Source organism: Gilliamella intestini, assembly GCF_900094935.1.
GTDB classification, from domain to species: domain Bacteria; phylum Pseudomonadota; class Gammaproteobacteria; order Enterobacterales; family Orbaceae; genus Gilliamella; species Gilliamella intestini.
On the sequence record NZ_FMBA01000011.1, the window covers coordinates 1 to 57,671 of the forward strand.

Consider the following 57,671-nt stretch of genomic DNA (forward strand, 5'->3'; position numbering starts at 1 on the left):
AATAGCAATATTGGCTAAATCAATCATTGGTGCTGATGGGTTACAGCATAAGCTGATCACTGTTGCTCCAATTGATTTAGCATATTGCATAGCACCTATTACATAAGGTGTGCGCCCACTAGCGGCAATGCCGACTAAAACGTCATTTGAGCTAAAATTAATGTTTTTTAAGTCAGTAATTGCTAATTCTGGGCTATCTTCGGCATTTTCAACCGCCTTAAAAATAGCTGTTTTGCCTCCAGCAATTAAGCCAATAACTTGTTCTGGTGATGTGCCATAAGTTGGTGGGCATTCACTTGCATCTAAAATACCTAGTCGGCCTGAAGTACCAGCACCGATATAGATTAATCGACCTTGCTTTAAAAAAGCTTGACTAATTACATCAACAGCTAAGGCAATATTGGGGAGTTCTTTCTCAACTGCTAGTGCTACTTGCTTATCTTCATTATTTATAATCTGAATTATTTCAAGTGTTGAACAGCTATCGATATTTTCACTGTTTGGGTTGCGACTTTCAGTTAACATCCCTGATAGATTAATTTGTTGCATTTTTTCTTAATCCTAGCCATAACAAAAACATTACTATAGCAAGTAAGCTACCAAAACTAACGCCAATAGTTATTATTGACAAATTTAGTGCATCTGCGAATGAATAAAATCCTAACATTACCATCATTGCGGTATATTCACTTAAGTTTTGTACAGATATAACGCTACCTGCACCCATTAAATTTTTGCCTATCTTTTGAATAAAAGCATTTAATGGTACTAAAAAAAAGCCACCTAATGCTCCGATTATAATGAGTAGAATATAAGACAAAATTATGCTACTTTGCAAAGTGAAGACGATTACCGCTATGCCCATCATTATACCAGCAGGAATGCAACGTGACGTGTTGTTGATTGAAATAAATTTGCTAGCCAGTCCTGCGCCGATAACAATGCCTATAGCAACTACTGCAGTGAGATTTGCTGGTGTAGCATTGTCATTAATATTTAAAATAGCAGGAACCCAACTAATCAATAAAAATCGTAAAGTAATACCTGCTCCCCAAAATAAACTTGTACCCAATAATGTGTATAGGAGATGCTTATTGTTGAAAATAATATTAACAGTGTTAGCAAAGTCTTTTACCATACTCATAAACTGCCATGAGATATTTGGTCGTGCGGCAGGTAATTTTGGAATAAAAAAATTAGCAATAACCGCAAGCCCAAACATGAATACACAAGTAAGTAAAGATGCACTTACACTAAGATCGGCTATATGACCACCCGCTAGTGAACCAAGTAAAATTGCTGTAATGGTTGATGCTTCGATTAATCCATTGGCCTTAATTAAATTATCACCCGAGGTAAGTTCACCTAAAATCCCATATTTAGCAGGAGAGTATGCTGCAGCGCCAACGCCAACTAAAAAATATCCAACAAAAGGGTTGATGTTTAAACAAATACAACCGACACCCAATAATTTTATGCTGTTGGCAATCATCATTGCCTTACCTTTTGATATGGTGTCAGCAAATTGGCCAACAAACGGGGAAAAGATGACAAAAGGTACGACAAAACTAATTTGTAACGCCGATTTACTCCATTCAGGGTAATGTAGGTTGTGTATGAGCGCTAAAATAGCATAAAAAATTGCATTATCAGCAAATGCTGAAAAAAACTGCGCCAGCATGATTGCAACCATGCCTTTGCTTAACAGAGAATGTTGTTTCATTTGACATCCTTTAGTTTATTGGTCAGCCATTTTTCGTAAAGTAATAAAATCAATTTTACCTGTGCCTAGTAGTGGTAACTCTTTTACTATACGAATATCACGAGGAACGGCTAATGCCGGAATACCCAATTCTTGAGATGCCTGATTAAGTTGCTCTCGATTTAATTTTGTTGAGGTAGTAAATAAGACAATAGCTTCACCTTTAGCTGCATCGGCTTTAACTGTTGCACCGTGCATTGCATCAGAGTCAACTTTTTTTGCTAAGGATTCAACACTTTCTAATGAAACCATTTCACCGGCAATTTTGGCAAATCGTTTCAAGCGCCCTTTAATTTTTACAAACCCCTCACTATCAATAGCAACGATATCACCAGTATCATACCAACCTTTTTCGGCTTGTCCATTTTCATCAACTGCTACTGGTTCTTCAAGTTTGCCCGGATTTTCCACCCGTAAATAGCCTTTCATCACATTAGGCCCTTTGACTTGCAATTGGCCTCCATCGCTAATTCCTGGAACGTGAATTAATCTTGATCTCATACCTGGCAGTAAACGTCCTACAGTACCAGCTTTAAATGCCATAGGAACATTAAGCGCTACAACAGGTGCACATTCGGTAACGCCATAGCCTTCTAAAATACGAATACCATATTTATCTTTCCATTGTTCTCGTACTGAGTCTGATAATTTTTCAGCACCAGCAACAACATAGCGTAAACGCATAAAATCATAGGGATGCGCATAACGGGCATAGTTTGCCAAGAAAGTTGGCGTACCAAATAGAACCGTACAGTTTTGATCATAAATAATTTCAGGGACCATACGGTAATGTAATGGATTTGGATATAAAAATGTACGGCTACCTGAAAACAGCGGCAGGAATAATCCTGCTGTAATACCAAAAGCATGGAATAATGGTAGAGCCGACATGAAGCGATCTGCAGGGGTTGGATCTATAACGGTTCGAACTTGTTCAACATTAGCAAGTAGGCTTCCATGACTATGAACAACACCTTTAGGATTCCCCTCTGAACCAGAGGTAAACAGTACTAGTGCTTCGTCATCGCTTGATTGTTGGTATTTAATTAAGCGTGGAATATATTGATGCACTGCAACATAAAGCTTATCTTTTAAAGTTAAGTTTTTACGCAAATCTTCAAGAAAACACCACTTAACGTCTTTGATTTCTTCAAGTAGATAGTCAAGTTTACCTTTTCTAATAAATTTGCGTGAAGTAATAATCGTTTTGATTTCAGCAGCAGTAATGGCACAGTTTAAGCCTTTTGTTCCCGCAGTATAGTTAAGCATTGCTGGAATTCGATTTTTTACTGACAAACCAAAAATAGTTGCAACTGTAATGGTTGCATTGGGTAATAAAACACCTACTCGTTCTTTATTTTTAGTAATTTTGGCAATAATACAACTAACACCTATAATTTGTTTTAATAAATTGCGATAAGATGCTTCGTTAGTTGTAGGATCTTGTACCATTCTTGATTTCACGCCATAGCGAACTTGTGCTTCTAATAATGCTTCAAACAGCGTTAATTTTGGACGACTTGCCATGCGTGCATTCATCATAATTTGATGAAGTTTTTCACCTGCAATATAACGCCTTTCACTAGCTTTAGGCGCATCGGGCATCGGAATAGATGTAGGGTTAAGTACATGAATGGTTATTTTAGGGAATAAACGACGTTTAAATAAACCTTTTAAACGACTAGTTAAAGTAAATTCAGCGCCTTCGATCCACACTGGTACAATGGTGGCTTGAGAGCGAGCAGCAACAAAAGCAGCACCATCATAAATTTTCATTAATGAGCCAGTTATAGTAATTCTTCCTTCAGGGAATATGACTATCGGGCGGCCTTTTTCAACTTCGCGAACTAATCGCTTTATTGCCATTGGACTAAGTGGATCCATTGGCACAAAATCAACATAACGCTTTGCTAAGCGGACTAACCAATGATTAATATAACCAGAATAAATAGCAAAGACAGGCCTTACCGGTAAAAATACGCCGATTAGAATACCATCAAGGAAAGATACATGATTAGGGGTAATAAGAAGTCTATTTTGTTTTAAATTTTCTAGATCGCCATTAATTTTGACATGGAATAAAATCTTTAAGAAAAATTTTAATATTTTAAATAACATTTGATTTCTCAATTATCGTGCAAAATCACACCATGTAATAATAGTGAAAATATACCGAATAAACAAGAACAGTGATTTTTGTTATATAAAACAGTTTTTTATGGTTTAATTAACAATAAATCTTGATCTAAAAAATAGATAATAGATACTAAAGTTGAAAAAATATAGAAAATCAATAAGGAATAAAAATGCTTATTTTAACCTCCAATGATATTGAAAGATTTTATACAATGAAAGATGCGATAGCTGTAGATAAACAAGCTTTGAAAATCTATAGCCAAGGAAACAGTGATGTGCCGTTAAGAATAAATTTTGATATGCAAAAGGGACAATGCTTGTTTATGCCCGCACATATTAAAGGTAGCGATATTGTAGGTATAAAAATTGTTTCGGTATTTCCTGACAATCCTAAATTGGGTAAACCATCAGTACCAGCTCAAGTTTTAATGTTAGATCCGCAAACAGGTGAAGTCTGTGCTATGTTAGATGGCACTTTTGTCACTCAGCTTCGTACAGGAGCTGTTCAAGGGGCAGCAACCGATTTGCTGGCGCGTAAAAATGCTAGCCGAGCAGTGTTGATAGGTACAGGTGGGCAAGCAGTATCTCAATTAGAGGCAATGTTAACTGTTCGTTCACTTACTGATGTGGCTATTTTTGATATTGATACACAAAAAGCGAAACAATTTACAGAAGAGATGAAACATCGTTTTGCTCATTTTTCTACTAATCTTTATTTTTCAGAAAATTTGGATGATGACATTAGCCAAGCAGATATCATTACTTCGGTTACAACCTCAAAAGTTGTGACATTTAATGGCGAAAAAGTAAAACCTGGCACGCACATTAATGGTGTAGGCGCTTATACGCCAGAAATGCATGAAATTCCTGAATGTATTGTTGAAAAGGCTAATATTCGGGTAGTTGATACTAAAGAAGGCGTATTTGCTGAAGCCGGTGATATTATTGATCCAATTAAACAACAATTGGTATCAGAAGATGATTTTTTAGAGCTAGGAGATTTAGTAATAGATCCAACTCAATGTCGTTTAAATGAACAGCAAATTACGCTGTTTAAAACTGTTGGTACAGCAGTATTAGACGTGTATATTGGCTACGATATCTATCTTAAGGCAAAAGAAAAAGGAATTGGTACATTTTTATAATACTTAGATATCAAGTTCGTATGATTTTGTGTCAAAAAGTTTCAGGTAACTAGGTGTTTGAGTATAAAAATTAGGTTTTTAGTTCTTCTTTTTGCGAACGTCTAAGTAATGCCATCGCTGCTTGTTTTGGTTCCTTATGCTCATAAAGAACTTGATAAATTTGTTCAGTGATTGGCATATCTACATGATATTTTTGAGCTAATAGCCAGACTTCTTTTGTATTATTGCGTCCCTCAACAACTTGACCAATAGCATCTTGAGCTTCTTGAATGGATTTATTTTGGCCAAGTAACATTCCAAAACGACGATTACGGGATTGATTATCGGTACAAGTTAAAACCAAATCACCTAGTCCGGCCATTCCCATAAAGGTTGCTGGATCTGCCCCCAATACTGCACCTAAACGCATCATTTCGGCAAGTCCACGTGTAATTAGTGCTGTTCTGGCATTGGCGCCAAAACCAAGACCATCAGATAATCCAGCACCAATAGCGATAACATTTTTGATTGCACCACCAAGTTGTACTCCAATAAAATCTGTGCTGCTATAGACTCGGAAGCTTTTGCTACAATGAAACAAAGTTTGCAGTTGATTTAAAAAATGCTCATTAGTTGATGCTACAGTTACCGCCGTTGGTAATCCTGATGCGACTTCTTTAGCAAAAGTAGGGCCAGAAATGACCGCTAATGGAATCTTATCGCCCAAAATCTCTTTCGCAACATCTTGTAACAATCGACCAGTATCAACTTCAAGCCCTTTTGTAGCCCAGACAATTTTTGTATCTTGACATAAAAAAGGTTTGATTTGAGTCAAAATACTTGCAAAAGCGTGACTTGGCACCACAACAAGTAAAATTGGTGCAGCTGAAACTGCTGTTTTTAAATCAGTTTCAATTTGTAACAGATCAGGAAAAGGAATATTCGGTAGAAACTGTTTATTTTGTCTATCATGCTGCAAAATGGCCATTTTATTAGGATTGTGTCCCCATAATAAAGTTGAGTGACCATTTCGAGCCAGTAAAATAGCTAAAGAGGTTCCATAAGATCCAGCGCCAATTACTGTTACTGCAGCATCTTTTTTCATAATCATCTAATAAATTTATTATCAGTTAATTGTACAAAATGATTATTGTAGTGTTTCTTTTGATTCAGCTTCAGCTTGTTGTTGCTGAATATAATTCATAAATAGTGCTTCAAAATTTACTGGTTCTAAATTCACTTGTGGGAATGTACCTTTATTCACTAAACTTGAAATTACTTCACGAGCATAAGGGAACAAAATATTTGGGCAATAAGCACCAACACAATGTTGAATTTGGCCTTCGTCAAATCCGACAAGTGAGAAAATACCCGCTTGAGTAACTTCACAGATATACACAACTTCGTTTTGTTGCCTTACTGTTACAGTAACACGAAGTGCAACTTCATATACATTCTCACTTAAAACTTGCGAAGATGAATTTAATTCAAGATTCAATTCTGGTTGCCATTGTTTAGTAAAAATTTCTGGAACATTGTTAGTTTCGAATGAAACATCTTTAGTATAAATACGTTGAATAGCAAACTGTGTTTCTGGTTGTTGTGTATTGTTTTGTTCTGTCATGATAAAACCTTATTTTTTATAATATTATTTTCTAACTAATGGTAAATTCTCGCCGTTCCATCCAGCAATGCCGTCTTTTAATACAAAGACATTTAAAAAACCTCGTTTGACAAGTATTTCACCTATACTTGTTGATGATAAGCCATTATCGTCAATTAAAATAACAATGTTTTCTTTAAATTTTTCAATTGACTTTGTACTTGCATTTTTAATATCGATAGGCAAAATATTGTGAGAATCTGTTATATGCCCTTTTTTAAAGCTATCAGCAGAGCGGATATCAATAATAACTGCTTCTTGTTTATTAACCATATGGATTGCTTGAGCATTATTGATAATTTTAACTTTAGATAGTTTTCCTTTAATGGTTAGTACAATGATTGCAATAAACAGTACAATCCAACCTAGGGACAGTAAAAGATGGTTTTTCACAAAAGGTAGAATTTCGAGTGTTATAAAGTCCATATTTGTATAATTACCTAGTCATTTCAATATAAGGTGAGATTATAACGATATTATGCACTGAAATACAGCGCCATTAGGAAAATCTTGCTATTTTATAAAAATATTTATTTAATTTTAATGGATAGGTTAATGAAATTGAAACAATTTATCTTTTTGAAGTGTGTCGTATTTTCCATTATTTCTCCAGCGTTTGCTGATGATTCTTATGAATCTAATAAATTTAATTTTCAAACTGAAGACGAATCTTTATTAGCTAATTATTATTTAGAAAATGGTGATTATCATCAAGCTTATGCTGAATATACAAAATTGATGAAAAGAGATCTTAGTTTTACAAAAAGATTTCACATACAAAATGCTCTTGCTTGGTTAATAATAAATGGATACGGCACTAAGCAAGATGTATTTAAGGCAATTGATCTTTATTATGATTCTTATCGTGATTTTAATCAATTTAATCATGATTTGATGGTTAGTGAGGTGAATGCAGCACTGTATATTAATCAACAAGAAAAATTGTGGAATTTAATGTTTGTTGATATTGTTTCAAATAGCCATTATGTTTCAGAAAAGCAAAAGTCAGACTTATTTGCAACTTTATTTTCTAATAATCCAAATGCATTAACTCAATTTAATAAACAAATTTCTGAGTTAAAGAGAACAAAACTTCGTAATGTAAAAATCAAGCATTCAGAATATTTCCCACACTATTACTATGATCCTGATTTAACTTGTCGTGATTTTTTGCGTGAATTTGATGCAGATGCCCCTGATTTTTTTAAATATAATGATTGTATACAAAATGACAAAGAACAAGGAAAACCTCTTAAAGTTATTTATAAAATTGAAGGTAAATATGCTAAACAGGCACATCAGTATTTAGCTAACACAATGGGAATAGGTGAACTTAAATTAATTTGCTGTTATTGGGGTACGAATGTTTATCCTTCTACATCTTTTGTAAATCCTAAAGATCATATGCTATATAACGTGGTATTTAGTTCAGAAGAAACGATTGAGTATGACTGGAATAAAATAACTTTTCATTTGAGCATTGAAGCACTGCGAGAAGATATATAGAGTATAAAAATTGGTTTTAATTTTTTATATGACTATTTTGGAGCGTTATCTTGGTGCTTATTGCTTTATTTTAGTGCAATTGTAATATTTATGTTACTATAGCCACTTATAAAGCTATTAAAAAATAGAGTTAAAAAGTGGCATTATATTTGCATATTATCTAATAATTCGGCAAGAATACCTTTTAAACTGAACAATTATTATTTGTCCTTAATGGAGAAGATACATGTCTATACAAAAAGTTTTAAAATTGATTAAAGAAAATGATGTTAAATTTGTTGATTTACGTTTTACCGATACTAAAGGTAAAGAGCAACATGTAACTATTCCTGTCAATCAAATTGATGATGATTTTTTTGAAGATGGTAAAATGTTTGATGGTTCATCAATTGCTGGTTGGAAGGGAATTAATGAATCTGATATGGTGTTAATGCCAGATTCATCAAGTGCCGTTATTGATCCGTTTTTTGAAGATGTGACGTTAAACATTCGTTGTGATGTTTTAGAGCCAGCAACGTTACAAGGGTATGATCGTGATCCGCGTTCAATTGCTAAACGTGCCGAAGAATTTCTAAAATCATCAGGTATCGCTGATACTGTTATTTTCGGTCCTGAGCCAGAATTTTTCTTATTTGATGATGTTCGTTTCGGTTCGCCAATGTCAGGTAGCTTTGTACATATCGATGATATTGAAGCAGCTTGGAACTCAGGCACTAAATATGAAGAGGGTAATAAAGGACATCGTCCTGGTGTGAAAGGCGGTTATTTCCCACTTCCTCCGGTTGATTCATCACAAGATATCCGTTCTGAAATGTGCTTAATTATGGGGCAACTTGGCTTAGTGGTTGAAGCTCACCACCATGAAGTTGCAACAGCAGGGCAAAATGAAATTGCTTGTCGTTTTAATACGTTAACTAAAAAAGCTGATGAAGTGCAAATTTATAAATATGTGGTACAAAATGTGGCACACGCATATGGTAAAACCGCGACCTTTATGCCAAAACCTATATTTGGCGATAATGGTTCAGGTATGCATTGCCACCAATCATTGGCAAAAGATGGTGTAAATTTATTTGCTGGCGATAAATATGCGGGTCTTTCTGAAATGGCATTATTCTATATTGGTGGTATTATTAAACACGCTAAAGCAATTAATGCATTTACAAACCCTGCAACTAACTCTTATAAACGTTTAGTTCCGGGATATGAAGCACCAGTTATGCTTGCTTACTCGGCACGTAACCGTTCAGCATCAATCCGTATCCCAGTCGTGACTAGCCCTAAAGCTCGCCGTATTGAAGTTCGCTTCCCAGATCCAGCTGGTAACCCATACTTATCTTTTGCCGCACAGTTAATGGCTGGTTTAGATGGTATTATCAATAAAATTCACCCTGGTGATGCAATGGATAAAAACTTATATGACTTACCGCCAGAAGAGTCTAAATTAATTCCTCAGGTTGCGGGTTCACTTGAAGAAGCACTTAATGCATTAGATGCAGATCGTGAATTCTTAATACGTGGTAACGTATTTACTAACGATACTATTGATGCATATATTGATTTAAAACGTCAAGACGTTGATCGTGTACGTATGACACCACACCCAGTTGAGTTTGAAATGTACTATAGTCTATAAGCTATATAACAATTTAACCTATCAAACCACCGTTAATTTGCGGTGGTTTCTAATCAGGACGGAAAACCAACGATGACATTTAATAATGAATCTGATGCTAATCTTGTTCTCGATTCTATGATGACAAGTATTTTATTACTTGATACTAAACTTAATATTCTGTATGCCAATATTGCTGCGCAGCAATTATTATCACAAAGTTCAAAAAAATTATTAGAAAGTTATCTTCCTGATTTGCTGGGATATTTTTCTTTGGATATTGATTTAATGCTCAGTACATTAAAGCAAAATCAGGGTTTTACAGATAATGAAGTCAATTTAGTTATTAATAATGAATTACATATTTTAACGTTGACGGCACAACTATTAGTTAATGGACAGATTTTAATTGAAATGACGCCATTAAATAGCCATAAACGCCTTAGCCAAGAGCAATTGCAACAAGCGCAACAGAGCGCCGCTCGTGAATTAGTTCGTGGACTAGCTCATGAAATTAAAAATCCACTAGGTGGGCTTCGAGGCGCTGCTCAATTATTATCACGTGAACTACCGAAAAATGAATTGCAAGATTACACAAAAATTATTATTGAACAAGCCGATAGATTAAGAAATCTGGTGGATAGGTTATTAGGCCCACAGCAGCGATTACAACAAAAAGAACAAAGTATTCATCAAGCTATAGAACGCATTTATTCTTTGCTGTGTTTGGAAAAACCAATCAATATTCAAATTCTGCGTGATTATGATCCAAGCTTACCTGATTTTATTCATGACTCCGAACAAATAGAGCAGGTAATTTTAAATATTGTTCGTAATGCTTTACAGGCTATCGGATCCAATGCTGGCACAATTATTATCAGGACAAGGACTGCTTTTCAGATTACTTTACATGGGCAGCGCTATCGTTTGTGCGCTCGTATTGATATTGAAGATACTGGACCTGGTGTGCCTGTTCATATACAAGATACTTTGTTTTATCCTATGGTGAGCGGCCATGAAGGAGGTACAGGTATTGGACTTTCGATTGCAAATAATATTGTTGATCAACATCACGGTAAAATTGAATTTAATAGTTGGCCTGGGCATACTGAATTTTCTGTCTATTTGCCAATTAGGCAGTGAGGTAAACGAAAATGAATGTTTGGATTGTTGATGATGATAGCTCTATTCGATGGGTATTAGAAAAAGCATTAACTAATGCTCATTTTAACTGTGTTAGTTTTGATAGTGGTCAACAAGTTATTGATGCATTAGATACATATGTACAAAAACCAGCTGTACTAATTTCTGATATTAAAATGCCAGGACTTGACGGTTTAACATTGCTTCATCATATTAAAGAGCAAATGCCGAATTTGCCAGTTATTATTATGACTGCTCATTCCGATCTAGATGCAGCAGTAAATGCCTATCAAAAAGGTGCTTATGATTATATTCCTAAACCTTTTGATGTGGACGAAGTTATTCAATTGGTTGAACGTGCGATTTCACAAACTCAAAGTAATAAAACCAATAATAATACAACAAGTAAAGCATCGACCGGCATTATTGGTGAAGCACCTTCAATGCAGGAAGTTTTTCGTATTATTGGTAGGCTATCCAAATCATCAATTAGTGTATTGATTAATGGTGAATCAGGAACGGGGAAAGAATTAGTTGCTAAAGCACTACATACTCACAGTCCACGTTCACAATCCCCTTTTATTGCGTTAAATATGGCAGCAATTCCTAAAGATCTAATTGAATCAGAACTTTTTGGACATGAAAAAGGTGCATTTACAGGTGCAGCTCAAATTAGGCACGGACGGTTTGAACAAGCTAACGGTGGCACTTTATTTTTGGACGAAATTGGCGATATGCCACTTGATGTTCAAACCAGATTATTAAGGGTGCTTGCCGATGGGCAATTTTATCGTATTGGCGGTTATTCACCCGTCAAAGTAGATGTCCGTATTATTGCAGCTACTCATCAAGATTTACAAGCTAGAGTTCGTGAGGGTAAATTTAGAGAAGATCTTTTTCACCGTTTAAATGTAATTCGTATCTTATTGCCACCGCTACGCGATCGAACTGAAGATATACCAAAACTATCAGAACATTTTTTACATACAACCGCCAAAGAATTAGGGGTAGAAAGTAAAGTGTTCAGTTCGGAAGCTTTAAATGTTTTATGTTGCTTTAATTGGCCAGGTAATGTTCGTCAGCTTGAAAACATTTGTCGCTGGGTTACAGTGATGTCTTCAAATAAAGAAGTTTTAGTTCAGGACTTGCCACCAGAATTGTTGCAATTATCGACAGCTAAAACAGTGGTTACAAATGAAAATACCACATTGCCTACAAAGCATTTTTCTCAACAAGAAGTTGATTGGAAAGTGTTGTTAGAACAATGGGCAAAACAAGCTCTAATAGATGGTAAAACCGGTATTTTGACTGAAGCAATAAATGATGTTGAACGTATCTTACTAAGAAGTGCTCTCAATTTTACGCGAGGTCACAAACAAGATGCATCTCATCTGTTAGGCTGGGGGCGAAATACCTTAACTAGAAAACTTAAAGATTTATCGCTTGATCCCACTAAATAACTCTAATCACCAATATTAATTATGCTATCGAACAAATCGATAGCATTTTAATTCATTCATTTCAGTGCAATTTAATCTGTCTTTTATGACATATTAAATATTTAAATATTTAAAGTACATTGAATAGAGCAAAGTTTTTGGTTACAATCATAATGTAAATGATAATTATTATAATTATCGTTTTTGTTTTTTATTTGGTTGATAATTAGGAGTGACAATGTATTCATATATCAAAGTGAAATTTTTAGTTTTGCTTGCTGTTTTGCTTGTTTTGGTTGGATGTGACAATAAAAAAGAACAGCAAACCTCTGCAAATACGCTTACCATTGAACATGCTCAAGGTAAAACCGATGTGCCTGAAAATCCTAAAAAAGTTGTTGTTTTTAATACTGCAACACTTGATATCATGGACGCATTAAATATTCCTGTGACAGCAGTGCCTCAATCAGATGTACATTATCCAACTTTTTTATCTAAATATGGACGCAAAGACTACACTAATGTAGGTACTTTATTTGAGCCAAATTATGAAGTTTTAAGTTCAATTCAACCAGATGTTATTGTTGCTGGAGGTCGCGCTACTGATGCTTATAAAAAATTGAATGATATTGCTCCGACGATTTCTTTAGATATTGACCCAAATAATTTTTTAAGTAGTTTAACTCAAAGAACAGAACAATTAGGCTCAATCTTCAATAAACAAAATGAAGCTAAGAAACTTATTGCCGATTTTAATCAAAAAATCGAACAATTGAAAACCAAGACAACTACTGCTGGCACAGCACTAGTGATTATGGTTAATGGCGGTAAAATGTCGGCTTATGGTTCAAAATCTCGTTTTGGTTTTGTGTTTGATGTGCTCGGCTTTCAGCCAGCAACCATTTTCCAAGAAGCTGGTCGTCATGGTAATGCAGTTACCTCTGAATTTATTTTGAGTGTTAATCCACAGTGGATATTTGTGTTAGATAGAGATAATGCAATTGGTAATAAAGAAGCTCAATCTGCACAACAAGTACTTGACAACGAATTGATCAGAAAAACTGCAGCATGGCAACAAAACCATATCGTTTATTTAGATTCTTCTTCCATGTATATTGCTGGTGGTATTCAAACTTATAGCCGTTTGATGGACCAAATAGGTATCGCTTTGCAAAGTGAACCAGCGCATTAATGTAAAGCATGATTAAATCATTTTATTTTATTGCAGGCATGTTCATTTTATTGATCATGACTGCAATAAGTTTATTTATTGGTGCTGGGCATGTGACACTATTTGATTTATGGTCAGATAGCAATATGCGTGAGATTTTTTTTGTAAGCCGTATTCCTCGAACTGTTGCCTTATTGTTAGCCGGTAGTGCTATGAGTGTTGCAGGTTTGATTATGCAATTATTAACACAAAATCGATTTGTTGAACCCTCTTTAGTTGGCACTACTCAATCGGCTAGTCTTGGTTTATTAGTTATGATGGTTTTAGCTCCTGGCGCTAGTGTCATGACTAAAATGGTTGTTGCTAGTCTATTTGCTATGATTGGTACAATGATATTTATGGCGATTTCTCGAAAGATTATTTTAAAATCAGCAATAATGGTACCTCTTGTTGGCATTATGTTAGGTGCAGTTATTAGCGCTATTACTACATTTTTTGCCATGTATTTTGATTTATTACAATCGCTTGGTGGTTGGGAATCAGGTGATTTTTCAGCTATTTTAAAAGGCCGTTACGAATTATTATGGTTGGTGGGTGGTTTGACATTACTTGCTTGTTGGAGTGCGGATCAGTTTACTGTAGTTGGTTTGGGGCGTGATTTTTCTATAAATGTAGGGCTTAACTATCGTCGTGTTATGTTAACAGGACTTATTGTTATTGCATTAATTGGCGGTATTGTCGTTGTAGTTGTTGGTGTTTTACCATTTTTAGGATTGATTGTACCAAATATTGTTAGTTTATTATTTGGAGACAATGTTCGTAAAACCATTCCATGGATCTGTTTGTTTGGTAGTGGATTAGTTTTAATTTGCGATATTATTGGGCGTGTAATTCGCTATCCTTTTGAGATCCCCGTTAGTGTTATTCTTGGCGTAGTTGGCGCTATTATTTTTTTAATATTGTTGAGTCGAAAACGTCATGTTAGTTAATCAAAAACGCCATATTTTGTGTCAAAAAAGAGTTCTTTTATTGTTAATTATTGCTCTAGTTTGCATAATATGTTTTATGACATTCAACCTTAAAGGCAATATTAGCTATATTTTGAAGCATCGAACGTGGGTAATGCTAACTATGATTTTGGTTGCTTTTTCGGCTGCGACATCAACATTGCTTTTTCAAACAGTTACCAACAATCGAATATTAACACCTTCTATTATGGGATTTGAATCGCTATTTGTGCTTATTCAAACTGTTGTAATCTTTTGTATTGATTCACAAGGTATTGCTTATATCGGTATTATTGGTAAATTTATATTTGAATCGCTTTTATTAATCTTATTTTCACTATTTTTATATCGAGGTTTGTTTACTAAGCTCAAGCAAAACTTACATTTGGTATTATTAATAGGAATTATTTTAGGCACATTATTTCGTAGTTTTTCTAATCTATTACAGCGTTTAATGACCCCTTCAGAGTTTGCAATATTACAAAGCCGAATTTTTGCAACTTTTACCCGTGCCGAACCGATATTGATTATCTTCTCATTAATCATTGTCTGTATCATTGGTTTATTTTTATGGCGAATGCGATATCAGTTTGATGTTCTGGCTTTAGGACGTGATAATGCTATAAATCTAGGTATCGATTATCAAAAAAGTGTCACTATTATATTATTGCTAGTTTCTATTTTAGTGTCAGTGTCTACGGCATTAGTCGGTCCATTTACTTTTTTGGGGCTTTTAATTACTAATTTAGCTTATAGTATTAGTGGATCAAGCCAACATCGTTTTTTACTGCCTACGGCTTTTTTGTTAGGTGTTATTTTTCTGGTCGGTGGACAAATGTTCTTAGAGCAAGTATTAAATATGGTTGGTGCATTATCCATTGTCATTGAATTCATTGGTGGTGCTTTGTTTATCTTCTTATTATTAAAAAAGGTTTCAAAGTGATAAAAATTGATAATGTTAGTAAAAACTATCAAACAATATCTGTATTAAAAAATGTCAATACGACAATTTCGCAAGGTGGAATTACTGCTATTATTGGTCCAAATGGGGCGGGTAAATCGACGCTATTATCAATTATAAGTCGTCTTCTATTAGCTGATGAAGGACAAGTCAAAATTCAAAATATGGATGTTGTTAATACGCCAAGTGATAAACTTGCCACTTATTTATCAGTATTGAAACAAGAAAACCGTTTTACCAGTAGATTGTCTGTTTTTGAACTAGTTGGATTTGGGCGTTATCCTTATAGCAAAGGGCGTTTAACTGCGGATGATTACAATCACATCCACCGAGCCCTTGAGTTTTTAGATCTTACTGAATATAAAGACCGCTTTTTAGATGAATTATCTGGTGGTCAACGGCAACGAGCTTATGTTGCTATGGTGTTATGTCAAGATACTGAATATGTATTACTTGATGAACCACTCAATAATCTTGATATGAAACATGCGGTTGCCATGATGAAACAATTGCGCCGCGCAGCCGATGAGCTGGGTAAAACCATTGTGATTGTTATTCATGATATCAACTTTGCGTCTGTATACTCAGACTATATTTTAGCCATGAAAAATGGTGAACTGATATACCAAGGTACGCCACAAAAGATCATGAATCAGGCTATTTTGGAAGAAATATTTGATACACCTGTCAAAATCGAAAAAATTAATGATCAAAATATTGCTATTTACTATTAACAAATACAATGGAAATTAATTAATCTTAATAGTAAAAAGTTACAATTGTTTAATTAAGTAAATAAAAATTATTGTTTACTATTTATTTCTAACCATGTTAAATAATTGGCAATATTTTTGTTGAGATAATTATAATGAAATTACAGGAAATAGCACTTTTAGCAGGTGTATCAAGGACGACAGCCAGTTATGTGATCAATGGAAAAGCCAAAAAGTACCGCGTTAGTGATAAAACAGTCGAAAAAGTTATGTCGGTGGTGAAAAAGCATAATTACCAACCCAATGCGGTAGCAGCGGGGCTTAGAGCAGGAAAAACCCGGACTATAGGCATTATTATTCCTGATTTAGAAAACAACAGTTACACTCGCATAGCTAATTATTTAGAACAATTGGTAAGAAAGGAAGGATATCAATTACTAATTGCATGTTCTGAAGATAATCCACAAGTCGAAAGAGAGTGTGTTAAACACCTTCAGCAGCGTCGCGTAGATGCCTTAATTGTTTCTTCTTCGTTTGTTTCTGCTCAAGATTATTTTTTTTATGATGACTGGCAAAACGAAAAGATTCCATTATTTGCACTTGATCGAATATTATCCATCTCTAAATTTAGAAATATTGTAGGTGCAGATAAACAAGATTCTAAATCACTTGCTCAAGCATTTAATAACTTAGTACAAGATTCAGTGGTTTATATAGGAGCCCTACCAAACTTATCTGTTAGTCAACTTCGTTTAGATGGTTTTAAAGATATTAAACTTGACAATTGTAATAAAGTTGATTTTTTATATGCAAATAACTATAGCCGACGAGATGCTGATTTAGCCTTTAGTCAATGGCTAGAAAGTCATGAATTGCCTAATGGCATATTTACTACCTCTTTTTCTTTATTACAAGGAAGCATTGATGCAATTTTAAGAAAATTTGGGCATTTACCCGAGAGTTTAACTATTGCTACCTTTGGAGATAATGAATTGTTAGATTTTTTACCATGTAAAGTCATATCACTTTCACAAGATCATAAAGAAGTTGCCGATGTAACAATAAAACTGTTTTTAAACTATCTGCATAACAATAATTACCAATCGGGCACAACAATAATTCCAAGGCGATTGATCTATCGAGGTAGCTTAAGTCGTTAATATTATTTTTGATAGGTATAAAAAGTAATATTACTTTTAAAACAATTTAGATAAAAATAAGATCTAGATCACATATTCTTTATTAATAGATATAAGTTATTGGATTATTAATGTTAATCTATTCATTATTGCTGAAACGATTCAATAATGTTAATTCAAGGATTTATATCTGCTGAGTCATTTTAAACGACCCAACATTTTAACCCAGAGGTATTTATTATATGTTTCATTTAGTTAAAGAAAACATTCATTTAAATGAACAAGCCGCTAATAAAACTGAAGCAATAAAAAAAATTGCTGCAGCCTTAACTAGTGTAGGATTTGTTGAACAAGGTTATGTCGAAGGCATGCTTGAACGAGAATCTCAAGCAGCTACTTATTTGGGGATAGGCATTGCTATTCCTCATGGAACTACTAAAACTCGCCATTTAGTTAAAAAAACGGGCGTGCAAGTATTTTGTTTCCCGAATGGTGTGGAGTGGGGAGATGATGGTGAAAAGGCCTATCTTGCCATTGGTATTGCAGCGAGTTCTGACGAACATTTAGAGTTGCTTCGACAATTAACTCATGTGCTTAGTGCAGATGGAGTAGAGGAACGAATTAAAGCAATTAAAACTGCCGACGAAGCTATTGCTATTTTAACAGGTAAAACAAGTGCCGAAGATAGTCAATTTGTTGTTGATTCATCATCATTGCTACTTGATATTCCTGCCGATAGTTTAGCTATGCTACAAGCATTAAATGCCTCACGTTTAAAACAACAAAATGCGGTAAATACAACTTTTATTACCGATGTGTTAGACAACAAACCTAATTATCTTGGTCAAGGTGTTTGGTTAAATGATAGCAAAACTGGTAATGTAAAAAATGCTATTGCTATTAGCCGTACAACAAGCAATTTGAGTGAAGATGGTAATCCAGTTAAATTACTTATTACAATGTCTGCTATTGATGATTCTATTTCAGGTGTTGTCAACAATATTGCCTCTTTAGTTTTCAATCAAAATTTAGAACAATTAGTTTCAGCTAATGCTGATAAACTTATTAATCTACTTGTTGCTGAACAACAAGCGCTTACAGAGAATACTGTTTCACAAGCTAGTACTAATAATGGTGCGCTTACTTGTGAATTTATTGTTCCTAACGAAAACGGCTTACATACACGCCCATCATCTGTTTTAGTTAAACTTGTTAAAGAATTCAACAGTAAAGTAACGGTTGCTAATTTAGACGGCAAGGGTGAGCCAGTAAGTGCAACTAGCTTAATGAAAATTGTTGCACTAGGCGCTAAAAAAGGCAGTCGATTACAATTTACCGCTGTTGGTGATGATGCGCAGCAAGTGCTTGATGCAATAGGTAAAGCAATTGAAAGTGGTTTAGGTGAGGGAGTTTAAATGACTTATCGTATTGCAACAATCACCTTAAATCCTGCTTATGACCTTTTGGGTTTTTGCCCTAAAGTTGAGCTTGGCGATGTTAATTTAGTTCAAACCAATGCATTACTTGCAGCAGGTAAAGGTATTAACGTTGCTAAAGTTTTAACGGATTTAGACGTTCAATTAACTGTTGGTGGATTTTTAGGTAAAGATAACCGTGATGGTTTTAATTTATTATTTAAAACACTAAATGTAGTTGATAAGTTTCAAACTGTCGAAGGTCGAACACGCATTAATGTTAAATTGACAGAAGAAAATAGCGAAGTTACCGATCTTAACTTTTCAGGCTTCACTATTAGCGAACAAGATTGGCAAAATTTTGTCACCAGCTCGCTAGAATGGCTAAAAAACATTGATATGGTTGCTATTAGTGGTAGCTTGCCGGCAGGTGTTTCGCTTGAAAAATTCACACAGTGGATGAAGCAGGTTAAAGCAATTTGCCCAAAAATAGTATTTGATAGTAGTCGAGATGCCCTAGTTGCAGGTTTAAAAGCAAAACCGTGGTTGATCAAACCTAATGACAAAGAGCTTGAAATGTGGGTAGGTCGCAAATTACCGACATTAGATGATGTCAAAAAAGCCGCTATGGATCTAGTTAATGGTGGCGTCGATAATGTCATCATCTCGCTAGGAAGTAAAGGCGCTTTATGGGTTACTAAACATGAGGCATGGTTAGCAAAACCTCCAAAATGTCAGGTTGTTAGTACTGTTGGTGCGGGTGATTCAATGGTTGCAGGTTTAATGTATGGTTTAATGACCGAACAATCAATTAAAGATACTTTAGTATTTGCATCAAGTGTTGCGGCTTTATCGGTTGGACAGGCTGGTGTGGGGGTCTCTGATCGCCAAGCTGTAAATAATATGCTAGAAAAAATTGAAATAATTGCTGCATAAGGAGTATTCATGAATATATATGTTATTGAAGGTAGTAATGCAGGTCCAGTTAATGGACGTTTAGCTAAAGCTGAATTAACTTTAGCGGCAAATGCATTAAATTTGAATGTAGTTGAAAGTGCCGAGTCAGCAGATGTTATTATTGCCGTCGGTTCAGGAACTATTAGTGATAAATCGGTGATTGGTAAAAAAGTTTATGTTGTTGATGACTTAAACCGCCTTTTTGCTAATCCAAAACAGATTTTAACTGATGCACCTAATAAAGCTGAGGTTTATCAAGCAAGCAACAATATTGCGCCAACATTAAGTAATAATACAGGTGTAAAACGCATTGTTGCGGTTACTGCTTGCCCAACAGGTGTTGCTCACACCTTTATGGCAGCAGAAGCGATTGAAGAAGAAGCCAAAAAACGCGGTTGGTGGTGTAAAGTTGAAACCCGTGGTTCAGTTGGTGTTGGTAACGAACTCACTCCAGAAGAAGTGGCTTCTGCCGATGTGGTTATCGCTGCTTGTGATATTGATGTTGATTTAAGCAAATTTGCAGGTAAAAAGCTTTATCGCACCAAAACAGGTCCTGCTCTGAAAAAAACAGCGCAAGAATTTGATAAAGCCTTTGAAGAAGCAACCGTATATCAACCAAACGCTAATGCTTCAGTAGCTAAATCCAATAAAGAAAAAAAAGGATTTTATCAACACCTTTTAACGGGTATTTCGTACATGTTACCAATGGTTGTTGCTGGCGGTTTGATTATTGCTCTATCATTTGCATTGGGTGAGTTTCAAGACGTATTAAAAACAGTTAAAGTCATGGAAAATGGTGTAGAAGTAATAAAACAGACATTCGTTCAAGAACTTATTGGGGAAAAACATTTAAAAGATATTGGTGATACAGCTTTTAAACTTATGATTCCACTATTAGCTGGATATATTTCTTATTCTATTGCTGATAGACCAGGACTTGTTCCTGGACTTGTTGGAGGAATGATAGCTGAGTCAACCAAGGCTGGGTTTTTAGGCGGTATTTTTATTGGTTATTTTGCCGGATATTTGGTTTTGCTCATGACGAGATATCTGCGATTACCAAAAAGTATGGAAGCGTTAAAACCGATTTTGATTATTCCTTTATTAGCAACCCTAATAACAGGTCTTATGATGGAATATACAGGGATCCCTATCTCATGGTTAATGGCTTCCTTGAATTCATGGTTAGATTCGCTGAATTCAAATCCAAATACTGCTGTGCTTTTGGGGGTAATTCTAGGTGGAATGATGTGTACTGATATGGGAGGACCTGTTAATAAAGCAGCGTATTTATTCGGAACAACATTAATTTCACAACATCAATATATGCCAATGGCAGCCATTATGGCCGGTGGAATGGTTCCACCTTTAGCAATGGGGATTGCGACACTTATTGCACGCAAAAAATTTGCTAAAGCTGAGCAAGAAAGCGGTAAAGCTTCATTAGTATTAGGACTATGCTTTATCTCAGAAGGGGCAATTCCGTTTGCCGCTCGTGATCCATTACGCGTTATTCCATGTTGTATTATTGGTGGAGCTATCACTGGTGGTATGGCGTTAGCCTTCGGTTCACAATTAATGACGCCACATGGTGGTTTATTTGCTTTAGCAATTCCGGGGGTGGTTAAACCAGTGGTTGGCTACTTATTATCTATTGTTGTTGGTGCAGTTATTGCAGGCGTTGCTTATGCATTGATTAAAAAAACTGAATCAGAAGCAGAAGCCGCTACTGTCGCTTAATATTAATAATATAAGAAATGCCATCAAATGATGGCGTTTTTTTATTCTGTAAACTACTTTTTAACCCAACGTTGCAAATCTTTAGGGATAAAGTTATCCATTTTTTGAAGCATACTTTCAGGGTTATTATCAACAATTAATGTTTTATAAAAACTATCTCGAACAAATCCTTCATTCACCGCATGTTGTAAAAAATTGAGCATAGGTTGCCAAAATTCAGCAACATTAAACAAAGCGACAGGTTTTTCATGATAACCGATTTGCATTCCCGTCCAAACTTCAAAAACTTCTTCTAGCGTACCTGTTCCGCCGGGCATTGCAACAAAACCATCGGCAAGCTCAGACAGTCTTGCTTTACGTTGATGCATATTATCCACCACCTCTAAGCGAGTAATACTATGGTGTGCAGTTTCGGCTTTGACTAAGCGTTCAGGAATAATACCAATCACTTCGCCACCATGAGCCAGTACCGCATTAGCAATAATGCCCATTAATCCCTTATTACCACCACCATAAATTAAACGCCTATTTTGCTGAGCTAATATTTTACCCAACTGTTCGGCTTGCTCACGATATTCTGGGCGACAGCCTTCACTTGCACCACAAAAAACACAAATATTTTTTTTCATCAATTTGATTTTACCTATTATGTTAGTTGCTCGCTATTTTAGCACAGTTAGCTTTTAATTTGTTTATAAGGTGAGCAATTGATTGCATTTAATATTTTATCAATTGACATTGTGGTAATAGATCGTTAATATTTTGCCTGTTAAGTGTTCCTCCATAGTTCAGTCGGTAGAACGGCGGACTGTTAATCCGTATGTCACAGGTTCGAGTCCTGTTGGAGGAGCCAACTGCCGAATTGTTAAAACCTGCTTATAGCAGGTTTTTTTATTTCCTAAATAATCACTTGTTTATATTTAAATGCCAAGCTACTGGTTTAGATCATTTCTATAAAATCAACGATGATTTAGATATAATGCATCTAAAATATATCGTAATTGGTTAACATCCAATTGTCCAGGTGCTGATGCATTTTTAGCTGCCCCAAAGGTCATTGCTGAACCAAATGTAGTTCCTGCAATGCGACTAATCACCCCAAGCCCTGCCATAGACATGGTAACAATTGGTTTTATTGCATATTTTTCGTTCATTTCTGTGGTGGCGGCAAGTAAAGTTAAAACATCATCCGTTGTTTGTGGCATAACGGCAATTTTAGGAATATCCGCGCCTAAATCTTGCATTTTTTTTAATCGATTAATAATTTCGCTTTTTGGCGGTGTTTTTTCAAAATCGTGGTTTGATGCTACAATAAAGATCTGATTGTTATGGGCAATATCAATAATATCTTCTACATAATCATCACCAATAAATGCTTCAACATCAATTAGATCAACAAGCCCACTACAGGCCATATCTTTATTTAATTGAATATAAGAGGATAACGGCCAAGGTTTTACTCCACCTTCGTTTGCCGTTCTAAAGGTGAATAAAAGGGGTTTATTGGGTAATAGATCTGTTATTTTTTTAGCCACTTGTTTGACAGCCAAAATATTATCAACTTGGGTAAAATGATCAACTCGCCATTCTAAAACATCAAAATCAATTTTTTGCAAAAATAGAGCTTCATCGATTAATTCTGCTTCATTTTTGCCGACAATCGGTACAATAATTTTAGGTGCTCCAACGCCGATCTCAAGTTGTTTGATAGTAACTGTTTTCATTTTATACCTTGTTAGCTAAAAAATTCTGTTAATAAGTGGTAATTTTATCTTGTTTTGATTTTGTATTAAATAAAACTATAGAATAAAGTTAATGTGTGTAATCTGATAAGATTTATTAACTCTTATACACTATTAATTGCACTTTCACTATGTATTGCCTAGAATAATAAACTTCGCTTCTTAATAAAGAATCTATTTATGAATACGATGCTTGATTTGTTCTCGTCAATAAATGCTGTTGTGATAGCGGTAATTTGTATGTTAATTTTGTCTCTTTGCCGTGTTCATGTGGTAATTAGCTTAATTATTGGGGCATTTGTTGGCGGTTTATTTAGCCATTTATCGTTAAAAGAAACGATTGATGCTTTTAATACCGGTATTAGTAATGGCGCTAATATTGCATTATCTTACGCTATGCTTGGTGCTTTTGCAGTGGCAATATCAAAATCGGGTTTACCTGAGCTATTGGCTGATAAAGCAATACAACAGCTGACCACAAGTAACGCTAAAAAACGCATTAAATGGTTATTAATTATTATTATTGCACTTGTTAGTATTTCTTCACAAAATGTTATTCCGATTCATATCGCTTTTATACCGCTTTTAATTCCGCCACTTTTATATGTAATGTCGAAATTACAACTCGATAGGCGAATGATTGCTTGTATTATGACATTTGGGCTAATTACGCCATATATGTTTTTACCCGTTGGCTTTGGTAACATCTTTTTAAATCAAATTTTATTAAAAAATATTACTACATCAGGAATGGATGTAAGTCATGTCAATGTAATGCACGCCATGGCTATTCCTGCATTAGGTATGTTTGTAGGTTTATTATGGGCGATTTTTGTGAGCTATCGTAAACCGCGTGAATACAAGCTTATCCATGAACAGACAAATCTTGATGCGTTAAACAATGTAAATAAGCGTTCACTTATTGTTTCATTATTGGCGATTATTCTATCTTTTACTGTTCAACTTTATACTGGTTCAATGATTTTAGGTGCCTTAATTGGTTTTATTTGCTTTATTGTGTCGGGTTCGATTAAATGGGGTGAAGCTGATGGCGTTTTTACGGACGGCATCAAAATGATGGCTATGATTGGGTTTGTAATGATTTCAGCGCAAGGTTTTGCCGAAGTGTTAAAGCAGACTCATGAAATAGAACCTTTGGTTAATAACAGTGCAGCATTATTTGCTGGTAATAAAGTGATTGCCGCTTTTGTGATGATGCTAATTGGGCTGGTTATTACATTAGGTATTGGATCTTCATTTTCGACAGTTCCTATCATTGCTGCAGTATATGTCCCACTTTGTGTACAACTCGGTTTTTCACCAATTGCCACCGTATGCTTAATTGGTGCATCTGGCGCAATTGGGGATGCAGGATCTCCACCATCTGATACGATTTTGGCAACCTCAGCAGGGCTTAATAGTGATGGGCAACATGACCATATTCGCGATAGTGTTATTCCTACATTTACCCATTTTAATATTCCTTTATTTATTGCGGGTTGGATTGGATCGTTAATTTTATAATCAACGTTATATTTAATTTTTGTCGTTTAGGTCATTATTATTATGAATAATCAATCACACAAAAATATTCGTGTAGTTTGTGCCCAAGCTATTTTTAACGTGTTAGAGGAGGGGCAATCACTAAGTGCCACCTTAACAACACTTAATCATAAAATAGTTGATAAAGATAAGGCGTTAGTACAAGAAATCTGTTTTGGTGTGATGCGCGTATTACCCGAACTTAATTTTTATATTCATACCTTGATGAGTAAAGTGTTAACGGGTAAAAATAGAATTTTACATGACCTATTGTTAGTGGGTATTTACCAGATTCTTTATACCCGTATTCCAGCACATGCGGCAGTCGGTGAGACAGTTAATGCGGTCAATACTCTCAAAAAAACACAGCTTAAAGGGGTTGTAAATGGTGTATTGCGTGAGTTTTTGCGCCAACAAACATCATTACAACAACAATTTACACAAGACAGCAAGCAACAAAATCAGCAGACACTGCACCCAAGTTGGTTGTTAACACGGCTTAAACAGGCTTATCCAAAGCAGTGGCAAGCTATTGTTAATGCAAATAATCAAAAACCACCAATGTGGTTGAGGGTAAATCTTAATCAACACTTAGTAAGTGAGTACCAACAATTACTTGCCAAAGATGACATAGAATCAGAAACCTTTGCGGATATACCTTCCGCAATTAGGTTAATAACACCCGTTAATGTGGCAAAATTACCTGATTTTGCAAAGGGTGCTGTCACAGTGCAAGACCTATCAGCGCAATATGCTGCGTATTTATTAGCGCCACAAAATGGCGAACAAATTTTAGATATGTGCGCAGCACCTGGTGGTAAAACCACACATATTTTAGAAGTTGCTCCAAAAGCACAAGTTTTAGCGGTGGATATTGAGCCTAGCCGAGTGAAGCGCATTCACGAAAATTTAACTCGATTAAACTTACATGCCGAAGTTAAAGTTGGTGATGGATTAACCCCAGAACTATGGTGTGAAGGGCAACAATTTGATCGCATTTTACTTGATGCGCCTTGTTCAGCAACAGGCGTTATCCGCCGTCATCCCGATATAAAATGGTTACGCCGAGATAGTGATATCATGCAGTTGACCGAATTACAATACGCTATTTTAACTAAAATCTGGGTTTATTTAAAAACTGGTGGTACTTTGGTTTATGCCACTTGTTCAATCCTACCAGACGAAAATAAATTACAAATTGAGCGTTTTTTGCATGAAAACACCAGCGCCAAATTACAAGGTGAAATTAAACAATTTTTACCTACTGAAAATGGTGGTGATGGTTTCTTTTATGCAGTATTAAAGAAAGTATAATTTTCCCTTTTATTTTTGTTAAAAAGTTTCAGGTAACTATGTGTTTAAGTATAAAAAACTAAAAAAATCACACAATCCTAATTTGGACAATCTTTAGTAGTTGTGATAAATTTTGGGCTTGTTTTATCTTATAAAGATGTTCAGATATGGCTTATACTCTCACCTACAATGATTTACCTGAAAATATCCAACATTGGCAAGGTTTACCGCTGTCATTAAATGGCTGTGAAGTGGTTCCTTTAGATTATAATGCAGGTAAAACAGGCTGGATTATTTATGGTAAAAAGTTAAATAAAACAGTCTTATCAAAATTCCAAGATCAACTTGCTATGCCAATGGTGATTGTTTCATCATGGAAAATCAAAACTTATCAGATTGTTCGTATTGCCGGGGTGATACCTAAAAAAGCTAAATCGATATCATTAGCATTAGGTATTGATGTTGCCCCAATCGATAATTTACCCACGCTACGATCACCTGGATTATTGGTTATGGATATGGATTCGACGGCGATCGGTATTGAATGTATTGATGAGCTTGCTAAATTGCAGGGTGTTGGTGAGCAAGTTGCAGCGGTAACTGAACAAGCGATGCGAGGTGAACTTGATTTTGCTACGAGTTTGCGAAAACGTGTGGCAACCTTAAAAGGGGCGCATCAAGCTATTTTAGATCAAGTTAAAGATAATTTACCACTTACTCCTGGGCTTACTTATTTAGTAAAAGAACTGCATAAAAAAAATTGGCATGTAGCTATTGCCTCAGGCGGTTTTACCTATTTTGCGGATCATTTAAAGCAAAAGTTAAAATTAGTTGACGTTTATGCTAATGAATTAGAAATCAAACATGGTAAATTAACCGGTAAAGTTTCTGGTCAAATTGTTGATGCAAAATATAAAGCAAGGACATTACAACAATTAGCAGCCTCATTGGAAATTCCCATTGAACAAACTGTCGCAATTGGTGATGGAGCCAATGATTTGATGATGATTCGTATTGCTGGTCTAGGCGTTGCTTATCATGGTAAGCCTAAAGTTGTCGAAAAGGCACGAATTAGTATTAATTATGCTGATTTAACTGGATTATGGTGCATTTTATCAACCAGTTTATTAAGCGAAGGTTAGGAGATTAAATTGGCAAAAGCAGTAAAACGTGCTTATGTTTGTAATGATTGCGGAGCAGATTACCCGCGTTGGCAAGGGCAATGTAGCTCATGTCATGCTTGGAACACCATTACAGAAGTTAGGCTTGCAAGCACCTCTTCACGTAATGATAGATTAACGGGTTATGCAGGTAGCGTGATTGGGCAAGCTAAAATTCAAAAATTGTCCGAAATCAGTTTAGAGGCTCTGCCAAGATTTTCAACCGGTTTTTCAGAATTTGATCGTGTGCTTGGCGGTGGTGTCGTACCGGGAAGTGCCATTCTCATAGGGGGAAATCCCGGGGCAGGTAAAAGTACACTGTTACTGCAAACCATGAGTAAGCTCTCTTCGCAAATGAATACACTTTATGTTACTGGTGAAGAATCGCTCCAACAAGTGGCGATGCGTGCCCATCGTTTAGGGTTACCCGCTGATAATATCAATATGCTATCTGAAACAAGCATTGAACAAATATGCTTACTTGCCGATCAATCGCAACCTAAACTGATGGTGATTGACTCAATTCAAGTTATGCACTTAACTGATATCCAATCGTCCCCCGGCAGTGTTGCGCAAGTGCGTGAAACAGCAGCTTATTTAACACGTTTTGCCAAAACTAAAGGCATTGCTATTATTATGGTTGGACATGTCACCAAAGATGGCTCACTCGCAGGGCCGAAAGTGCTTGAACATTGCATTGACTGTTCTGTCTTATTAGATGGTGATGGAGATTCACGTTTTAGAACGTTACGAAGCCATAAAAACCGTTTTGGTGCCGTGAATGAACTTGGAGTGTTTGCTATGACTGAACAAGGTCTAAAAGAGGTCAGCAATCCATCTGCCATCTTTTTAAGCCGTGGTGATGAAATGCTACCGGGTAGTTCGATAATGGTATTGTGGGAAGGAACACGTCCATTACTGGTTGAAATTCAAGCTCTTGTTGATCACTCTATGTATGGTAATCCACGACGTGTAACAGTCGGATTAGATCAAAACCGACTTGCATTATTACTTGCGGTATTACACAGGCATGGTGGGCTACAAATGGCCGATCAAGATATTTTTGTTAATGTTGTTGGTGGTGTTAAAGTTACCGAAACCAGTGCAGATTTGGCATTAATTTCGGCTTTAGTATCTAGTTTTCGTAATCGTCCTTTACCGCAAGATATCGTTATTTTTGGCGAGATTGGACTGGGTGGCGAAATTCGCCCAGTACCGAGCGGACAAGAACGTATCTCTGAAGCGGCTAAACATGGTTTTAAAAAAGCAATCGTACCTATTGCCAATATGCCGAAGAAGAAGCCCGAAAATATGCAGATTTTTGCAGTTAAAAAAGTGTCAGAAGCACTAGATATTTTAGGTGATTTTTAAAAACCGTATAAAAGAGTAATAGTTAAAATTAATCCGCCAATAAGATTATCGGCGGATTAAAGTTGGATTCAATTTTTGTTAAAAGGGTTAATATTATTATTTAATAACAAATTTCATAACAAGGTTGATAAGCGCTGCCTCCTGGTAATTTCATTCGGTTTTGTTTAACAAAGCTACGCAATAGATTATCAAGTTGCTGCATAATTTCAATATCGCCTTGTAATTTGTATCGACCATTTTCCGCAATTTGCTTCATACCAAACTCTTTAACATTTCCAGCAACAATACCAGAAAACGCACGACGTAAATCAGCGGCTAACAGTTCGACAGGTTGCTCACGATGAAGATTTAATGATGCCATATTAGCGTGAGTAGGTTCGAAAGTATGTTGTAATGATTCATCAATTTTTAATAGCCAATTAAACCCATAAGCATCACCTGTTTTTAAGCGTGAAGCTTTAACATGCTTAACTCCTTCTTTCATAATACGAGCGACTTGTTCCGGCGAATCAATCACAATTTGATAAAGCTTAGTTGCCTCATCACCTAATGTGCTACGAATAAAATTATCTATTGAAGCAAAATAATCTTCGCACTCTTTAGGTCCAGTCAGAATAAGAGGTAGTGTTTGGTGTTTATTTGCAGGGTTTAATAAAATACCCAGAATATAAAGCAACTCCTCGGCGGTTCCCGGTCCACCAGGGAAGATAATAATGCCATGAGCCATTCGAACAAACGCTTCAAGTCGTTTTTCGATATCGGGCATAATAATCAATTCATTGACTAATGCATTGGGCGGTTCTGCTGCAATAATTGACGGTTCGGTCATGCCAATAAAACGGCTTTCTTTATAACGCTGCTGTGCATGACCTACTGCCGCTCCTTTCATAGGTGCTTCCATCACACCTGGACCACAACCTGTGCAAATATTTAACTCTCGTAAGCCCAGTTGCATACCTACTTGACGGGCATAGTAATATTCATTTTCGTTAATCGAATGTCCACCCCAGCAGACAACCAAGTTTGGCTCTTCACCTACATGGAGTGCATTGGCATTGCGTAAAATAGAAAAAACAAGGTTGGTAATATAAAATGAATGATCCCTTTCAAATTTGAAATCGGAAATAAGCTCTTTAACTGCACTGATTTGACTATTTAAAAAAAGGATATCGCGTAACACTGCAAACAAATTAGCTTGAATTGAACGAATAATTCGACCATCAACAAAAGCGCTTTCTGGAGCATTAACCAACTCTAACTTGACGCCTCGTTCTTTACTAATCACATTAATTTCGAAAGACTGGAATCTATCTAACAGATCTTTCGTATTATCGGTTTTACTACCTGCATTTAGTGTTGCTAACGAACAATTTCTATATAATTTATAAAGTTCGCTATTGGCAGATTTTTTCAGAATATCGACTTCTGCCTGAGCAAGTAAATCCATTGATCCTAATGGGCTAATATGGGTAATCATCGCAACCTCAATATAACATTTTTATCAATAAAAAGATTATTATATACTTAAATCGATTGAATAAGTAAAGCGAATAAATGTAATCAATTCAAATACAAATTCATAGTTAATGGATTTTGCTTCTTGAAAGAAACAACTATTAATTATTTACCTGTATGGATAATAATGGTTAGTTGTTTGGTGTATTGATTGAATTTGGTATTGTGATTTCGGACGTTTTGGCTTTAAGTGATGAGAATAGCTACAAAGATCTTGTCCGAACCAAGAAAATTTGAAGTGAATTCGCTTGTTATTGGCACATTCTGGTGCCGAAAAAGACAAACAGCATAACCTAGGGGTGGATTTGTGAGAGAATTTTTTATTCAAGAAAGCTAATTACCTATCAAAAAATTCAGAAAAAGTAATAATTTTATTTATGTTTTTGTTCATCTTTTTTAATCCTTAAATGTAATCACCTTATTCTTCTTAATACCTGTATCAAAACTTCCATCTGAGCTGTAATACGTTGCTCTTGCGTCAAGAAGCACTTCGTTATTGAGCGAGATTGTGTGATTATAGTACTGTTGTAATCGTTTGTCCTTTGCCCAGTTGGGGATGTTGGTGTAATGGTAGTTATAGTCGATCCACTTTCCGTTCTTGACGGTATAGACGTAGTTTATCTTGATATTGTACGTGTCATTGATTTTATCCACAATGATACTACCAAAGCAGAATGCCCCTTTGTTGTCGATAAAATACTGTTTACCTTCTTCGGTTAGTTTGTACCTTACTCCTTCGATTTCGATCGTGTTATTTTTGTCGATAAAGTTGGCTTTGATGTTGCTTGTTTCTAAGAATTTGAGTTCGACAAATAGGTCGAGTATTTCAGTTGGTTTATCGAAAAATATGTCCGCAGGCAAGAGGTTCTGCTTATTTGGCAAGAAATAACACAGTGCTTGGTTGTCTTGTCTGCTTAAAGTATTCTGTAGCGATTTTTCATAATTTGTATTGTCGCAACCCAATAGCAATAAACTGAAAGTAGCGATAAGTGGGTATTTTAAATTCATGATGATTAATTCCTACATATTAACAATTAAACCAATACCCCATTCACTGTAGAGCTGTTTTGTTTGCTCGTCGTAACTAAACCTTGCGGTATTGGTTTTTAATTGATTTTGTGGCTCTAATTTTGGCGGCAATTTATCAATAATATACTGATATTTAATTTCAACATAACTGTTATGCGGCGTTATTTGGGTTATCGATTTGACAATCACCTTGCCAAGGCAAAAACCTGACTGACTTATGTTAGGCCAGATTCTATGGTGTTTTTTCCCTTCTTCGGTAAGGTTATAGATATAAACATTTTTATCTTGGCTATTTTTGTAGATGTCAATTTGTTCCGTTAGCAAGCCCGCTTCTGTTAACCTTTGTAATAGCTTAAATTCGTTACTGTTTTTGTATCGGTCAAATATGTAATAAGGCGGATTTGTTTTTAGTAGCAATATGCAATTTATCGGTTCACCATTGCCATTAATGGTATCAAAACGCTGTTGTATTTCGTTTTGCCATTGTTGTTCAGTTAAATTAAAAGTCACAGACTGTTTTTGTTGCGGCTTGATATCACATCCAGTGAGTGTAAGTGCGATTATTGTTGCCATAACACTAAGTGAATATTTTTTTATTTCCATAAGGTTTTGCCATCCTTTATCTGGTACATGTTTTCTTCGAAAGAGAATAACTGATAGTAACCGTTTAATTTGGGCTGAAAGCGATCGATATTAAGTAAACTAGTTATTGGTAGTGGAAAACAAAATTCTTTATCTAAATAAGTAAATTGACTGGCAGATAATGCTGAGTCTTTTAGTGATAATTTACTACAAGGATAGCGCAAGTTGATATCGACTTTTTCAAAAACCTTAATATGATTAAGCCAATCAAACTCCATCGGTTTAAAATCGTTATAATCATCGTGATAGTCGTTTTTCATCACGATGATGTGGTCTTTGGCAAATTTTATATATTCGATAATTTGGCTTGTTCTATTTGTAGTACTTGATGCTACATGATATCGATAACCGAATTTTAAACTCTGGTTTTCAAAATCAAATTCAGGGTCGATTAACCATTCAAATTTTAAATAGTCATTATATGCTTTGTAATTTTCTACCTCTGCAGCAATTTTTGTTTTTAATTTTTCGATTTTAGTCTTGTCGTCAAATAATTTATTGACTTCAAGTAAGTCAATAAATCCTACTTTATAAACATTTATGCATAATCGGTTTTTATTGTCATAAGCAGGCATAACAAACCTATCACAAAATGCTGCATTAGTTAACAGGTATTGTTCACTATATATATACCCTTCAGGTATATTTAGTTCTGCAATATTTTCGATTTTAGTTGTAGTAGGCCCTGCAAGATAAATCTCACTCTGATTGAATGCAAAATGACTTGTATTTTTGTTTGATTGGATTTGTGTAAAATAACGGCTGATTTCAGGAATTTTATCTTGTGGTATTTTAATATCTTTGTTTTTTTTGTCTAGATAGCCATTTTTATCTGTTTTTGCCGATTCAATATAACGATCTAAAAGACATTCTCGCTCTAAGTCTGTTGGCCAAACTATTTTATTTTCCTTATTTTTTAATACTTTAAAATTACGGTTACAAAATTTGTATTGTGCCTGACCGACGATATCTTCATAAAATAAAATATTACCATTTATATCCAAAATCGTTAATAAATCTTTTTTATCCTCACTTTGATTTTTTTGTGTGGTTTTTTGGGCATAATAAAGTTTTTCCTTGCCAACATCTTTAACTGTATAATAATCATATTCACCAAGTGTTTTACCCTTAATATCAATAAGGTGATATTTTTTAGAATTATAATTATTTTTTACCCAACTTACTGTACCATATAAAGGAGAAATGCTATCAAACTGATTTTCATAATGCATTTTCCCATCATAGTCATATAATTGATAAATACGATAACTATCTTGATAATTGCCTATCCAAAAATAACCAGCGGAAAGATTGTTTTTATAATCATTATCTCGATTAGTATCCCATGCATTAGATCCAACATCGGTTTCTTTGCCTGTTTTGCTATTAATTAAATATTGGCTATTATTTTTTTTACATAGCTGCATGATTTTATCAGATGTGATTATTTTGCATTGTGAATTTAAATTTGTTTGGGATTGAGATTTTTGTATTTGCGCTTTTGGGGGAAGTTTTTTGAAAAATTCACCTTGTAGATTTAAATAACCAATCTCATCATTTTTAGTAGTAACTTTTGCATAACCATCAATGAACGGATTGATTTTTTTATAATAAATTCCTTTTGGTGTAATTAAATTACCATCGGTATCAATGACAACTGATAAATCTGTATCTCCGTAATAATAGGCTATTCGTTCGGCGCCTAAATAAGTTAAGTTTTTTGGGATTTTAAATTTTAATATATCGCCTTTTTTTTCAAAAGAAAATTTAAAGTTATCTATATTATTTATATTACTGTAGTTATATTCATTGTAATTAGTATGTAACTGCACAATCCAATAATGATCTTGGTATTTTATTGAGTCAATTTCTTGGCTGTTATCAATAATAACAGTGCCATCACGATCAAAGAGTAGATTGTTATAAGTAATATAGCGACTAGCATCATCAGAGAATGCTAAGATAGGGAATAAAATTAAGCTTAAATTTGTTAGATATCGGGCAGATTTTATTATTTTATTATTCATAATAATTGATTGTTATAAAATAGGATTGTTTTGCGATTAAATATAAGTCGGGTAAATAGATCCAAATGTCGATTAAGTTGATTATTTACCCATACTTTTGTTAGAGATTGTTTAGGATAGGTTAATTGTTTAGTTTGATAAGGAAATAAGATATTTCCTAAATAAAAACAGATTTGGTTAACTTTATTTGGAATCTTTTGAATATAATATGTCTTTATGTTTTCCAATAATGTATTATCAATAGATTTTAGATTTGAATCTTCACAGCCTAATAAAAAAACAAATGCCTTTTTCATTCTTCATTATTGGTCAATTTATTGCAAAATCGATGTTATTTGTCATGGAGCTTTTATTATTAGTGTTTATTTAAAATTGACTCACTTTATATAACTTATATTCCATTACATATATCTATTATGCCATAAATTTATACCTATTCCTCAGTTATTATATATTGATTAGTATCATAAAATAGTCAATCTAATTGAACAAGATTAGCAGAAATTAACATAATGTAAATAAATTTCCTATAAATAAGTTTCTATTAATTGGAGAGGAGGCAGGTTATAAAAATCATTTTGCTCATAGTCAAAGAATAAAGCCTATGCTAGACTGAGCCAAACTCTGAAGCTTTTTTACCTAAGTGATATTTTCATATGGTGGATTAGCTGCGGTATAACGCAGAAATGGTTATGCTTCCCGATTTGGATAAGGTGTTTAATGTATATATGCAATTAGTTGATAATTATCAGCGTCGATTTCAATATCTGCGTTTGTCGATTACCGAGCTGTGTAATTTTCAGTGTCAGTACTGTTTACCAAGTGGTTATCAGCCTAACAAGGAACATAAATTTTTGTCGCTCAATGAAATTAATCATGTTGTGGCAACATTTACTGATCTTGGTGTACGCAAAATTCGATTAACCGGTGGCGAACCTACTTTGCGTCGCGATTTTATTGATATCTTATCGCTCATATCTTCCTATCCCAGTGTGAAAGAACTCGCTATTACGACCAATGGTTCGCGTTTATTAAAAAATATTCACCATTGGCATCAAGCTGGTTTAAATGCGATTAATATTAGTATTGATAGTTTTACTCCCCATTTATTCAAATTAATTACTGGCCAAGATAAGCTTAAAGAATTACTGCAGTGTGTTGATAAATCGTTAGAAGTAGGTATAAAGAAAGTCAAAATTAATACTGTTTTGATGAAAAACATAAATGATAATTTAAATGATTATTTGTTATGGATTAAAGATATTCCAGTAGAGTTGCGTTTTATTGAACTTATGGAAACAGGCGAAAGCAATGATATATTCAATCGTTATCACTTGTCTGGTAGTTTTATTGAAACACAATTAATTGCGCAGGGGTGGGAGTTACAACCCAAAAAACCATTATCAGGTCCTGCTAAGATTTATGTGCACAGCGATTATCAAGGAAAAATTGGTTTGATTATGCCCTATTCAAAAGATTTTTGTAAAAGTTGCAATCGATTACGTGTATCATCTATCGGTAAATTACATTACTGCCTATTTGGTGATGCGGCGGTTGATTTACGTGATTTGTTGGGAAGCTCAGAACAGAAACAACAATTAAAAGCAAGAATTCTTGCTTCATTAATGATTAAACCAGAAAAGCATTTGTTACATGATCATCGTGTAGGGATAACCCCTAATTTATCTTATATCGGTGGATAATTGGCTGTTGTGTTTTGGGACATTGTCAATTTGCCAATGTTGTATAGCCCAATCTAGTAACTGTTTTTGAGTGGCGTCTTGCCAATCTTCTGGCACATATTGTCCTAGAAACTGTAAAGCCTGGACGGTTAACGCTTTAAAATTGTTTAAATCAATCGGGCTAGCATGATTTTGTTTTGATAGTTTATTGCCATTTTTATCTAATACTAGTGGTAAATGGCAGTAATTTGGTACAGAAAAACCAAGCAGTTGATATAGTGATATTTGTTTAGCAGTAACGGGTAAAAGATCTGCGCCACGAACAATTTCGGTAATTCCTTGTTCATGATCGTCTAAAACTACCACTAAGTTATAGGCAAATAAGCCGTCTTTGCGGTGAATAATAAAATCTTCTTGTGCGCTAGCTTTTTCAATTGTTTGTAAGCCACGAATCTGATCTTTAAATTGAAAAATAGGATGATTTTGTTTTAAACGTATAGCAACTTGTTGCCTATTATTGATAGATAAATGTCGTTCACGACAAAAGTTATCGTAAATACCATTTGTTAGGTTTTGAATTCGTTGTCTAGTACAGTCACAATAATAGGCTTGTTGTTTATCTATTAGTGTTTTTAAAACAGTACGGTAACGCTCACAGCAAGATGATTGATATAAGATTGTATCATCCCAATATAAATTAAGTGCTTCAAGCGTTTTTAATATAAGTGATGATGCCCCTTTGACTTCTCGTGGTGGGTCGATATCTTCGATACGGACAAGCCATTTACCACGACAAGATTTAGCTTGGAGATAACTACCAATAGCCGTTACCAACGAACCAAAATGTAATGGTCCTGATGGTGAAGGGGCAAAACGACCGATATAATGCATAGGTCTGATTTGGAATGATAGATAAAACTGGGATCACATACCCATTTGTTTTTCGCGAAGTTCTGCAAGCGTTTTACAATCGATACATAAATCGGCTGTTGGTCTTGCTTCTAAACGGCGAATCCCAATTTCAACTCCACAAGATTCACAATAACCAAAATCGTCTGATTCAATTTTCTTTAACGTTTTTTCGATTTTTTTGATGAGCCTTCTTTCTCTATCTCGAGCGCGTAATTCAAGGCTGAATTCTTCTTCTTGTGTTGCTCGGTCAGCCGGATCTGGAAAGTTCGCTGCTTCATCTTGCATATGCGTAACTGTTTTTCCCATTTCACCTTGTAGCTGTGTTAGCCAAGCTTCTAAAATAAGTTTAAAATGTTTCAATTGCTTAGGGTTCATGTACTCCTCGCCTTTTGCCTCTTTATAAGGCTCAAGCCCAGCAATTGAAAGCAGGCTAAGAGAAGATGTATTTAATTTTTGTTCCTTTTTCACAGCAATCCCCTTAAGTACAGATTATTTGCAAGCGGTAAACTATAGCAATAAATTAGCTATTGGCAAATTTTTTTTTATCTTTTTTCAATCTATAAATAAGCAAAATAGTACAACTGTATGTTATTAATAAAGATAATTACTTATCCCACTTTTCTAATCCATTTTTAGGGCATTTGGTTACTAAATCATACAACTTATCGTTATCAGGTAAAATAAGTTCAGGGCTGATATCAAATAGTGGGTAGAGGACAAACTCTCGATTTTTCATATGGTAGTGTGGGATTGTTAGTCTTTCGCTTTCGATCACTAAATCATCATACAGTAAAATATCAAGATCTAAGGTTCTTGCTCCCCATCGATTTTCTTTACGCACACGACCTTGGGCTTTTTCAATTGCTTGTAGGGCTTCGAGTAGTTCAATCGGGGATAGGGTTGTTGTAATTTTTACAACGGCATTAAGATAATCATTTTGATCTTGTGGACCAAGTGGTTTACTGCGGTAAAAAGGTGACACTTCTAAACATGTTGTGTTAGGCAATTGCTTTAATGCTGTTATTGCACAATTAGCTTGTGCTAATGGATCTTCAAGATTGCTGCCTAAGGCGATATAACAAATAGACATAATTAGTCGTTTATTTTTTGATATGATTGGTGTTTGATAATAACAATTTTAACATATAACATCGTTGGTAAAAAAGACTATATCGCTTTATTAGTTATTGTTTTTAGGAGGGATCTAAATCAATGATAAATGGCATAAAAAACCAATAAGCCTGTGGTTTATTGGTTAGTTTAGGATGATTAATTTGATATTTATTTTTTATAGTACTTTAACAATTGATTCGCAAAGTCTAGACATATTATCTAATGTCATACCAGCAACATTAATCCGTCCTGAGTTAACAATATAGATACCATAGTCGTTGCGTAATTTGAGTACTTGTTCTTCATTTAGACCACTAAATGAAAACATGCCATTTTGTTTAACAATAAAGCTAAAATCTTGACTAGCCCCTTTATCTTGTAAGGTTTTAACAAATAGTTGGCGCATACGGTGAATGCGTTGGCGCATATTGGTTAATTCATTAATCCATTCTTCTTTTAGTTCTTCATTATTTAAAATGTGAGAGACGATTTTAGCACCATGGGCAGGAGGATTAGAATAGTTAGCCCGAATAATCGTTTTTACTTGGCTAAAGGCTCGATCGGCAATTTCACTATTGGTAGCAATTAAAGTAAACGCGCCAACACGTTCGTTATAAAGACCAAAGTTTTTGGAATAGGAACTGGCAATGAGTAATTCAGGTTGATTTTGAGCAAAGAGTCTTAAGCCGTAGACGTCTTCTTCTATACCTTGTCCAAAACCTTGATAAGCAAGGTCAAATAATGGTAGCCAACCATTTTTTAAGGCTAGATCCGAGATAGATTGCCATTGCTCAGGTGTTAGATCAATACCTGTTGGGTTGTGACAACAGCCGTGGAATAGCACTGCCTCACCTGTAGTAACAAGGCTTAAATCGTTCATCATGGCATCAAAATTAAGGCTGTGAGTTTCAGGGTTGTAATATTGATATTCACGAACTTCAAGCCCTGCTGTTTGAAATACACTACGGTGATTTGGCCAAGAAGGGTTGCTTATCCAAACACGTTTTACCTTTGTTTTGCGAGCTAAAAAGTCTGCCATTATGCGTAAAGCACCTGTTCCACCTGGCGCTTGAGCTGTTCTTGCTCGCTCATTTTCGTGACCCAAAAGTAGCTGTTGGGTTGCTATATTAAATGCAATGTCACCATCAATTGGTAAGTAACTTTTTGATATTTCATTAGTTAATAAAAAGTGTTCGGCTTTTTTTACACTTTCTAAAATAGGTGTTTTGGTCGTTTCATCTTTATACACGCCCACGCTAAGATTGATTTTATTGGCGCGTTCGTCGTTGTTGTAAAGATCGGCTAGTCCTAAAATGGGATCGGCTGGAGCTGCTGTTAAATATTCAAACATAATTCACCTATCTGATCTAATGACTTTTAGCGCATTATATACACATTATTTTGTAAGTTACAATTTTGATAATGACAATCTATTAAAAAAATTTTAAATAAATTATCCTTATTTTTTAGCATGCTATTTTTTAACAATTTGCAACAAGTTGCTGTAAAAATTGTGGTAAATCATCTCCTAATACTGTTAACTCTCCAGTAATAAGATCTTCTTTTACCACTTCACCTGTTAGGTTATTTAAGCTAATGATTTCGGTACTTTCATCAGTCGAGGCAATAAATACCGTTGGTGTACGCCGTAACTTTTTTTGTTGTGATAGATGAGCAATTAAATTTTGTTCTAAATTTGAAAAATCATCATCATTCCAAGGCTGAATTAAAACTAAATTAATGTTGTTAAACTTAGCTGTCATATTGCCTGCATATTGTGTGCCATAAAAAACATGGCTACTAGGGTGTAGCGTAATGCCAACAAGTTGTTCAACGATAGTTAAGGATCTTGGTGGCGTTAATAAAAAAGGTTGCCAATATACAGTTAATTGTTCCGTTTTTAGAATGCAAGGTGAAGGTATAGCGTGTAGTTCTTCACTTTGTGGTGCATTGTCAAATTGCTCGATCCAACGCGAAGTAAAATCAATTAGGGCAGTTTTATCTTGGATATCCATAAGGTGATTTTGTCTCTTATTGCTTTTATTAATAGTTATTATACTAATTAAGATAAAAGGTGCACCAGTTTATTAACACCTTATCGTAGACAAGCGATAGGGCGATGATATCATAAAGAAAAGTAACTGTTATTTATTTGGATCAGCGCATTATGGTTGCTAGATCATTTATAACGTGCTAAAAAAGCCGACGGAAGTTTTTTGTCCTTTTAAGTAGTAAAAATGAACGTTATAAAACCATCCGTTATAATGTTAAATACATGATATAAAATATAAAATTTAATTGAAGATAAATTAAAAGGGCAAGCTAAAGGCAATAACAAAACTTATCCAAGCAAAATACTACGGGTTGATACCAAAGATTTACTTTTACTGAAAAATCAAACGAAGCGGCAAACTAGAGAATATCCACTATTTTATATCTATTTGATTTTTATAGTTTTATACATAAACGTAGTACGCTCCTGAAACTTTTTAACAAAAATTCTACTTTCTTGATTTATTTAGATAAAATGTGTGATAACCGGCATATCAAGCAAAAATCACCTGCCCAGAAATTAATGGAAAAGTCGAAAGAGTGATACGAACTTTAAATGGAGATGCGGCATAACCAACCAATATTTAACGATTCAAAATAGAGAAAACAAAAGCTCAAACGTTTTGATTAATTTTTATCATACGGTTAAACCGCATAAAGTGATTTCAGAAAAAACGTCTTATGAGTTCTTAGAGAGCTATTTTAATCGTGCAGTGTAAACAATAAGAAGTAACTCGTTAGCTGGATGTAAAATAGTGCGCTTAATTTACTTGCTATCCTTTGCTGAAACGTTAATAATAAGCAGGGATTTTTTATCCTTGTAATGCAGCAATGGCGTTAGACATTACAGTTTGTAAAAATAAAATAGCGTAAGTAGAGTCATTATAATTAGATAATATGTTTATTTTAAACAATTACATAAAGATTTAGTTTATTTGCTAAAGCCGGTATAGGTTTGCAAATTAGCCATATTAATAGTGTCAATAAATTATACAATTAGGTTTTTTTAAAGTATTTAGTGCTTTTTAATTTAGCATTTTGCTTAATGTATAATATTGATGTTGTGTAAGCGGTATCAGGTTCACATAAAATAATAACAAAAATAACATAAATAAAATAATGAATGCTGTATACCAATATTTAGTTAAGTACCATTATTCATCATTGTTAAAATAATCACTTATCAATAATAAGATTCTACCTACTGTGAATTAAGATTAATCAAGAGTGTAGAATAATGAAAAGAATGCTAATTAATGCAACACAGCAAGAAGAGCTGCGAGTTGCGCTTGTTGATGGTCAACGATTGTATGATTTAGATATCGAAAGCCTTGGACATGAACAAAAAAAAGCGAATATTTATAAAGGTAAAATCACTAAAATCAATCCAAGTTTAGAAGCCGCTTTTGTTTCGTATGGTGGTGAGCGTGATGGTTTTTTACCTTTAAAAGAGATTGCTGAAAGCTATTTCCCATCTAATATTTCTGGTCGCCGTAGTATTAAACATCTACAGGAAGGTCAAGAAGTTCTTATTCAAATCGAAAAAGAGATCCGTGGCAAAAAAGGTGCGGCTTTAACTACCTATATTAGTTTAGCTGGTAGCTATTTGGTATTGATGCCTAATGATCCTCGTGCTGGCGGTGTTTCGCGCCGTATAGAAGGTGAGGAAAGAGCAGATCTGAAGCGTATTATTGATGCAATTGAAAAGCCAAGAGGCATGGGCGTTATAGCTAGAACGGCGGGTGTTGGTAAAAGCCAAGAGGAGTTGCAACAAGATTTAGATGCATTAGTTAACTATTGGACAGCAATTCAAAACGAAGCCAAAAAACATCCTGCACCAAGCTTGATTCATAAAGAAAGTGATATTATTACTCGCGCATTTCGTGATTATTTGCGTGATGATGTTGGCGATATTTTAATTGATAATCCTAAAGTACTTGAAATTGCTAAAAAACGTTTAGCTGATTTGGGTCGTGTTGAGTATATTAGTCGCTTAAAGCTTTATGATGGTGATGTGCCATTATTTAATCATTTTCAAATTGAAGGGCAGATTGAATCGGCATTTCAGCGAGAAGTTCGCTTACCTTCTGGTGGTTCCATCGTTATTGATGCCACAGAAGCGCTTACAGCAATTGATATTAACTCGGCTAAATCCATTCGTGGTAGTGATATTGAAGAAACAGCATTTAATACTAACCTTGAAGCAGCCGAAGAAATAGCTCGTCAACTACGCTTACGCGATTTAGGTGGTTTGATTGTTATCGATTTTATTGATATGACACCAGTCCGTAATCAACGTGAGGTAGAAAATCGCTTAAAAGAAGCGATGAAAACCGATCGTGCACGAATTCAAACTACGCGAATTTCACGTTTTGGTTTACTTGAAATGTCGCGCCAACGTTTAAGTCCTTCATTACGCGAAGCAACACATCATATTTGTCCTCGTTGTCAAGGTACAGGTACAGTTCGGGACAATAATTCATTGTCTTTATCTATTCTTCGATTGATTCAAGAAGAAGCAATGAAAGATAATACTGTGCAAATTGATGTTATCGTTCCAGTACCTATTGCGAGCTATTTACTCAACGAAAAACGTCGTGCTATCACCAATATTGAAAGTATGCATCCTGATGTCAAAATTGTGATTGCTAGCGATGAAGAGATGGAAACCCCATTGTATAAGGTGATTCGTAAGCGTAGAGGCGAAGAAACTGATGTACTGAGTTATAATCTTCCAAAATTGATTCGTGAACTTGAAGAAGAGGAAGAAGAACAAACTATTGAAGTGATTGTTGAACAAGCGGTGTTATCTGGCCCTAAAGTTGAAGTATCGGTTGCTACAAAAGAAAAAACAGATTCAAAAAACAAAAAGTCAGAAGGTTTTTTTGGTGGGTTATTAGGCAAATTACGTAAATTATTTGTCACAGAAAAAGCAGAACCTGAACCAAAAATTAAACCAAAAACAACCAAAAGACGAGATCATCAACGTTCAAATAATCGACGTCAGCGCAATAACCGAAACAATAGTGCCACTAACAACACTAATGTTGTTACAACAACGGGTAATATTGATGAAGCTAAAGAGCAAAGTAGAAATAATAATCGTAGAGCTAAACAAAATAGTGTTTCAAATACTAATTCGTCAAGTTCAGCAAATAATCTAAAATCAGATAAAGTTGTTGAAGAAATAGTACAACAAAAGCAACGAGAAATTAAACCAAGGCGTCAACAACGCACATTAGCTAAAAGTGTCCGTGTAAAAAATACCGATACAACAGTGCAAGCTCAAGAAGAAAGAGTAATTATTCCTTCTTTATTGGTACCAATTATTGTTTCTAAACAAACTCAAGACAATATTGTATCTGAAGCTCAACCAAAACGTCAGCGTCGAACATCAAGACATTTACGAATGAATGGCCAGCGTAATAAACGCCGTGTTCGTAGTGTAGAGCTAAAACAGTCACCAATGCCATTAGAGTTTGCTGCAGCATCATTAGAATTAGCATTAGGTCGCGTTGTTGTTGATTACAGTCAAGTAACAAACGGTGTCCCAAATATAGTGACACCTGTTATCCCTTCACTTTTACTTCCTGTTATTGTCAAAAATGAAGAGGACGTAAATAGCCACAGCGCTGATATTGTCATAGTTGATGAAGTGTTTAATAATTCTACAAATGCTCAAGAAGATCTTAAAAATGGCGAAAAAAATAGCAACGAGGTAAATTTAGGAGTTAATGATTTTAAATCAATAGGTTATTCTTCATCAGCAATGGCTAAAGCTCCCGCACCAGAATATGTGGCTTCTGATATTGGGGTAAAACCACGAGAAGAATCAGATTATTGTTTTGAAGGTAAAGGTAATGCTGGTGGTTTAAGTGCGCAAGATCATGCATATGCCGCAGCAAGTAAACCGGTGATACCGGATTAATCAATAGATAAATCAAAACACGGTGATATTTTTATGTTGCCGTGTTTTGTTTATTTATCATATCAATAAAGATAAACAATGATTATCTATATTTTCAAGAAAGTAGTTACGTTTTTATTTATTATCTGCGTACTAGCTCAGATTAGCTTCTATTTAGTTTATTTTACCCCTCATTCAATGTCTAACTTTCACAATTTAAATTTTATTGATGCCTATAATGCTTTTTTTAAGCAGTTGCTACAAGGTCAATTTAGATTATTAACAGGGGAAACAGTACCGTTTTTTCATACATTATTAGCGACATTTGAACTGTGCATTCTTGCTTTATTAGTTGCATTATTTATTGGGTTACCTTTAGGTGTGTTTCTTGGTTTAAGCAATATTAATTGGTTAAATAGTACGATTCGTTTAGGGGCTTTATTATTATATTCTTGTCCTATCGTTATGCTTGTTATTATCGTGATGTATTGGTTATCGCCAACTTGGTCGATATCGATGAATTTTAATGTATCGCCATCAGTAGCTGGAACTTCGTTATTGGATCTTTTAATTTCATCAAAAACAGATAAATGGCATATGATATTTGATCAACTTCACTATTTGTTTTTGCCGATCATTATTTTAGCTATTCAACCATGCATTATGACTATTCAACTAGTTAGCCAGAATGTAAGAAATACATCACGACAAAATTTTATTAAAATGGCGATTATTCGTGAGCGATCACCGTTTAAAATTTTACGCCGCCATTTATTACCTAATTCCATTCCTGCAACTATTCCACAGCTGACTTATAATACGACAACACTACTGTTTTCAACTATGGTAATTGAAATTTTATTTAATCGAGTAGGATTAGGGCAATGGGTGATGATCGCTTATCATCATAATAATTATTTTGTTATTTCTATTGCCATTTTAGCCTGTGGCACAGTTATCAGTTTGTTAACGTTATTGGGCGAAATTTCGGCGGTAGTTATTTATCCTTTGCGTCATAAGGAACATTATGTCTAGGCGAGCAAGATTGCTTAAAAACGTAAATTTAAGTTTTAATCGGTTGCATAGTAATCTTTACTTAGTTGTTGGCTTTTATGGCATATTGGCGCTCGCCTTTGTGGCATTATCAACCAAATGGTTCTTTCATGCTCATTTACAGCCTAGCTATCCAGCTTTATTGCCTCCAGCTTGGTGGCCTAATGGTGATATCAATCATATATTAGGGACAAATGCTAAAGGGCAAGATATTTTTGGTTATTTACTCATTGGTTACCGTTCAACTATATCAATGACCTTAAAAACGGTGTTTTATGTGGTTGTTATTGGCGGGCTAATTAATTATTTAATGTTTTTTGTTTCGTTGATACGGCCTTTTGTATTATTTATTTTTAAATTTTGTATGGTTGTGCCACCACTACTTGGTGTGATTGTAATTAGTTTATTGTTAGGAGATGATATTACTAATATGTTGTTGGTAATTGGATTATCTTATACACCGCGATTTATTTACAATATCCATCAAAACATTATCAATGAGTGGAATAAAACTTATATTACAGCTTATAGACTTGATGGTTTATCATCATTTTCAATTTTAAATCATTATATTTTACCTAATATTTTGCCTGTTTATTTAAGCGAAATTGTTTCATTATTTGGATCAATTATTTTATCTATTACCATGATAACTTTTTTAGGTTTTGCTAATGATGCTTCTCGACCTGATTTAGGTATGATGATGTTTCAAATGAAAGATATTATTGCAACTAATTACTTAGCCTTTTTATCTCCTGGAATTGCGGTGTCTGCTACAATTATTTTTGTTTATTTGTTTAATTTTGGATTGTATGGCCGTCGAGCAGGAACCTAATTATGGCACTATTAGATATTCGAAATTTAACCATTGAGTTTATTACGCCAGATGGTCTTTTGCGGGCCATTGACCGTGTTAATTTGAAATTGTCTGAAGGCGAAATTCGAGGTTTAGTTGGTGAATCAGGATCAGGAAAAAGCCTTATCGCCAAAGCTATTTTAGGCGTGACTAATCATAATTGGAAGATTTCAGCTGATCGATTTTATTTTAATGACATTGATTTACTTAAGCTCACTCCTAGACAGCGTCGAAAAGTCATTAGTGCCAATATATCGATGATATTCCAAGAACCACAATCTTGCTTAGATCCTTCCATGAAAGTAGGGCAACAGTTAATTAGTGCAATTCCAAGAAGGACATTTAAGGGGCATTGGTGGCAAAGGTTATTTTGGCGTAAACATCGAGCGATTGAGTTATTGCATCGGGTAGGAATTAAGAATCATAAGGAGATATTAAAATCTTATCCGTTTGAATTGACTGAAGGTGAATGTCAAAAAGTCATGATTACAATTGCATTGGCTAATCAGCCTAAGCTACTTATTGCAGATGAACCGACAAATGCAATGGAAGCAACTACTGAAGCACAAATTTTTAGGTTATTAGCTAGTATGAACCAAAATTTGGGTACCACTATCTTGTTTATTAGCCATGATCTGCAAATGGTTACCAGATGGACTGATCGTATCAATGTTTTATATTGTGGACAGACAGTTGAAGTTGCTGATAGTAAAGATTTAATTAAATCTCCTTATCATCCTTATACTCAGGCGCTAATTTATGCAATTCCTGATTTTGGTAAAGCGATGCCGCATAAAAGTCCGTTAAATACTTTGCCTGGAGTGATCCCATCATTAGAACACCTACCAATAGGTTGTCGATTAGGACCTCGTTGTCCATATGCTCAGAAAAAATGTATTTTGGCACCAGAATTGATACCGATAAAAGATCATTTCGTAGCCTGTCATTTTCCGTTAAATACTGATGAGTAGCCATAAATAATAGGAATATACGATGAATCCAATATTAAGAGTGCGTAACTTATCTAAGCAATTTAAAATTCCTAAAGGTTTTCTGGGACATTTATACATTAATGCGGTGAAGCCATTATCGTTTTCTCTTAATGAAGGTAAAACGCTTGCAATTATCGGGCAAAATGGTTCAGGCAAATCGACACTCGCAAAAATGTTAGTTGGTATGATAAAGCCTGATAGTGGAGATATTTGGATTGACGGTAATAAAGTTCAATACGGCGATTATAGCTCACGCTGTCAACTAATTCGTATGATATTTCAGCATGTAGAAAGTTCATTTGATCCAAGATTACGTATTGGGCAATTGCTTGAAATTCCATTAAAATGTAATGCTAATTATGATGCTCATGAACGTGAGAAGTTAATAAGAGATGTATTGAAGCAAGTTGGATTGTTACCTGAACATGCCTCTTATTATCCTTCAGTGATGGCGGCGGGGCAAAAGCAGCGTGTGGCATTAGCTCGGGCATTGATTTTAAAACCCAAAGTGATAATTTTAGATGAAGCATTAGCTGCACTTGATATTTCGATGCGTTCGCAAATTGTCAATTTAATGCTGATGTTACAAGCTGAACAAAATATCTCTTATGTATATGTTACCCAAGATATTGGGATGATGAAACATATCAGCGATGAAATTTTAGTTATGCATAATGGCGAATTGGTTGAATATGGTAATACCGCTGAAGTATTAGCTTCACCGCTGAGTGATATTACCCAAAAATTAATCAATAGCTATTTTGGTGAAGCGCTTACCGCAGATACTTGGCGTACCGATACTCGTACTTTTTAATTAACAAATCTATCCGAATTATTTTGATTTTTGCATGAAGCAATACACATTTCTTTAGAATGTTCGTCAATTTGTAATTTGATTATTCTGATGATTTTGTTAAATAAAAAATCTCGACAAATAAATTAAAAGATACTATATTTAGCTATATAGATTTCTAGACGTCTATTTTGATGTTTAAAAATGACTTACCGATTTAGGAGTTTTTGTTATGCCTATTTGTATTCCTGACTCATTACCTGCGGTTGATGTATTACGTAATGAGAATGTATTTGTTATGACTTCATCGCGTGCTAATACCCAAGAAATTCGACCTCTTAAGCTTCTTTTTTTAAATTTAATGCCTAAAAAAATCGAAACAGAAAACCAATTTTTACGCTTACTTTCTAATTCGTCTTTACAAGTTGATATTCAGTTATTACGTATTGATCAGCGAGAGTCTAAAAATACGCCTATTGAACATTTAAATAGTTTTTATTGTGATTTTGATGATATTTGTGAGCAAAATTTTGATGGGTTAATTATAACAGGTGCGCCACTAGGGAAAGTGGCCTTTTCCGATGTTGTGTATTGGTCTAAGTTAGCCGAAATTATTACTTGGGCAAAGGATCATGTTACTTCAACTATGTTTGTTTGTTGGGGTGTTCAAGCTGCTTTGAATGTTTTATATGATTTACCAAAATTTACTCGCACGCAAAAGTTATCGGGTGTTTTTCAGCATCATATTGTGCAATCTAATGCGATTTTAACACGCGGTTTTGATGATACCTTTTGGGCTCCCCATTCTCGTTATGCTGATTTTCCAATTGATAAAATAAAAACATATACAGATTTAACTATTTTAGCTGAGTCTGATATTACCGGTCCTTATTTAATGACTACAGTTGATAAGCGGATGGTGTTTGTAACAGGTCATCCTGAATATGATTCTTCAACATTGGCAAATGAATATTATCGAGACTTAAATGCAGGTATTCATCCTGATATGCCATATAATTATTTTCCTGATAATAATCCTCATTTAACACCAAAAGCCACATGGCGTAGCCACGCTTACCTATTATTTAGTAATTGGCTCAACTATTATGTTTACCAGTTAACTCCATTTGATTTAACTACTCGAAATTTAACGATTGATGACTAATAAAGGTTAGTCGCATTTTATGATCAAATTTTGTTAGGTTGTTGCTAGATTTATTTAACAATAACCTATCTAGATAGGATCTTATAATACCAAATATTAAATAATTGGTAAAACTTGCGGAATATTATCTGAATATGATTTTAATCATATGACTAAACTTGTAGCCAAAATGTTACAGGACCATCATTAATCAATGATACTTGCATGTTGGCTGCAAATCGGCCAGTTTGAGTTGTTATTTTTTGTTGGCATTGTTCTACAAAAAACTGGTAAAGCCTATTTGCTTCATCGGGTTTAGCGCCTTTTGTAAAGCTTGGTCGCATCCCTTTTTTAGTGTCTGCTGCTAGGGTAAATTGAGAAACAACTAATACTTCGCCATTAGCTTGGTTAACATTTAAATTCATTTTTCCTTCATTATCACTGAAAATACGATAACCTAAAACTTTGTCACATAAACGAATTGCTTTTTGTTCGTCATCGTCTTGCTCAATTCCGAGTAAAATCAGTAATCCCTGATTAATTTGCCCAATAATAATATTGTCTACTGTAACACTAGCTTGTTTTACTCGTTGGATTAAGGCGATCATAATTTAATTACTCTGGTAAAGAAGGGTTGTTAACAATATGTTTTTTTTGTCGGTTATAGTCAGTTAACGTTGCTGCAAATTCAGCTCCGAATAAAACAATGCACCAAGAAAAGTAGATCCAAACTAACATGATAGGAATGGAGGATACCACACCGTAAATAAGTTGATATGTCGGAAACGAAGTCACATACAATGTGAACGTGCGTTTACCTAATTCAAATAATATTGCAGCAACAAATGCACCAATCATCGACTCTTTTAACGGTACTGATTCAGTCGGAATAATGCTATAAAGTAACCAAAATCCAAATATAGAAATAAAAAACGGTAAACTGCTAAGCAAAAAAGTATTTGTTGTTGCTGCTGAAAACCATTTTAGCGAGAATATGTATGAACTTACAGCTACGCTTGCCCCAACTAAAATGGGGCCTAAGGTTAATATCGTCCAGTATATGGTTAGGTTGTACATAAAAGAGCGTTTTTTTTGGGTTTTCCAAATATGATTAAGCGTAGTGTTAATTGAGTTGATAAGTAATAGTGAGGTAACGATTAAACCAATTATACCGAAAAGAGTCATTTTTTTAGTATTGGTTATAAATTGTTCTAAATAATTTTGGATTGTATCACTGGCTGTAGGGACAAGATTATTATAAATTATTTGTTTCAATGAATGGCTAACTTCTTCAAACATAGGAAAAGCAGATAATAAGGAAAAAATAACAGTAATAAGAGGTACTAAAGCCAGTATTGTTGTATAAGCAAGCCCTGCAGCAGATGTTGTTAAGCGATCGTGGTTTATACGATCGCATAACATTTTCATAAAGATTTGTATTTGCTTAACTGATTTCATTGTCTTGTGTTTAGTTAGAAATAACACAGCTATTAATCCCATTACTATTTAATAAGTTTAATACCTTATTTGCTTCTTCTTTGCTTTCGTATGGTCCTACTGTAACCTTATATAGTTGTCCTGATGACATAATATTGCTGCGAACCCCCGTCATTGCAAGCTTAGCTTTTAGTGTATCAGCATTAGATTTATCTTTGAATGCACCACACTGCAATAGCCATTTATTTGAAACGGTTGTTGGTTGTGAAGCTGGATTTGTTATCTGATTTTGTGTTGTTGTGCTACCTTGAGAAGGTGGCATAGTCGTATAAGTGTTATTTGCAAAGCTATCTAAAATTCGTTGTCTTTCATTAGCAATTGAGTTTGATGTTACACCATAATTTGCATTAGGTGTTTCTAATTCTTTAAGATATGTCCAACGTTCTTGAGGTTGCTCAGGAAGAGTTATAGCAGGCGGTTGAGTTTTTGCTTTTGGCGTTTCAATAACTTTCTTGGGGGTATTATTTGAAATAAAGTAGAGAATAGCAGAAAATAGTATAACTATAATGATAGCCAAAAACATCATTAAATTAGGCTTGTTTCGTGACTTATTTTTTTTTGATTGGCTCTTTCTTCTAACATAATCACGCTGAACCACAATAGACTCTCTTCTATTTTTATTAAAATTACATAAATAATGATGTAGTATACAAATAAAAAAAGTGGTTTACACCACTTTTTGTTATTTCTTTTTAACTATGATAGTTAACAGATAATAAATAAAACCATTAACTTAATGCTTTGATTTGCTTAATTAAATTAGCTTTATGACGAGCAGCTTTATTTTTGTGGATTAACCCACGAGCCGCTTGACGGTCAACAACTGCTTGCATATCTTTGAATGCTACTTCAGCTGTTTGTTTATCACCAGCTGCAACAGCGGCGTAAACTTTTTTAATATAAGTGCGCATCATTGAACGGTTGCTAGCATTATGTTTACGGCGTTTTTCAGATTGAATCGCACGTTTTTTAGCTGATTTGATATTAGCCAAAGTCAACTCCCAAATTTAGATAAAAATTACATATTAATTAAGGTGGCAAAATATGCCTGATTTTCTTTCTATTGTCAATGCCGTTGTATAAAAAAATATAATTGGTCATTTTTAGCTGATAATAAATGTTTATCATTCAACCAATAATGTCTATAACCTAAAAAGAAATTTTATGTTAGAATAGAAAAAGTTTTAATTTATTTATATTTTATAAGAGGAAGTATCATGTCTATTATTAGAATGCAAGATCTTGATCTAAAAGGAAAACGCTTATTTATTCGTTCAGATCTTAATGTGCCTGTAAAAAATGGTAAGGTTACTTCAGATGCGCGTATTAAAGCATCACTACCTACTATTGAAGAGGCCATCAAGAAAGGTGCAAAAGTAATGGTTACCTCGCATATTGGTCGCCCAACAGAAGGTGAATATAATCCAGAGTTTTCATTGCAACCTGTTGTTGATTACTTAAAAGAACATGTATCATTTCCTGTTCGTTTAGTAAAAGATTACCTTAATGGTGTAGATGTTAAAGAAGGCGAATTAGTTGTTCTTGAAAATGTCCGCTTTAACGTTGGTGAAGGTAAAGATGATGAGACTTTATCTAAAAAATATGCAGCACTTTGCGATATTTATGTAATGGATGCATTTGGTACTGCTCACCGAGCTCAAGCTTCAACACATGGTGCAGGTAAATTTGCGCCAGTGGCTTGTGCTGGCCCATTATTAGCCGCTGAACTTGATGCGTTAGGTAAGGCTTTAGATAATCCTGCCCGCCCGATGGTTGCAATTGTTGCTGGTTCAAAAGTATCAACTAAATTAACTGTACTTGATTCGCTTTCAAAAATTGCAGATCAAATTATTGTCGGTGGTGGTATTGCCAACACATTTATTGCAGCAGAAGACTACAACGTAGGTAAATCACTTTACGAAGCTGATTTAATCCCTGAAGCTAAAAAGTTGATGGCTAACTGTGAAATCCCAGTTCCAACTGATGTACGTGTTGCAACAGAATTTAGTGAAACAGCAACAGCGACTGAAAAATCAGTTAAAGATGTTAAAGAAAATGAACAAATTCTTGATTTAGGTGATAAGTCAGCAGAAGTATTAGCAAATATTATCAAAAATGCTAAAACCATTTTATGGAATGGTCCAGTAGGTGTTTTTGAATTTCCTAATTTCCGTCGTGGTACTGAAATTGTAGCGAAAGCAATTGCTGATAGCGAAGGTTTTTCAATTGCTGGTGGTGGAGATACATTAGCTGCAATCGATCTATTTGGTATTGAAGATAAAATCTCTTATATTTCAACTGGTGGTGGTGCTTTTCTTGAGTTCGTTGAAGGTAAAAAACTACCCGCTGTTGCGATGTTAGAAGCTAGAGCAAAGGCCTAGTATTTGAGTTCAGTAAAAGGATGAGATAATTACTCATCCTTTAATTTTTATAAATAAATTTATAGGTAATAAAATGGTTACTAAGATTTCTGATGTTGTTAAACCTGGTGTTGTCACTGGTGATGATGTTCAAAAAGTATTTCAAATCGCTCGCGAAAATAACTTTGCATTACCTGCGGTTAACTGTGTTGATACAAATACTATCAATGCCGTTATTGAAACAGCTGCAAAAGTAGGTTCTCCTGTTATTGTTCAGTTTTCTAACGGTGGAGCTCAATTTATTGCGGGTAAAGGCCTAAAATTAGAAGGTCAAGAATGTGCTGTGCTGGGTGCTATTTCTGGCGCAAAACATGTTCATCTTATGGCTGAAAAATATGGCGTTCCAGTTATTGTTCATACTGATCACTGCGCTAAAAAATTACTTCCATGGGTTGATGGGTTACTGGATGCAGGTGAAACTCATTTTGCTAAAACAGGTAAACCATTGTTTTCTTCTCATATGATTGACCTTTCAGAAGAGTCATTAAAAGATAATATTGATATCTGTTGTCAATATCTTGCTCGTATGTCGGCAATGAAAATGACATTAGAATTAGAGTTAGGTTGTACTGGTGGTGAAGAAGATGGTGTTGATAACAGCCATATGGACAGCTCAGCACTTTACACTCAACCAGAAGATGTGGCATATGCTTATGAACGTTTAAGTGCTATTAGTCCTCGTTTTACTATCGCAGCTTCATTTGGTAATGTGCATGGTGTTTATAAACCAGGTAATGTTAAGTTAACACCCAAAATTTTAGATAACTCACAAAAATATGTATCTGAAAAATTCAATTTACCTGCTAAATCATTAAATTTTGTATTCCATGGTGGTTCAGGTTCAACTCCAGAAGAAATTGCTGAAGCAGTAAGTTATGGTGTAATCAAAATGAATATTGACACAGATACTCAATGGGCCAACTGGTCAGGTATTTTAGAATACTACAAAGCAAATGAAGCATATCTACAAGGTCAATTAGGTAATCCTGAAGGTGCTGATGCGCCAAATAAAAAATACTATGATCCACGCGTATGGTTACGTAAAGGACAAGATTCATTAGTGGCACGTTTAGAACTAGCATTTAAAGAACTCAATGCAGTAAATGTTCTGTAATTTGTTTTAGTTATTTAAGCTCAAAGCAGAGTTATTGCTCTGCTTTTGATTTATCCTATTTCAAATAAATCTTGCATTTTTAATTGGATTATAGGATAATTCTGCCCTCATTTAACTTAGGGGAGCTGTCTATTTATTAATATCTATTATTAATAGAGGCGTTTGCACCCGAGCAAAGGAAACTAAAAATGGCAAAAAAAGTACAAGCCTACATCAAGTTGCAGGTTGCAGCTGGTGCGGCAAATCCTAGTCCGCCAGTTGGTCCAGCACTTGGTCAACATGGTGTGAATATCATGGAATTCTGTAAAGCATTCAATGCTAAAACAGAAAGCATGGAAAAAGGTTTACCAATTCCTGTAGTAATTACAGTGTATTCTGATCGTTCATTCACTTTTGTAACTAAGACGCCTCCGGCTGCTGTTTTATTAAAGAAAGCAGCTAAGATTAAGTCTGGTTCTGGTGAGCCTAATAAGAAAAAAGTAGGTAAAGTAACGAGTGCTCAAATTCGCGAAATCGCTGAATTAAAAGCTGCAGATATGAATGGTGCTACCATTGAAACGATGATGCGTTCTATTGAAGGAACTGCTCGTTCAATGGGCTTGGAAGTGGAGGGTTAATTCATGGCTAAATTATCTAAAAAAGCTAAACTTATCCGCGAAAAAGTAAATGCAACTAAACAATATGAAATCAACGAAGCGATTGCTTTATTAAAAGAATTAGCTACTGCTAAATTTACTGAAAGCGTCGACGTTGCTGTTAATTTAGGTATCGATTCACGTAAATCAGACCAAAACGTTCGTGGTGCAATTGTTCTTCCACATGGTACAGGTCGTAGCGTACGCGTAGCTGTATTTACTCAAGGTGCAAATGCAGAAGCTGCTAAAGAAGCTGGTGCAGAATTAGTGGGGATGGATGATCTTGCAGATCAAATCAAAAAAGGCGAAATGGATTTTGATGTTGTTATTGCATCACCTGACGCTATGCGTGTTGTTGGTCAATTAGGTCAAATATTAGGGCCTCGTGGTTTAATGCCAAACCCTAAAGTTGGCACAGTAACTCCTAATGTTGCTGAAGCTGTAAAAAATGCTAAAGCTGGTCAGATCCGTTACCGTAATGATAAGAATGGTATTATCCATACTACTATTGGTAAAGCTGATTTTGATGCAGATAAGCTTAAAGAAAATTTAGAAGCATTACTTGTTGCGTTAAAACGTGCAAAACCAGCCTCTTCTAAGGGTGTATTTATTAAGAAAGTTAGCCTTTCTACTACAATGGGTGCTGGTGTTGCTATTGATCAAGCAACATTGAATGCAACTGTTTAATTAATTTTATAATTAAATAGCGAAATCGGTTGGTGTCTGGCCTTAACCAGACCCCGTCCAAGACCGTAGGTGTGGTTGATGTTTGACTACTTAATTTTCCTACGTAGACGGTGACAGAACCTGATAAGATATAATAGAAGGATTCTGCTCATCGTGGTTGTGCTAGTTACATTTGTAGCTAGCTTGAATAAGTCTAGGCTTTTGCCTAGTATAATCCAGGAGCAATACCAATGGCACTAAATCTTCAAAATAAACAAGAAATTGTTGCTGAAGTTAATGAAATCGCCAAAGGTGCGCTATCTGCAGTTGTTGCTGATTCTCGTGGCATTACTGTAGAAAAAATGACTGCATTACGTAAATCTGCTCGTGAGGCAGGTGTTTATATGCGTGTTGTTCGTAATACGCTATTACGCCGTGTCGTTGAGGGTACTCAATACGAGTGTTTAAAAGATACGTTTGTTGGTCCAACTCTAATTGCATTTTCAAATGAGCACCCAGGTGCTGCAGCGCGTCTTTTTAAAGCGTTTGCTAAAGAAAATGATAAATTTGAGATTAAAGCCGCAGCCTTTGAAGGTGAGTTAATTACTGCAGCGAACATTGATCGCTTAGCAACATTACCTACATATGAAGAAGCATTAGCTCGCTTGATGTCAACCATGAAAGAAGCCGCAGCTGGCAAATTGGTTCGTACTCTTGCAGCGGTTCGCGATCAAAAAGAAGCTGCTTAATTGGCGGTTAGATTGTGAATTTTATTAATTAAAAAATGTAAATTTGGGAAACTATATTATGTCTATCACTAAAGAACAAATTTTAGATGCAGTTGCTGAAATGTCTGTTATGGATGTTGTTGAACTTGTATCAATGATGGAAGAAAAATTCGGTGTTTCTGCAGCAGCAGCTGTTGCAGTTGCTGCTGCAGGTCCAGCTGAAGCTGCTGAAGAAAAAACCGAGTTTGATGTAATCTTAAAAGATGTTGGTGCTAACAAAGTAGCTGTAATCAAAGCAGTTCGTGGTGCAACTGGTCTTGGTCTTAAAGAAGCGAAAGATCTTGTTGAATCAGCTCCAGCAACAGTTAAAGAAGGCGTTAGCAAAGCTGATGCTGAAGAACTTAAAAAAGCGCTTGAAGAATCAGGTGCAGTTGTTGAACTTAAATAAGTTTATCGACAACACAACAATTGGCTGGGGGTTTTATACCTCCAGCCTTTTTGCGCTGTAATAAGTTAAAGAATTTTATTTTAAGATTATCAATAAAAAAGTAATAAAGAAATAGTATATTTATTAAGCCTAATCAATTGATATTTATAGATATTTTCGATGAGGTGTCAGGTGTTATCAGTTATCGATAGTATCCCTGATGAATATTTAATCATGCTAAAATAGCAGATAAGCAAGTTGAGGAACTAATGGTTTACTCTTATACCGAGAAAAAACGAATTCGTAAGAATTTTGGTAAGCGTCCACAAGTCTTGGATATACCGTATCTTCTTTCTATTCAACTTGATTCGTTCCAGAAATTTATTGAGCAAGATCCAGAAGGACAATACGGCTTAGAAGCTGCATTCCGTTCAATATTTCCGATAAAAAGTTATAGTGGTAACGCTGAGTTACAATATGTGAGCTTTAAAATGGGCGAACCTGTGTTTGATGTTAAAGAATGTCAAATTAGAGGGATCACTTACTCAGCACCATTGCGCGTAAAATTACGTTTAGTTATTTATGATAAAGATGCACCAGAAGGAACAGTAAAAGATATTAAAGAACAAGACGTCTACATGGGCGAAATTCCTTTAATGACAGATAATGGTACATTTGTGATCAATGGTACTGAGCGCGTTATTGTTTCACAATTACATCGTAGTCCAGGTGTGTTCTTTGATAGTGATAAAGGTAAAACGCACTCTTCTGGGAAAGTTTTATATAATGCTCGGATTATTCCTTATCGTGGCTCTTGGCTTGATTTTGAATTTGATCCTAAAGATAATCTTTTTGCTCGAATTGACCGCCGTCGTAAGCTTCCAGCAACAATTATTTTGCGTGCTTTAGGTTATGAAACGGAAGAAATTTTAGATATCTTCTTTGAAAAAACCAATTTTGAAATTGGCAAATCTAAATTGAAGATGGACCTTGTTCCTGAACGTTTGCGTGGTGATACAGCGTTATTTGATATTGAATCAAAAGGCAAAATATATGCTGAAAAAGGCCGTCGTATTACTGCACGTCATATTCGTGAATTAGAAAAAGATAAAGTTAGTAAAATTGATGTTCCAGTTGAATATATTATCAATAAAGTTCTTGCTAAAAATTATATTAATGAAGAAACTGGTGAAGTGATTGCATTTGCTAATACACCAATTTCATTAGAAATATTAGTTGAATTATCTAATGCTGGATATAAAAAAATAGAAACATTATTCACTAATGATTTAGATCATGGTGCATTTATTTCTGAAACATTAAATGTCGATTCAACACGCGATCGATTAGGTGCGTTAGTTGAAATTTATCGTATGATGCGTCCTGGTGAACCACCAACAAAAGAAGCTGCTGAAGCGCTATTCGATAATTTATTCTTCTCTGATGAACGTTATGATTTATCAGCTGTTGGTAGGATGAAATTTAATCGTTCTTTAGGTCGTGACGATATTGAAGGCGAAAGCGTCTTAACTAAAGATGATATCGTTGACGTGATGAAAAAATTAATTGCTATTCGTAATGGTCATGGTGATGTGGATGATATCGATCATTTGGGTAACCGCCGTATCCGTAGCGTTGGTGAAATGGCAGAAAACCAATTCCGTATTGGTTTAGTTCGTGTTGAACGCGCAGTGAAAGAACGCCTTTCTTTAGGTGATCTTGATTCACTCATGCCACAAGATATGATTAATGCAAAACCAATTTCAGCAGCGATTCGTGAATTTTTTGGTTCAAGTCAGCTATCTCAGTTTATGGATCAAAATAATCCACTATCTGAAATTACGCATAAACGTCGTATTTCTGCATTA

Annotated in this window: 52 protein-coding genes, 1 tRNA gene and 1 riboswitch (1 of these 54 running past the window's edge); of the genes, 32 read left to right on the forward strand and 21 right to left on the reverse strand. The window is 34.8% G+C overall.

Annotated features, from left to right (window positions below; translation table 11 throughout):
* The 3 genes from GA0061080_RS04335 to aas all read right to left on the reverse strand — a co-directional run.
* On the reverse strand, positions 1 to 549 hold a 549-nt coding region (locus GA0061080_RS04335), incomplete at its 3' end, for an N-acetylmuramic acid 6-phosphate etherase (protein WP_141683087.1).
* On the reverse strand, positions 536 to 1,723 hold the full coding sequence (gene lplT / locus GA0061080_RS04340; RefSeq protein ID WP_167349179.1) for a lysophospholipid transporter LplT: 1,188 nt from the start codon (positions 1,721 to 1,723) through the stop codon (positions 536 to 538). The genes GA0061080_RS04335 and lplT, both read right to left, overlap by 14 nt.
* Before the next feature lie 15 nt (positions 1,724 to 1,738).
* Positions 1,739 to 3,880: a bifunctional acyl-ACP--phospholipid O-acyltransferase/long-chain-fatty-acid--ACP ligase gene (aas, locus tag GA0061080_RS04345; protein ID WP_091121673.1), complete on the reverse strand. Its 2,142-nt coding sequence runs from the start codon at positions 3,878 to 3,880 to the stop codon at positions 1,739 to 1,741.
* Positions 3,881 to 4,068: 188 nt separating this feature from the next.
* On the opposite strand from aas, the gene GA0061080_RS04350 reads away from it, so the two are divergent.
* Positions 4,069 to 5,043: an ornithine cyclodeaminase family protein gene (locus GA0061080_RS04350; RefSeq protein ID WP_091121677.1), complete on the forward strand. Its 975-nt coding sequence runs from the start codon at positions 4,069 to 4,071 to the stop codon at positions 5,041 to 5,043.
* A 70-nt stretch (positions 5,044 to 5,113) separates the two neighbouring features.
* Here the strand turns inward: GA0061080_RS04350 and gpsA are convergent, their stop codons facing one another.
* The 3 genes from gpsA to GA0061080_RS04365 are packed head-to-tail and all read right to left on the reverse strand — an operon-like array spanning position 5,114 to position 7,111.
* Complete coding sequence (gene gpsA, locus GA0061080_RS04355; protein ID WP_091121824.1) at positions 5,114 to 6,130, reverse strand: NAD(P)H-dependent glycerol-3-phosphate dehydrogenase; 1,017 nt, start codon at positions 6,128 to 6,130, stop codon at positions 5,114 to 5,116.
* A gap of 39 nt (positions 6,131 to 6,169) precedes the next feature.
* On the reverse strand, positions 6,170 to 6,646 hold the full coding sequence (gene secB / locus GA0061080_RS04360; RefSeq protein ID WP_091121681.1) for a protein-export chaperone SecB: 477 nt from the start codon (positions 6,644 to 6,646) through the stop codon (positions 6,170 to 6,172).
* Between the two features lie 24 nt (positions 6,647 to 6,670).
* Complete coding sequence (locus GA0061080_RS04365) at positions 6,671 to 7,111, reverse strand: rhodanese-like domain-containing protein (protein WP_091121684.1); 441 nt, start codon at positions 7,109 to 7,111, stop codon at positions 6,671 to 6,673.
* A gap of 129 nt (positions 7,112 to 7,240) precedes the next feature.
* Between GA0061080_RS04365 and GA0061080_RS04370 the strand changes: the two genes are divergently transcribed.
* The 12 genes from GA0061080_RS04370 (at position 7,241) to GA0061080_RS04425 (ending at position 21,491) form a co-directional block, all read left to right on the forward strand.
* Entirely contained in the window at positions 7,241 to 8,191 is a 951-nt protein-coding gene (locus GA0061080_RS04370; protein ID WP_167349180.1) for a DUF4952 domain-containing protein, read from the forward strand.
* Positions 8,192 to 8,417: 226 nt separating this feature from the next.
* Positions 8,418 to 9,827 carry a glutamate--ammonia ligase gene (glnA, locus tag GA0061080_RS04375; protein WP_091121693.1) on the forward strand — a complete coding sequence of 470 codons (1,410 nt, stop codon included), beginning with the start codon at positions 8,418 to 8,420 and terminating at the stop codon, positions 9,825 to 9,827.
* Between the two features lie 72 nt (positions 9,828 to 9,899).
* Entirely contained in the window at positions 9,900 to 10,949 is a 1,050-nt protein-coding gene (gene glnL / locus GA0061080_RS04380) for a nitrogen regulation protein NR(II) (protein ID WP_091121697.1), read from the forward strand.
* An 11-nt stretch (positions 10,950 to 10,960) separates the two neighbouring features.
* Positions 10,961 to 12,409 carry a nitrogen regulation protein NR(I) gene (gene glnG / locus GA0061080_RS04385; RefSeq protein WP_091121700.1) on the forward strand — a complete coding sequence of 483 codons (1,449 nt, stop codon included), beginning with the start codon at positions 10,961 to 10,963 and terminating at the stop codon, positions 12,407 to 12,409.
* 217 nt (positions 12,410 to 12,626) lie between these two features.
* On the forward strand, positions 12,627 to 13,580 hold the full coding sequence (locus tag GA0061080_RS04390; protein WP_091121703.1) for a siderophore ABC transporter substrate-binding protein: 954 nt from the start codon (positions 12,627 to 12,629) through the stop codon (positions 13,578 to 13,580).
* 11 nt (positions 13,581 to 13,591) lie between these two features.
* A complete protein-coding gene (locus GA0061080_RS04395) occupies positions 13,592 to 14,548 on the forward strand; it encodes an ABC transporter permease (protein WP_091121826.1) in 957 nt (318 codons plus the stop codon).
* Entirely contained in the window at positions 14,538 to 15,509 is a 972-nt protein-coding gene (locus GA0061080_RS04400; protein ID WP_091121706.1) for an iron chelate uptake ABC transporter family permease subunit, read from the forward strand. The genes GA0061080_RS04395 and GA0061080_RS04400 overlap by 11 nt, the downstream gene beginning before the upstream one ends.
* A complete protein-coding gene (locus GA0061080_RS04405) occupies positions 15,506 to 16,261 on the forward strand; it encodes an iron ABC transporter ATP-binding protein (RefSeq protein ID WP_091121710.1) in 756 nt (251 codons plus the stop codon). The genes GA0061080_RS04400 and GA0061080_RS04405 overlap by 4 nt, the downstream gene beginning before the upstream one ends.
* Before the next feature lie 134 nt (positions 16,262 to 16,395).
* Positions 16,396 to 17,400, forward strand: coding sequence for a catabolite repressor/activator (cra, locus tag GA0061080_RS04410; RefSeq protein ID WP_091121714.1), 1,005 nt, complete (start codon positions 16,396 to 16,398; stop codon positions 17,398 to 17,400).
* Positions 17,401 to 17,621: 221 nt separating this feature from the next.
* Positions 17,622 to 18,794 carry a fused PTS fructose transporter subunit IIA/HPr protein gene (gene fruB / locus GA0061080_RS04415; RefSeq protein ID WP_065635473.1) on the forward strand — a complete coding sequence of 391 codons (1,173 nt, stop codon included), beginning with the start codon at positions 17,622 to 17,624 and terminating at the stop codon, positions 18,792 to 18,794.
* Positions 18,795 to 19,730, forward strand: a complete 936-nt coding sequence (gene fruK / locus GA0061080_RS04420) for a 1-phosphofructokinase (protein ID WP_065635472.1) — start codon at positions 18,795 to 18,797, stop codon at positions 19,728 to 19,730.
* A 9-nt stretch (positions 19,731 to 19,739) separates the two neighbouring features.
* The gene (locus GA0061080_RS04425; protein ID WP_091121717.1) at positions 19,740 to 21,491 is read left to right on the forward strand and encodes a fructose-specific PTS transporter subunit EIIC; all 1,752 of its coding nucleotides are present in this window, start codon (positions 19,740 to 19,742) and stop codon (positions 21,489 to 21,491) included.
* A gap of 53 nt (positions 21,492 to 21,544) precedes the next feature.
* Here GA0061080_RS04425 and GA0061080_RS04430 read toward each other — a convergent pair whose 3' ends face one another.
* Positions 21,545 to 22,120, reverse strand: coding sequence for an LOG family protein (locus tag GA0061080_RS04430; protein WP_091121719.1), 576 nt, complete (start codon positions 22,118 to 22,120; stop codon positions 21,545 to 21,547).
* A gap of 148 nt (positions 22,121 to 22,268) precedes the next feature.
* Here GA0061080_RS04430 and GA0061080_RS04435 point away from each other — a divergent pair.
* Positions 22,269 to 22,344, forward strand: a tRNA-Asn gene (locus GA0061080_RS04435).
* Between the two features lie 106 nt (positions 22,345 to 22,450).
* On the opposite strand, the gene aroD is transcribed toward GA0061080_RS04435, so the two are convergent.
* A complete protein-coding gene (gene aroD, locus GA0061080_RS04440; protein ID WP_091121722.1) occupies positions 22,451 to 23,215 on the reverse strand; it encodes a type I 3-dehydroquinate dehydratase in 765 nt (254 codons plus the stop codon).
* A gap of 198 nt (positions 23,216 to 23,413) precedes the next feature.
* Here aroD and GA0061080_RS04445 point away from each other — a divergent pair, with 198 nt between their 5' ends.
* From GA0061080_RS04445 to radA, 4 genes are all read left to right on the forward strand, one after another.
* On the forward strand, positions 23,414 to 24,757 hold the full coding sequence (locus tag GA0061080_RS04445; RefSeq protein ID WP_209435734.1) for a Na+/H+ antiporter family protein: 1,344 nt from the start codon (positions 23,414 to 23,416) through the stop codon (positions 24,755 to 24,757).
* 42 nt (positions 24,758 to 24,799) lie between these two features.
* Positions 24,800 to 26,089 (forward strand): 16S rRNA (cytosine(967)-C(5))-methyltransferase RsmB, encoded by a 1,290-nt coding sequence (gene rsmB / locus GA0061080_RS04450; protein ID WP_091121725.1) that lies wholly within the window; start codon positions 24,800 to 24,802, stop codon positions 26,087 to 26,089.
* A gap of 146 nt (positions 26,090 to 26,235) precedes the next feature.
* Entirely contained in the window at positions 26,236 to 27,210 is a 975-nt protein-coding gene (gene serB, locus GA0061080_RS04455; protein WP_091121729.1) for a phosphoserine phosphatase, read from the forward strand.
* Positions 27,211 to 27,219: 9 nt separating this feature from the next.
* On the forward strand, positions 27,220 to 28,599 hold the full coding sequence (gene radA, locus GA0061080_RS04460) for a DNA repair protein RadA (RefSeq protein WP_091121732.1): 1,380 nt from the start codon (positions 27,220 to 27,222) through the stop codon (positions 28,597 to 28,599).
* 100 nt (positions 28,600 to 28,699) lie between these two features.
* On the opposite strand, the gene ppnN is transcribed toward radA, so the two are convergent.
* The 4 genes from ppnN to GA0061080_RS04480 form a co-directional block, all read right to left on the reverse strand.
* Positions 28,700 to 30,076, reverse strand: coding sequence for a nucleotide 5'-monophosphate nucleosidase PpnN (ppnN, locus tag GA0061080_RS04465; protein WP_091121734.1), 1,377 nt, complete (start codon positions 30,074 to 30,076; stop codon positions 28,700 to 28,702).
* Positions 30,077 to 30,510: 434 nt separating this feature from the next.
* Positions 30,511 to 31,122, reverse strand: coding sequence for an SEN1982 family lipoprotein (locus GA0061080_RS04470; RefSeq protein WP_091121737.1), 612 nt, complete (start codon positions 31,120 to 31,122; stop codon positions 30,511 to 30,513).
* Positions 31,123 to 31,134: 12 nt separating this feature from the next.
* Positions 31,135 to 31,746, reverse strand: a complete 612-nt coding sequence (locus GA0061080_RS04475; RefSeq protein WP_091121739.1) for an SEN1982 family lipoprotein — start codon at positions 31,744 to 31,746, stop codon at positions 31,135 to 31,137.
* Positions 31,737 to 33,812 carry a hypothetical protein gene (locus GA0061080_RS04480; protein ID WP_091121744.1) on the reverse strand — a complete coding sequence of 692 codons (2,076 nt, stop codon included), beginning with the start codon at positions 33,810 to 33,812 and terminating at the stop codon, positions 31,737 to 31,739. Before GA0061080_RS04480 ends, GA0061080_RS04475 begins: the two co-directional genes overlap by 10 nt.
* Positions 33,813 to 34,422: 610 nt before the next feature.
* A riboswitch (molybdenum cofactor riboswitch) is annotated at positions 34,423 to 34,544 on the forward strand.
* Here GA0061080_RS04480 and moaA point away from each other — a divergent pair.
* On the forward strand, positions 34,541 to 35,515 hold the full coding sequence (gene moaA, locus GA0061080_RS04490; protein ID WP_091121751.1) for a GTP 3',8-cyclase MoaA: 975 nt from the start codon (positions 34,541 to 34,543) through the stop codon (positions 35,513 to 35,515). Its footprint overlaps the riboswitch before it by 4 nt.
* Here the strand turns inward: moaA and gluQRS are convergent.
* The 5 genes from gluQRS to syd form a co-directional block, all read right to left on the reverse strand.
* Positions 35,495 to 36,385, reverse strand: a complete 891-nt coding sequence (gene gluQRS, locus GA0061080_RS04495) for a tRNA glutamyl-Q(34) synthetase GluQRS (protein ID WP_209435736.1) — start codon at positions 36,383 to 36,385, stop codon at positions 35,495 to 35,497. The two genes, moaA and gluQRS, sit on opposite strands and share 21 nt — an antisense overlap.
* A 33-nt stretch (positions 36,386 to 36,418) precedes the next feature.
* Complete coding sequence (dksA, locus tag GA0061080_RS04500) at positions 36,419 to 36,874, reverse strand: RNA polymerase-binding protein DksA (protein WP_091121758.1); 456 nt, start codon at positions 36,872 to 36,874, stop codon at positions 36,419 to 36,421.
* A gap of 136 nt (positions 36,875 to 37,010) precedes the next feature.
* The gene (folK, locus tag GA0061080_RS04505; protein WP_091121760.1) at positions 37,011 to 37,496 is read right to left on the reverse strand and encodes a 2-amino-4-hydroxy-6-hydroxymethyldihydropteridine diphosphokinase; all 486 of its coding nucleotides are present in this window, start codon (positions 37,494 to 37,496) and stop codon (positions 37,011 to 37,013) included.
* A 198-nt stretch (positions 37,497 to 37,694) separates the two neighbouring features.
* A complete protein-coding gene (locus GA0061080_RS04510) occupies positions 37,695 to 38,870 on the reverse strand; it encodes an amino acid aminotransferase (protein ID WP_091121764.1) in 1,176 nt (391 codons plus the stop codon).
* A gap of 130 nt (positions 38,871 to 39,000) precedes the next feature.
* Positions 39,001 to 39,534: a SecY-interacting protein gene (gene syd, locus GA0061080_RS04515; protein ID WP_091121767.1), complete on the reverse strand. Its 534-nt coding sequence runs from the start codon at positions 39,532 to 39,534 to the stop codon at positions 39,001 to 39,003.
* Positions 39,535 to 40,808: 1,274 nt separating this feature from the next.
* On the opposite strand from syd, the gene rne reads away from it, so the two are divergent.
* From rne to metA, 6 genes are all read left to right on the forward strand, one after another.
* Positions 40,809 to 43,499 (forward strand): ribonuclease E, encoded by a 2,691-nt coding sequence (rne, locus tag GA0061080_RS04520; protein ID WP_091121771.1) that lies wholly within the window; start codon positions 40,809 to 40,811, stop codon positions 43,497 to 43,499.
* A gap of 78 nt (positions 43,500 to 43,577) precedes the next feature.
* A complete protein-coding gene (locus GA0061080_RS04525; protein ID WP_091121775.1) occupies positions 43,578 to 44,513 on the forward strand; it encodes an ABC transporter permease subunit in 936 nt (311 codons plus the stop codon).
* Positions 44,506 to 45,366 carry an ABC transporter permease subunit gene (locus GA0061080_RS04530; RefSeq protein ID WP_091121779.1) on the forward strand — a complete coding sequence of 287 codons (861 nt, stop codon included), beginning with the start codon at positions 44,506 to 44,508 and terminating at the stop codon, positions 45,364 to 45,366. Before GA0061080_RS04525 ends, GA0061080_RS04530 begins: the two co-directional genes overlap by 8 nt.
* A gap of 2 nt (positions 45,367 to 45,368) precedes the next feature.
* Positions 45,369 to 46,358: a peptide ABC transporter ATP-binding protein gene (locus GA0061080_RS04535; RefSeq protein ID WP_091121783.1), complete on the forward strand. Its 990-nt coding sequence runs from the start codon at positions 45,369 to 45,371 to the stop codon at positions 46,356 to 46,358.
* Between the two features lie 22 nt (positions 46,359 to 46,380).
* A complete protein-coding gene (locus tag GA0061080_RS04540) occupies positions 46,381 to 47,193 on the forward strand; it encodes a peptide ABC transporter ATP-binding protein (protein ID WP_091121788.1) in 813 nt (270 codons plus the stop codon).
* Positions 47,194 to 47,404: 211 nt separating this feature from the next.
* Complete coding sequence (gene metA / locus GA0061080_RS04545; RefSeq protein ID WP_091121792.1) at positions 47,405 to 48,337, forward strand: homoserine O-acetyltransferase MetA; 933 nt, start codon at positions 47,405 to 47,407, stop codon at positions 48,335 to 48,337.
* A gap of 152 nt (positions 48,338 to 48,489) precedes the next feature.
* On the opposite strand, the gene dtd is transcribed toward metA, so the two are convergent.
* The 4 genes from dtd to rpsT all read right to left on the reverse strand — a co-directional run bounded on the left by dtd (position 48,490) and on the right by rpsT (position 50,805).
* A complete protein-coding gene (gene dtd, locus GA0061080_RS04550; RefSeq protein ID WP_091121795.1) occupies positions 48,490 to 48,924 on the reverse strand; it encodes a D-aminoacyl-tRNA deacylase in 435 nt (144 codons plus the stop codon).
* 7 nt (positions 48,925 to 48,931) lie between these two features.
* Positions 48,932 to 49,774: a virulence factor BrkB family protein gene (locus GA0061080_RS04555; protein ID WP_091121833.1), complete on the reverse strand. Its 843-nt coding sequence runs from the start codon at positions 49,772 to 49,774 to the stop codon at positions 48,932 to 48,934.
* 10 nt (positions 49,775 to 49,784) lie between these two features.
* Entirely contained in the window at positions 49,785 to 50,411 is a 627-nt protein-coding gene (locus GA0061080_RS04560) for an SPOR domain-containing protein (protein WP_065635710.1), read from the reverse strand.
* Positions 50,412 to 50,541: 130 nt separating this feature from the next.
* On the reverse strand, positions 50,542 to 50,805 hold the full coding sequence (gene rpsT, locus GA0061080_RS04565; protein WP_065635709.1) for a 30S ribosomal protein S20: 264 nt from the start codon (positions 50,803 to 50,805) through the stop codon (positions 50,542 to 50,544).
* 225 nt (positions 50,806 to 51,030) lie between these two features.
* On the opposite strand from rpsT, the gene pgk reads away from it, so the two are divergent.
* From pgk to rpoB, 7 genes are all read left to right on the forward strand, one after another.
* A complete protein-coding gene (gene pgk, locus GA0061080_RS04570; protein WP_091121799.1) occupies positions 51,031 to 52,194 on the forward strand; it encodes a phosphoglycerate kinase in 1,164 nt (387 codons plus the stop codon).
* A gap of 73 nt (positions 52,195 to 52,267) precedes the next feature.
* Positions 52,268 to 53,347 (forward strand): class II fructose-bisphosphate aldolase, encoded by a 1,080-nt coding sequence (fbaA, locus tag GA0061080_RS04575; RefSeq protein WP_091121802.1) that lies wholly within the window; start codon positions 52,268 to 52,270, stop codon positions 53,345 to 53,347.
* A gap of 188 nt (positions 53,348 to 53,535) precedes the next feature.
* Positions 53,536 to 53,964, forward strand: coding sequence for a 50S ribosomal protein L11 (rplK, locus tag GA0061080_RS04580; protein ID WP_034884321.1), 429 nt, complete (start codon positions 53,536 to 53,538; stop codon positions 53,962 to 53,964).
* A gap of 3 nt (positions 53,965 to 53,967) precedes the next feature.
* Positions 53,968 to 54,669 (forward strand): 50S ribosomal protein L1, encoded by a 702-nt coding sequence (rplA, locus tag GA0061080_RS04585; protein WP_065635706.1) that lies wholly within the window; start codon positions 53,968 to 53,970, stop codon positions 54,667 to 54,669.
* Positions 54,670 to 54,899: 230 nt separating this feature from the next.
* Positions 54,900 to 55,397 (forward strand): 50S ribosomal protein L10, encoded by a 498-nt coding sequence (gene rplJ, locus GA0061080_RS04590; RefSeq protein ID WP_091121806.1) that lies wholly within the window; start codon positions 54,900 to 54,902, stop codon positions 55,395 to 55,397.
* 58 nt (positions 55,398 to 55,455) lie between these two features.
* The gene (rplL, locus tag GA0061080_RS04595; RefSeq protein ID WP_085247025.1) at positions 55,456 to 55,824 is read left to right on the forward strand and encodes a 50S ribosomal protein L7/L12; all 369 of its coding nucleotides are present in this window, start codon (positions 55,456 to 55,458) and stop codon (positions 55,822 to 55,824) included.
* 248 nt (positions 55,825 to 56,072) lie between these two features.
* On the forward strand, positions 56,073 to 57,671 hold the beginning of the coding sequence (rpoB, locus tag GA0061080_RS04600; protein ID WP_091121809.1) for a DNA-directed RNA polymerase subunit beta. 2,430 nt of this gene lie beyond the right edge of the window; 1,599 of the gene's 4,029 nt are visible here — the first part of the coding sequence; its start codon is at positions 56,073 to 56,075; its stop codon lies beyond the right edge, outside the window.

Coding starts and splice junctions, on each gene's coding strand:
- lplT (WP_167349179.1), bottom strand. CDS start 1,723: ATGAAACAACATTCTCTGTTAAGCAAAGGCATGGTTGCAATCATGCTG.
- aas (WP_091121673.1), bottom strand. CDS start 3,880: ATGTTATTTAAAATATTAAAATTTTTCTTAAAGATTTTATTCCATGTC.
- GA0061080_RS04350 (WP_091121677.1), top strand. CDS start 4,069: ATGCTTATTTTAACCTCCAATGATATTGAAAGATTTTATACAATGAAA.
- secB (WP_091121681.1), bottom strand. CDS start 6,646: ATGACAGAACAAAACAATACACAACAACCAGAAACACAGTTTGCTATT.
- GA0061080_RS04365 (WP_091121684.1), bottom strand. CDS start 7,111: ATGGACTTTATAACACTCGAAATTCTACCTTTTGTGAAAAACCATCTT.
- GA0061080_RS04370 (WP_167349180.1), top strand. CDS start 7,241: ATGAAATTGAAACAATTTATCTTTTTGAAGTGTGTCGTATTTTCCATT.
- glnA (WP_091121693.1), top strand. CDS start 8,418: ATGTCTATACAAAAAGTTTTAAAATTGATTAAAGAAAATGATGTTAAA.
- glnL (WP_091121697.1), top strand. CDS start 9,900: ATGACATTTAATAATGAATCTGATGCTAATCTTGTTCTCGATTCTATG.
- glnG (WP_091121700.1), top strand. CDS start 10,961: ATGAATGTTTGGATTGTTGATGATGATAGCTCTATTCGATGGGTATTA.
- GA0061080_RS04390 (WP_091121703.1), top strand. CDS start 12,627: ATGTATTCATATATCAAAGTGAAATTTTTAGTTTTGCTTGCTGTTTTG.
- GA0061080_RS04400 (WP_091121706.1), top strand. CDS start 14,538: ATGTTAGTTAATCAAAAACGCCATATTTTGTGTCAAAAAAGAGTTCTT.
- cra (WP_091121714.1), top strand. CDS start 16,396: ATGAAATTACAGGAAATAGCACTTTTAGCAGGTGTATCAAGGACGACA.
- fruB (WP_065635473.1), top strand. CDS start 17,622: ATGTTTCATTTAGTTAAAGAAAACATTCATTTAAATGAACAAGCCGCT.
- fruK (WP_065635472.1), top strand. CDS start 18,795: ATGACTTATCGTATTGCAACAATCACCTTAAATCCTGCTTATGACCTT.
- GA0061080_RS04425 (WP_091121717.1), top strand. CDS start 19,740: ATGAATATATATGTTATTGAAGGTAGTAATGCAGGTCCAGTTAATGGA.
- GA0061080_RS04430 (WP_091121719.1), bottom strand. CDS start 22,120: ATGAAAAAAAATATTTGTGTTTTTTGTGGTGCAAGTGAAGGCTGTCGC.
- aroD (WP_091121722.1), bottom strand. CDS start 23,215: ATGAAAACAGTTACTATCAAACAACTTGAGATCGGCGTTGGAGCACCT.
- GA0061080_RS04445 (WP_209435734.1), top strand. CDS start 23,414: ATGAATACGATGCTTGATTTGTTCTCGTCAATAAATGCTGTTGTGATA.
- rsmB (WP_091121725.1), top strand. CDS start 24,800: ATGAATAATCAATCACACAAAAATATTCGTGTAGTTTGTGCCCAAGCT.
- serB (WP_091121729.1), top strand. CDS start 26,236: ATGGCTTATACTCTCACCTACAATGATTTACCTGAAAATATCCAACAT.
- ppnN (WP_091121734.1), bottom strand. CDS start 30,076: ATGATTACCCATATTAGCCCATTAGGATCAATGGATTTACTTGCTCAG.
- GA0061080_RS04470 (WP_091121737.1), bottom strand. CDS start 31,122: ATGAATTTAAAATACCCACTTATCGCTACTTTCAGTTTATTGCTATTG.
- GA0061080_RS04475 (WP_091121739.1), bottom strand. CDS start 31,746: ATGGAAATAAAAAAATATTCACTTAGTGTTATGGCAACAATAATCGCA.
- GA0061080_RS04480 (WP_091121744.1), bottom strand. CDS start 33,812: ATGAATAATAAAATAATAAAATCTGCCCGATATCTAACAAATTTAAGC.
- moaA (WP_091121751.1), top strand. CDS start 34,541: ATGCAATTAGTTGATAATTATCAGCGTCGATTTCAATATCTGCGTTTG.
- gluQRS (WP_209435736.1), bottom strand. CDS start 36,385: ATGCATTATATCGGTCGTTTTGCCCCTTCACCATCAGGACCATTACAT.
- folK (WP_091121760.1), bottom strand. CDS start 37,496: ATGTCTATTTGTTATATCGCCTTAGGCAGCAATCTTGAAGATCCATTA.
- GA0061080_RS04510 (WP_091121764.1), bottom strand. CDS start 38,870: ATGTTTGAATATTTAACAGCAGCTCCAGCCGATCCCATTTTAGGACTA.
- syd (WP_091121767.1), bottom strand. CDS start 39,534: ATGGATATCCAAGATAAAACTGCCCTAATTGATTTTACTTCGCGTTGG.
- rne (WP_091121771.1), top strand. CDS start 40,809: ATGAAAAGAATGCTAATTAATGCAACACAGCAAGAAGAGCTGCGAGTT.
- GA0061080_RS04525 (WP_091121775.1), top strand. CDS start 43,578: ATGATTATCTATATTTTCAAGAAAGTAGTTACGTTTTTATTTATTATC.
- GA0061080_RS04530 (WP_091121779.1), top strand. CDS start 44,506: ATGTCTAGGCGAGCAAGATTGCTTAAAAACGTAAATTTAAGTTTTAAT.
- GA0061080_RS04535 (WP_091121783.1), top strand. CDS start 45,369: ATGGCACTATTAGATATTCGAAATTTAACCATTGAGTTTATTACGCCA.
- GA0061080_RS04540 (WP_091121788.1), top strand. CDS start 46,381: ATGAATCCAATATTAAGAGTGCGTAACTTATCTAAGCAATTTAAAATT.
- metA (WP_091121792.1), top strand. CDS start 47,405: ATGCCTATTTGTATTCCTGACTCATTACCTGCGGTTGATGTATTACGT.
- dtd (WP_091121795.1), bottom strand. CDS start 48,924: ATGATCGCCTTAATCCAACGAGTAAAACAAGCTAGTGTTACAGTAGAC.
- GA0061080_RS04555 (WP_091121833.1), bottom strand. CDS start 49,774: ATGAAATCAGTTAAGCAAATACAAATCTTTATGAAAATGTTATGCGAT.
- pgk (WP_091121799.1), top strand. CDS start 51,031: ATGTCTATTATTAGAATGCAAGATCTTGATCTAAAAGGAAAACGCTTA.
- fbaA (WP_091121802.1), top strand. CDS start 52,268: ATGGTTACTAAGATTTCTGATGTTGTTAAACCTGGTGTTGTCACTGGT.
- rplK (WP_034884321.1), top strand. CDS start 53,536: ATGGCAAAAAAAGTACAAGCCTACATCAAGTTGCAGGTTGCAGCTGGT.
- rplA (WP_065635706.1), top strand. CDS start 53,968: ATGGCTAAATTATCTAAAAAAGCTAAACTTATCCGCGAAAAAGTAAAT.
- rplJ (WP_091121806.1), top strand. CDS start 54,900: ATGGCACTAAATCTTCAAAATAAACAAGAAATTGTTGCTGAAGTTAAT.
- rplL (WP_085247025.1), top strand. CDS start 55,456: ATGTCTATCACTAAAGAACAAATTTTAGATGCAGTTGCTGAAATGTCT.